The 42,931-nt window shown below is 72.1% G+C and carries 42 protein-coding genes and 1 pseudogene (1 of these 43 only partly in view); 27 read left to right on the top strand and 16 right to left on the bottom strand.

The window, feature by feature from the left end:
* The 7 genes from ABEB28_RS27560 to ABEB28_RS27590 form a co-directional block, all read left to right on the top strand.
* On the top strand, positions 1-1,462 hold the 3' portion of the coding sequence (locus ABEB28_RS27560; protein ID WP_345731134.1) for a dipeptide/oligopeptide/nickel ABC transporter permease/ATP-binding protein. Its footprint begins 482 nt before the window's first position; only the last 1,462 of its 1,944 coding nucleotides appear in the window; its start codon lies beyond the left edge, outside the window; its stop codon occupies positions 1,460-1,462.
* Positions 1,459-2,460 (top strand): ABC transporter ATP-binding protein, encoded by a 1,002-nt coding sequence (locus ABEB28_RS27565; protein WP_345731135.1) that lies wholly within the window; start codon positions 1,459-1,461, stop codon positions 2,458-2,460. The genes ABEB28_RS27560 and ABEB28_RS27565 overlap by 4 nt, the downstream gene beginning before the upstream one ends.
* Positions 2,453-3,421 (top strand): MBL fold metallo-hydrolase, encoded by a 969-nt coding sequence (locus ABEB28_RS27570; RefSeq protein WP_345731136.1) that lies wholly within the window; start codon positions 2,453-2,455, stop codon positions 3,419-3,421. The genes ABEB28_RS27565 and ABEB28_RS27570 overlap by 8 nt, the downstream gene beginning before the upstream one ends.
* Complete coding sequence (locus ABEB28_RS27575; protein WP_345731137.1) at positions 3,418-4,353, top strand: NADP-dependent oxidoreductase; 936 nt, start codon at positions 3,418-3,420, stop codon at positions 4,351-4,353. The genes ABEB28_RS27570 and ABEB28_RS27575 overlap by 4 nt, the downstream gene beginning before the upstream one ends.
* 68 nt (positions 4,354-4,421) lie before the next feature.
* Positions 4,422-4,847 (top strand): Fur family transcriptional regulator, encoded by a 426-nt coding sequence (locus ABEB28_RS27580; protein ID WP_345731138.1) that lies wholly within the window; start codon positions 4,422-4,424, stop codon positions 4,845-4,847.
* A 108-nt stretch (positions 4,848-4,955) separates the two neighbouring features.
* Positions 4,956-5,300, top strand: a complete 345-nt coding sequence (locus ABEB28_RS27585; RefSeq protein WP_345731139.1) for an STAS domain-containing protein — start codon at positions 4,956-4,958, stop codon at positions 5,298-5,300.
* Positions 5,301-5,377: 77 nt separating this feature from the next.
* Positions 5,378-5,674: a hypothetical protein gene (locus ABEB28_RS27590; RefSeq protein WP_345731140.1), complete on the top strand. Its 297-nt coding sequence runs from the start codon at positions 5,378-5,380 to the stop codon at positions 5,672-5,674.
* Here the strand turns inward: ABEB28_RS27590 and ABEB28_RS27595 are convergent.
* Positions 5,661-6,227, bottom strand: a complete 567-nt coding sequence (locus tag ABEB28_RS27595) for a GDSL-type esterase/lipase family protein (RefSeq protein WP_345731141.1) — start codon at positions 6,225-6,227, stop codon at positions 5,661-5,663. The genes ABEB28_RS27590 and ABEB28_RS27595 overlap by 14 nt on opposite strands.
* A gap of 21 nt (positions 6,228-6,248) precedes the next feature.
* On the bottom strand, positions 6,249-6,626 hold the full coding sequence (locus ABEB28_RS27600; protein ID WP_345731142.1) for an STAS domain-containing protein: 378 nt from the start codon (positions 6,624-6,626) through the stop codon (positions 6,249-6,251).
* Between the two features lie 196 nt (positions 6,627-6,822).
* Between ABEB28_RS27600 and ABEB28_RS27605 the strand changes: the two genes are divergently transcribed.
* From ABEB28_RS27605 to ABEB28_RS27615, 3 genes are read left to right on the top strand one after another with little or no spacing between them, the layout of a single operon-like run.
* Entirely contained in the window at positions 6,823-7,872 is a 1,050-nt protein-coding gene (locus tag ABEB28_RS27605; RefSeq protein WP_345731143.1) for an aminotransferase class I/II-fold pyridoxal phosphate-dependent enzyme, read from the top strand.
* Positions 7,869-8,285 carry an Orn/Lys/Arg family decarboxylase gene (locus tag ABEB28_RS27610; protein WP_345731144.1) on the top strand — a complete coding sequence of 139 codons (417 nt, stop codon included), beginning with the start codon at positions 7,869-7,871 and terminating at the stop codon, positions 8,283-8,285. The genes ABEB28_RS27605 and ABEB28_RS27610 overlap by 4 nt, the downstream gene beginning before the upstream one ends.
* An 11-nt stretch (positions 8,286-8,296) precedes the next feature.
* Positions 8,297-9,649, top strand: a complete 1,353-nt coding sequence (locus ABEB28_RS27615) for a dipeptidase (protein ID WP_345731145.1) — start codon at positions 8,297-8,299, stop codon at positions 9,647-9,649.
* A gap of 9 nt (positions 9,650-9,658) precedes the next feature.
* On the opposite strand, the gene ABEB28_RS27620 is transcribed toward ABEB28_RS27615, so the two are convergent.
* Complete coding sequence (locus ABEB28_RS27620; protein ID WP_345731146.1) at positions 9,659-10,099, bottom strand: hypothetical protein; 441 nt, start codon at positions 10,097-10,099, stop codon at positions 9,659-9,661.
* Positions 10,084-10,605, bottom strand: coding sequence for a hypothetical protein (locus tag ABEB28_RS27625; protein ID WP_345731147.1), 522 nt, complete (start codon positions 10,603-10,605; stop codon positions 10,084-10,086). Before ABEB28_RS27625 ends, ABEB28_RS27620 begins: the two co-directional genes overlap by 16 nt.
* Before the next feature lie 419 nt (positions 10,606-11,024).
* Between ABEB28_RS27625 and ABEB28_RS27630 the strand changes: the two genes are divergently transcribed.
* The gene (locus ABEB28_RS27630; protein ID WP_345731148.1) at positions 11,025-11,897 is read left to right on the top strand and encodes a DUF1996 domain-containing protein; all 873 of its coding nucleotides are present in this window, start codon (positions 11,025-11,027) and stop codon (positions 11,895-11,897) included.
* Positions 11,898-12,217: 320 nt separating this feature from the next.
* On the opposite strand, the gene ABEB28_RS27635 is transcribed toward ABEB28_RS27630, so the two are convergent.
* Positions 12,218-12,865 carry a TetR/AcrR family transcriptional regulator gene (locus ABEB28_RS27635; RefSeq protein ID WP_345731149.1) on the bottom strand — a complete coding sequence of 216 codons (648 nt, stop codon included), beginning with the start codon at positions 12,863-12,865 and terminating at the stop codon, positions 12,218-12,220.
* Positions 12,866-12,979: 114 nt separating this feature from the next.
* On the opposite strand from ABEB28_RS27635, the gene ABEB28_RS27640 reads away from it, so the two are divergent.
* The 3 genes from ABEB28_RS27640 to ABEB28_RS27650 are packed head-to-tail and all read left to right on the top strand — an operon-like array spanning position 12,980 to position 15,837.
* Positions 12,980-14,473 (top strand): MFS transporter, encoded by a 1,494-nt coding sequence (locus ABEB28_RS27640; RefSeq protein WP_345731150.1) that lies wholly within the window; start codon positions 12,980-12,982, stop codon positions 14,471-14,473.
* Between the two features lie 54 nt (positions 14,474-14,527).
* Positions 14,528-14,950, top strand: coding sequence for a Fur family transcriptional regulator (locus tag ABEB28_RS27645; protein ID WP_345731151.1), 423 nt, complete (start codon positions 14,528-14,530; stop codon positions 14,948-14,950).
* A 44-nt stretch (positions 14,951-14,994) separates the two neighbouring features.
* Complete coding sequence (locus ABEB28_RS27650) at positions 14,995-15,837, top strand: septum formation family protein (RefSeq protein ID WP_345731152.1); 843 nt, start codon at positions 14,995-14,997, stop codon at positions 15,835-15,837.
* Positions 15,838-16,121: 284 nt separating this feature from the next.
* On the opposite strand, the gene ABEB28_RS27655 is transcribed toward ABEB28_RS27650, so the two are convergent.
* The 5 genes from ABEB28_RS27655 to ABEB28_RS27675 are packed head-to-tail and all read right to left on the bottom strand — an operon-like array spanning position 16,122 to position 22,700.
* Positions 16,122-16,904 carry an enoyl-CoA hydratase-related protein gene (locus ABEB28_RS27655; RefSeq protein ID WP_345731153.1) on the bottom strand — a complete coding sequence of 261 codons (783 nt, stop codon included), beginning with the start codon at positions 16,902-16,904 and terminating at the stop codon, positions 16,122-16,124.
* Positions 16,901-17,896, bottom strand: coding sequence for an LLM class flavin-dependent oxidoreductase (locus tag ABEB28_RS27660; protein WP_345731154.1), 996 nt, complete (start codon positions 17,894-17,896; stop codon positions 16,901-16,903). The genes ABEB28_RS27655 and ABEB28_RS27660 overlap by 4 nt, the downstream gene beginning before the upstream one ends.
* Positions 17,893-19,410, bottom strand: coding sequence for an acyl-CoA carboxylase subunit beta (locus ABEB28_RS27665; protein ID WP_345731155.1), 1,518 nt, complete (start codon positions 19,408-19,410; stop codon positions 17,893-17,895). The genes ABEB28_RS27660 and ABEB28_RS27665 overlap by 4 nt, the downstream gene beginning before the upstream one ends.
* Positions 19,411-19,449: 39 nt before the next feature.
* Entirely contained in the window at positions 19,450-21,096 is a 1,647-nt protein-coding gene (locus ABEB28_RS27670) for a class I adenylate-forming enzyme family protein (RefSeq protein WP_345731157.1), read from the bottom strand.
* 56 nt (positions 21,097-21,152) lie between these two features.
* Positions 21,153-22,700, bottom strand: a complete 1,548-nt coding sequence (locus ABEB28_RS27675; RefSeq protein WP_345731158.1) for an acyl-CoA synthetase — start codon at positions 22,698-22,700, stop codon at positions 21,153-21,155.
* A gap of 148 nt (positions 22,701-22,848) precedes the next feature.
* On the opposite strand from ABEB28_RS27675, the gene ABEB28_RS27680 reads away from it, so the two are divergent.
* Together ABEB28_RS27680 and ABEB28_RS27685 are read left to right on the top strand one after the other, a co-directional pair.
* Positions 22,849-25,101 (top strand): acyl-CoA dehydrogenase family protein, encoded by a 2,253-nt coding sequence (locus ABEB28_RS27680; protein WP_345731159.1) that lies wholly within the window; start codon positions 22,849-22,851, stop codon positions 25,099-25,101.
* Positions 25,102-25,167: 66 nt separating this feature from the next.
* Positions 25,168-25,779 (top strand): TetR/AcrR family transcriptional regulator, encoded by a 612-nt coding sequence (locus ABEB28_RS27685; RefSeq protein WP_345731160.1) that lies wholly within the window; start codon positions 25,168-25,170, stop codon positions 25,777-25,779.
* Between the two features lie 107 nt (positions 25,780-25,886).
* On the opposite strand, the gene ABEB28_RS27690 is transcribed toward ABEB28_RS27685, so the two are convergent.
* Genes ABEB28_RS27690 through ABEB28_RS27710 form a run of 5 tightly spaced genes read right to left on the bottom strand, consistent with a single transcriptional unit; the run spans position 25,887 to position 31,870 of the window.
* Entirely contained in the window at positions 25,887-26,525 is a 639-nt protein-coding gene (locus ABEB28_RS27690; protein WP_345731161.1) for a TetR/AcrR family transcriptional regulator, read from the bottom strand.
* Complete coding sequence (locus ABEB28_RS27695; RefSeq protein ID WP_345731162.1) at positions 26,512-27,714, bottom strand: cytochrome P450; 1,203 nt, start codon at positions 27,712-27,714, stop codon at positions 26,512-26,514. The genes ABEB28_RS27690 and ABEB28_RS27695 overlap by 14 nt, the downstream gene beginning before the upstream one ends.
* A complete protein-coding gene (locus tag ABEB28_RS27700; protein ID WP_345731163.1) occupies positions 27,701-28,819 on the bottom strand; it encodes an NDMA-dependent alcohol dehydrogenase in 1,119 nt (372 codons plus the stop codon). Before ABEB28_RS27700 ends, ABEB28_RS27695 begins: the two co-directional genes overlap by 14 nt.
* 13 nt (positions 28,820-28,832) lie before the next feature.
* A complete protein-coding gene (locus ABEB28_RS27705; RefSeq protein WP_345731164.1) occupies positions 28,833-30,287 on the bottom strand; it encodes an aldehyde dehydrogenase in 1,455 nt (484 codons plus the stop codon).
* A gap of 59 nt (positions 30,288-30,346) precedes the next feature.
* Positions 30,347-31,870: an AMP-binding protein gene (locus ABEB28_RS27710; protein WP_345731165.1), complete on the bottom strand. Its 1,524-nt coding sequence runs from the start codon at positions 31,868-31,870 to the stop codon at positions 30,347-30,349.
* Positions 31,871-32,215: 345 nt separating this feature from the next.
* Between ABEB28_RS27710 and ABEB28_RS27715 the strand changes: the two genes are divergently transcribed.
* From ABEB28_RS27715 to ABEB28_RS27740, 6 genes are read left to right on the top strand one after another with little or no spacing between them, the layout of a single operon-like run.
* Positions 32,216-33,421, top strand: coding sequence for a CaiB/BaiF CoA transferase family protein (locus ABEB28_RS27715; protein ID WP_345731166.1), 1,206 nt, complete (start codon positions 32,216-32,218; stop codon positions 33,419-33,421).
* A gap of 1 nt (position 33,422) precedes the next feature.
* Entirely contained in the window at positions 33,423-35,063 is a 1,641-nt protein-coding gene (locus ABEB28_RS27720) for a thiolase C-terminal domain-containing protein (RefSeq protein ID WP_345731167.1), read from the top strand.
* Positions 35,064-35,357: a hypothetical protein gene (locus tag ABEB28_RS27725; RefSeq protein WP_345731168.1), complete on the top strand. Its 294-nt coding sequence runs from the start codon at positions 35,064-35,066 to the stop codon at positions 35,355-35,357.
* Between the two features lie 8 nt (positions 35,358-35,365).
* Positions 35,366-36,139 (top strand): SDR family NAD(P)-dependent oxidoreductase, encoded by a 774-nt coding sequence (locus ABEB28_RS27730; protein ID WP_345731169.1) that lies wholly within the window; start codon positions 35,366-35,368, stop codon positions 36,137-36,139.
* Positions 36,140-36,148: 9 nt separating this feature from the next.
* Entirely contained in the window at positions 36,149-37,276 is a 1,128-nt protein-coding gene (locus tag ABEB28_RS27735; protein ID WP_345731170.1) for an amidohydrolase family protein, read from the top strand.
* Positions 37,277-37,285: 9 nt separating this feature from the next.
* Entirely contained in the window at positions 37,286-37,825 is a 540-nt protein-coding gene (locus ABEB28_RS27740) for a DoxX family protein (protein ID WP_345731171.1), read from the top strand.
* On the opposite strand, the gene ABEB28_RS27745 is transcribed toward ABEB28_RS27740, so the two are convergent.
* The gene (locus ABEB28_RS27745; protein ID WP_345731172.1) at positions 37,822-38,703 is read right to left on the bottom strand and encodes an alpha/beta fold hydrolase; all 882 of its coding nucleotides are present in this window, start codon (positions 38,701-38,703) and stop codon (positions 37,822-37,824) included. The two genes, ABEB28_RS27740 and ABEB28_RS27745, sit on opposite strands and share 4 nt — an antisense overlap.
* Before the next feature lie 99 nt (positions 38,704-38,802).
* Between ABEB28_RS27745 and ABEB28_RS27750 the strand changes: the two genes are divergently transcribed.
* The 5 genes and pseudogenes from ABEB28_RS27750 (at position 38,803) to ABEB28_RS27770 (ending at position 42,716) form a co-directional block, all read left to right on the top strand.
* Positions 38,803-40,083, top strand: coding sequence for a cytochrome P450 (locus ABEB28_RS27750; RefSeq protein ID WP_345731173.1), 1,281 nt, complete (start codon positions 38,803-38,805; stop codon positions 40,081-40,083).
* A pseudogene (locus ABEB28_RS27755) lies at positions 40,080-40,603 on the top strand (aldehyde dehydrogenase family protein); the annotation flags it as partial. The gene ABEB28_RS27750 and the pseudogene ABEB28_RS27755, both read left to right, overlap by 4 nt.
* A gap of 126 nt (positions 40,604-40,729) precedes the next feature.
* Positions 40,730-41,653 carry an aldehyde dehydrogenase family protein gene (locus tag ABEB28_RS27760; RefSeq protein WP_345731175.1) on the top strand — a complete coding sequence of 308 codons (924 nt, stop codon included), beginning with the start codon at positions 40,730-40,732 and terminating at the stop codon, positions 41,651-41,653.
* A gap of 11 nt (positions 41,654-41,664) precedes the next feature.
* Positions 41,665-42,525 (top strand): mycofactocin-coupled SDR family oxidoreductase, encoded by an 861-nt coding sequence (locus ABEB28_RS27765; protein WP_345731176.1) that lies wholly within the window; start codon positions 41,665-41,667, stop codon positions 42,523-42,525.
* Positions 42,525-42,716: a ferredoxin gene (locus tag ABEB28_RS27770; protein ID WP_345731177.1), complete on the top strand. Its 192-nt coding sequence runs from the start codon at positions 42,525-42,527 to the stop codon at positions 42,714-42,716. Before ABEB28_RS27765 ends, ABEB28_RS27770 begins: the two co-directional genes overlap by 1 nt.
* Positions 42,717-42,931: the final 215 nt, after the last annotated feature.

Raw genomic sequence — 42,931 nt, forward strand, 5'->3', positions numbered from 1 at the left:
CCGCGGCCTGTTCAACCTGATGTTCGCGATCGGCCTGATCTTCTGCATGGGGTTCGCCCGCACGACGCGCGCGGTCGCGCTCGCCGAACGCAAAAAGCTCTACGTGGACGCGGTGCGCGTGGCCGGCCTGCGGACGCCCGCCATCCTGTTCCGGCAGGTGCTGCCGAACCTCGCCGGCGCGCTGATCGTGCAGGGGTCGGTGTTCCTGGCCTCGGCGATCATGATCGAGTCGGCGCTGAGTTTCCTCGGTATCGGCCTGGAGTCGGACACCCCGACCTGGGGCGCGATGCTGAGCAACGCCGCGGCCAACACCCAGCAGCCGTTCCTCGCCGTCCCGCCGGGGCTGGCGATCGTCTGCACGGTGCTGGCGTTCAACATCGTCGGCGTCGGGATCGGCGACGCGATGACCGGCACCGGCCGGTCCTCGCTCCCTCGCCGCCGCGTGCGGCGCGCGGCCGCCCCGGTGGGCGAGTCGGTCACGCCCGAGGCCCGTGCCGTACTGGAGTTCCGGGACGTCACGGTGGCGGTGGGCGGCGGGAAGGAGCCGGTGCCGCTGGTCCAGGACGTCTCGCTGGCGATCGGGCGTGCCGAGGTCGTCGCGCTGCTCGGCGAGTCCGGGTCGGGGAAGTCGATGCTCGCCCGGTCGGCGCTCGGCCTGCTGCCCGCTGGTGTCCACTTGGCGGGCGGCTCGGTGTGGTTCGAGGGCGAGCGGATCGACGACCTCGACGAACGCGGGCTGCGGAAGATCCGCGGCTGCGGCATGGCCGTCGTACTCCAGGACCCGATGTCCGCGCTGTCCCCGGTGCACACGATCGGACGGCAGCTCGGCGAGCCGCTCCGCGTCCACGCCGGGCTCACCGGGAAGGCCGCGCGGGAGCGGGCGGTCGAGCTGCTGGACCGCGTCGGTGTCGAGGACGCCCGGGGGCGGCTCGACGACTACCCCCACCAGTTCTCCGGCGGGATGGCGCAGCGCGTCGCGATCGCGATGGCGCTGGCCGCCGGTCCGCGGCTGCTGATCGCCGACGAGGCGACCTCGGCCCTCGACGTCACCACCCAGAGCCAGGTGCTCGACCTGCTGCTGGACCTGCGGGACGAGATGGACATGGCGATCCTGCTGATCACCCACGACCTGGGGGTCGTCGCGGAGAGCTGCGACCGGGCGGCGGTGATGTACGCCGGTCAGCTCGTCGAGGTCAACGACGTCACGTCGCTGTTCGACGAGCCTCGGCACCCGTACACCGCGGCGCTGCTGGCAGCGAACCCCACCAGCGAGGCCGACGTGCCCCGCCTGCCGACGATTCCCGGCCGGGTGCCGCCGGCGGGGGAGTGGCCGGCCGGCTGTCACTTCGCCGGCCGGTGCGCCCATGCCCGGCCGCAGTGCACCGAAGGGTCCGTTCCGCTCGTCCAGGACGTGCGCTGCGTCCGCGCCGACGAACTCACGCTGGAGGTGACGTCGCGGTGACCCCCTCACCCCTCCTGGACGTCCGGGACCTGACCGTCGCGTTCGACGCTGGCCGCGCCATGGGCTGGCGCCGCCGGACGGCGACCGCGGTGGACCACGTCAGCCTCGACGTCCGGCCGGGCGAGACACTCGGCCTGGTCGGCGAGTCCGGCTCCGGCAAGAGCACGACCGGCCGCGCGATCCTCCGGCTCGTCGACGTCACCAGCGGCACGATCGACTTCGACGGCGTCGACGTGACGAAGCTGGGCCACCGCACCCCGCTGTCCTATCGGCGCGCGGTGCAGGCGGTGTTCCAGGACCCGCTCGCCTCGCTCAACCCCCGGCACGTCGTCTCCAGCGCGGTGACGACGTCGCTCCACCGGCACGGCATCGGCGACAGGTCCGAGCGCACCGACCGCGCGGCCGACGCGTTCGAGCGGGTGGGGCTCTCCCGCGCGCACCTCAACCGGTACCCCGCCGAGCTCTCCGGCGGGCAGCGGCAGCGGGTCGCGATCGCCCGGGCACTCGCGCTGGAGCCGCGGCTCGTGGTCTGCGACGAGGCGGTGAGCGCGCTCGACCTCTCCACCCAGAGCCAAATCATCAACCTGCTCGCCGACCTGCAGCAGTCGACCGGGATGAGCTACCTGTTCATCGCCCACGACCTCGGCGTGACGCGGCACATCTCCGACCGGATCGCCGTGCTGCTCGGCGGGCGGCTGGTGGAGACCGCGCCGACCGCGCAGCTGTTCGCCTCGCCCCGGCACCCGTACACCCGCGCGCTGATCGCGGCGAGCCCGGCGTCCCACCCCGAAGGGCGGGACCGGCGCCGCGCGCGGCGCGCGGCGCACCGGCACGGCAGACGCGACGAGGCGATCCCACGCGGCCTGCCCGGCTGCCCGTTCCGGAACCGGTGCGACCGGGTGATGGACGTCTGCCACACGGTGACCCCGCCGCTCCAGTTGCTGGACGACGGGAGCAAGGTCGCGTGCCACCTGTACGAGGACGGTGCCCGTGCTTGAGGTCACGCTGCTGGGCACCAACGGCGGCCCGCCTCCGCTGGCCGGCCGGTTCGGCATCTCGTCGGCGCTGGTCGTGAACGGCGCGACGTACGTCGTCGACTGCGGGCGGGGTGCGGTCAGCCAGTACGTCCGGGCCGGTCTCTCGATGCCCTCGCTGACCGCGATCTTCCTGACGCACCTGCACGCCGACCACACCGTCGACTACTTCTCGTTTCCGCTGCTCGCCGGTGGTGCGTCCGGGACCCGCGGGTTCTCCGAGCCGATCGGTGTCTACGGGCCGGGGCCGTCCGGGCACGAGTCGGGGGTGGCCGGCGCCCCGGGGCCGGTGCCCGGCACGGTGGAGATGACGCGGCTGGCGAACCGGGCCTTCGCGGCGCACACGACGTTCTTCTCGAGCGAGCACTTCGGCGTCGACCCGGCGTCGATGGTGGACGTGCACGACGTGTTGCCCCCGGCGTCGGTCGGCGCGTCGCTGACCGAGACCGCACCGCCGATGGAGCCGTTCGTCGTGATGACCGACGACAACGTCCGGGTGAGCGCCGTGCTCGTGCCGCACGGCGCGGTGTTCCCGGCCTACGCCTACCGGTTCGACACCGCGCACGGCAGCGTCGTCTTCTCGGGCGACACCGCCCGGTCGGACAACCTGGGCCGGCTCGCTCACCGCGCCGACCTGCTGGTTCACGAGGCGGCGGCGGCGGAGGCGCTCCCCGCGCTGGGTCTGCGGCCCGCGCTGCTGGAGCACATCCGCGACGTCCACACCGACGTCGCGGACCTCGGCGCGATCGCGGTGGCGGCCGACGTCGGTGCGGTGGTGGTCAACCACCTGAGCCCCGGCGCACTCGCCGCCGAGGAGTGGCAGAGCCTGATCGACCGCAGCCGGGAGAACGCCGGCTTCCGCGGCGAGATGATCCTGGGAGAGGACCTGATGAGGATTCCCGTGTCGGCCAGGGCCGCCCGATGAGGGCCTACGTGCTGCCGGCCACCGGTGAGGAAGCCGCCGTGACCGATGCGCCGCCGCCCGGCGACCCCGGCCCCGGCGAGGTGCGGATCCGGGTGCGGTGCTCCTCGGTCAACCCGTCGGACCGGATGATGGCGGGCGGCTTCTTCCGGTGGATGGAGCACCACTACCCGGCGGTCCTGGGCCGCGACTTCGCCGGGACGATCGACGCGGTGGGGGACGGCGTCACCCGCTTCACCACCGGCGACGAGGTGTTCGGTTTCGTCAAGCGGCCGTACGTCGGGGACGGCACGTTCGCCGAGTACGTCACGATCCCGGCCGACCGGTACGCCGTCCACCGCCCGCCGGGCCTGTCGGTCGAGGACGTCGGCGACCTCGGCGTCGCGGGGGCGACCGCGCTGCAGTGCGTGGACGCGTTGGCCTGCGCTGCGGGCGAGACCGTGCTGATCAACGGCGCGACCGGAGGGGTCGGGTCGTTCGCGGTGCAGCTGGCCCGGCGGGCCGGTCTGCGGGTGATCGCGACCGCCCACGGATCCGACGCCGAGCAGCACGTCCGCTTCCTCGGCGCCACCGCGACCGTCGACTGGACCACCGGCGACCTCGCCGACCAGGTGCGGGCGCTCGCGCCGGACGGCGTCGACGGCATCGTCGATCTGGTCTCGTCGGACCAGGACGCGATCACCGCGCTGGCCAGGCCGGTGCTGGCGCCGGGGCGTGCGGTGGCCGCCACCCGCAGCGGGTCGTCGCACGCCGACTTCACCGTGCACGGCGTCCACTGCTCGCCCGCGCTCGACCTCCTGCACCGGCTCGCCGACGCCGCCGTCGACGGGCTCGTCGTCCCGCGGGTCGCCTCGCACCCGCTGGACAAGATCGAGGACGCGTTCGCCGCGCTGGCGCGGGCGCCGCTCGGCAAGGTCGGTCTCGAGGTGGCGTGAACCGATCGGCCGAGCTGGACTGATCCCTATACTTGATTGGTTCCAAAACCTGAGCGAGACTTCGACGTGTGCCCACCACGTCGGAGTTCGAACGGATGCTGCGGGGAGCCTCCCTGCGGGTGACGCGTCCGCGCCTGGCGGTGCTGCACGCGGTGTACGAACGTCCGCACGCCGACACCGACTCGATCCTCGGTGCGGTGCGGGCGGACCTCGGTGAGGTGTCCCACCAGACCGTCTACGACGTCCTGCGCGCGCTGACCGACGCCCGGCTGGTGCGGCGCATCGAACCGGCCGGCTCGGTAGCGCGCTACGAATCACGGGTCGGGGACAACCACCACCACGTCGTCTGCCGGACGTGCGGCGTCATCGCCGACGTCGACTGCGCCGTCGGGGCCGCACCCTGCTTGACCGCCTCTGCGGACCTCGGCTTCGCGATCGACGAGGCCGAGGTCACCTACTGGGGCGTGTGCCCCGGCTGCTCGGCCGCCTCGTAACGCCCGCGCGCTCTGTCCACCCGCCGCTCCACCGGTTAGGCTCGACGTGTCGCCGTGGCCTTCTGAGTCGAGGGAACGCGGTCGACGTCGAGCGACGGGGTCGCCGTCATGAAATCTCACCTTCCCGGCGGGCAGGCGGATGCTGCGCCGCTGCTGCGCGCCAGCGTCAAGCGGATCGGCGCCTCTCACGTGCGCGTCCGCCTGATCGGCGAAGCCGACCGCAGTTCGTCGGCCCACCTGACCAAGGCCGTGACGGCGGCACTCCACCACAACCGGCCGGACGTGATCGACTTGGATCTCGCCGAGGTGCGGTTCATCGACGCCGGTGGGGTGGGTGCCGTGGTCGAGGCCCGCCAGCACTGTGCGGCGGCGAACTGCCGGCTGCGGCTGACCGACCCCCAACCGTTCGTGCGCACGGTGCTGCGGCTCACCGAACAGTGGGACGTCGGGTAGGGCCGTCGGCCGTGTCGTCCGAGAAACGGACGATGTAGAAGGTATGGACGGTCGGCTCCAGGGGTAGATCCGTCGCCATGACGGAACCATCGACGCGACCGGACAACACCTCCGACGGCCCGACGCTGGCCGGCGGCCCCTACCTCGGTGGCCCGGGCAACGACGCCGGCTACACCGCCGGCCTGCCCCGCCCGGGGCATGCCGACGAGATCCCCGACTCCGACGACGCGGCCAAGGACACGATCGCGGCGGCCGGCGCGGCTCCGGCCAGCGCGGCCACCACCCCCGCGACGGACGCGGCACGGGAGACGGACACCGGCGAGGCGCCGGACGACGAGCCGGGCGCCGACGTCGGCGCGGTCAATCCCAGCTGAGCGAACGCTCCGACGCACGGTCCTGCCCGACGACCTGGACGCCGCCGAGGCCGGTCCGCGGGGCCGGCCGGTTACCGGTCGCGGCCGACCGGCTGCTGAGGTCGTACGCCGCCGCCAGCACCGCGGGCGCGAGCGCGTCGGCGATCAGCGCGTAACCGGCGCTGGACGGATGGAAGCGGTCGGCGCTGAACAGCGTCGGATCGTCGGCGAAGCCCGCCGCGGTCGTGACGGCGGCGTCGGCGATCCGGGCGCCCGCGGCGCGCGCCACGCGGACCTGCGCCTGCTGCAGGCGGAGGCTGCCCGCCCGCACCACCGGCCGCATCGCGGCCGGCACCCACGGGACCACGCTCAGATCCGGGGCGGGTGCGACGACGACCTCCGCGCCGGCCGCGCGGAGCGTCCGCACCGCATCGCCGAGTTGGGTCGCGGCGTGCTCCGGCGGCACCAGGCGGGTGAGGTCGTTGGCGCCGATGATGACGAGGGCGAGCGACGGCCGCCACGCTGCCGCGCGTCGCACCTGGGCGTCCAGGTCCTGGCTGCACGCGCCGGGCACGGCGAACGCCGGAGCGTCGCGTCACCTTCCTGCTGTGGCCAGCGTCGCCAGCAACCGGTCGTCGGCCACCGGCAGGACCTCGGCGAGCGAGGTGGCCGCCAGGATGCGGCACAGCAGCGTCGGCGGATTCGCCACCGTCAGCTCGGCGCCCACGGCCGCGACCGAGGCGCGGGTGCGGAGCAGAGCGGTGAGGCCGCAGGCGTCGACGAACGCCAGTTTTGTGCAGTCGAGGACGACCACCTCGACGGTCCCCTCGGCGAGGTCGCCGACGGCGTCGAGGAGGATCGGAGCGGTCTGGTGGTCGAGTTCGCCCTCCAGCGCGCAGCACACGATGCGGTCGAGATGGCGCACGCTCACCGCGAACGGAACGCTCGCCCCGAACTGTGGTGGATCGGCCATGGCGGCCTCCCGAGTGCGTCCGGAACCGTCGTGATGGATGCGGGCAGGTGAGAACGGCGGCTTCGTCGCCCGATCTCACGGTAACGAGTGACCCCGGCCTGATCCACACTCATTCACGTCCGGATCCGCGGGCGGCGGACCGCGCCACGCCTACGCACGGTATTGATCGCGCCTGGTCGGGGGTACGAGGCAGCGCATGGGACAAGAGAGTCTTCCAGTGCTGGAGGCGATCGAGCAGTTCCGCGACGCCGGAAACTACTCGTTCGGGCTGCCCGGCCATCGTCTCGGGCGGGGAATCGACGAGCGGACCGCGGCCGTGCTGTCGCCGGGCGCGTTCGAGGCGGACGTCGAGCTGGCCAAGCAGGGTGTGCCGGAGGCGGAGAAGCTGCTAGCGCAGGCGGTCGGTGCTCGGGACGCGGTGTTCACCACCTGTGGTTCGAGCATCTCGATCCACACCGCGCTGCTGACGGTGACCGGCCCCGGCCAGAAGGTCCTGGTCGACCGGAACGTCCACAAGTCCGTGGTCGCCTCGTTGATCCTGGCCGGTGCGATCCCGGTGTGGCTGCGGCCGCGCTGGGACTACGAGAACCAGATCGCGCACCCGGCGACGGCCGGGGACGTCGTCGAGGCGCTGGAGCGCGATCCGGAGATCAGCGCGGTGCTGGCGATCACGCCGACCGAGTACGGCACCGGCGCCGACGTGCACGGCATCGCGGACGCTTGCCACCAGCGCGGGGTGCCGCTGCTGGTCGACGAGGCGTGGGGTGCGCACTTCCCGTTCCACCCCGACCTGCCGACCGCGGCGGTGCGGGCCGGTGCCGACATCACGATCCAGAGCCTGCACAAGGCCGGCGGCGGTCTCTGCCAGTCGTCGATCATGTTGCTCGGTGGCGATCTGGTCGACCCCGTCGACCTGCGATTGCGGCTGGACCTGATCACGACGACCAGCCCGTCGGCACTGTTCTACGGATCGATCGACGGATGGCGGCGGCGGATGGCCGCCGAGGGCGAGAAGCTGTTCGGCCGGGCGCTGGACCGAGCCGCGCGGCTGCGCGAACGGCTCGGTGGGGTGACCGGCCTGGCGGTGCTGGGCTCGGACATCATCGGCCACGACAGCGTCGCCGAGTGGGATCCGCTGAAGCTGTCGGTCGACGTCTCCGCGCTCGCATCACCGGTTACCAGGCGAAGGAGTGGCTCCAATCGGAGCAGCGGCTCGCCGCGCAGCTCGGGGACTCCCGCCGGGTGATCTGCTCGCTCAGCTACGCCGACGACAACGATGCGGTCGAGCGGCTCGCGGCGGCGTTCGAGGCGCTCGCGGCGGACCCGCCGAGCCCGGACCGGCCGGCGCCGGCGGTCCCGCCGCTGGACGAACTGAACCTGGAGCAGGCGATGCCGCCCAGGGACGCGTTCTTCGCCAAGACCCAGCAGGTGAAGGATCCGGTGGGGCGGATCTCTGCCGAGATGATCAGCCCGTATCCGCCGGGGGTACCGGCCGTCCTGCCCGGGGAGCGGTTCAACGCCGCGGTGGTCGAGTACCTGCGCGGGCAAGGCGGCGGGCATGACGATCCCGGACGCCGCCGACCCCGAGCTGGAGACGTTCCGGGTCGTCCACGAGTAGCCCCGCCACGGGTGACTACGGTGGCGAGGACGATCTGGTGAGGAGCAGCCCCATGTCCGAACGGAACACGATCGCGGCGGCGGTCGAGGCGGTCATCCCCGGAGCGCGTGCCGATCTCGAGCGGCTGGTGCGGATCCCCAGTATCTGGGCCGACCCGGCACACGCCGCCGACACCGAGGCCAGTGCCGCGGCGGTGGCCGAGCTCGCCGGTGCGCTGAACCCGGCGAGCGTGCGGATCATCCGCGCCGACGGCGGGGCGCCGGCCGTGCTCGCGCACTGGCCGGCGCCCGAGGGCCAGCCCACCGTGCTGCTCTACGCGCATCACGACGTCCAGCCCACCGGCGGCGACGCGCTGTGGACCAGCCCGCCGTTCGAGCCGACCGAGCGGAACGGACGGCTCTACGGCCGCGGAGCCGCGGACGACAAGGCCGGCGTCATGACCCACCTCGCGGTGCTGCGCGCGTACGACGGCAGGCCACCGGTCGGCGTCACGCTGTTCGTGGAGGGCGAGGAGGAGTCCGGGTCGCCGACGCTCCCGGCGCTGCTGCGCGAGCACTCCGAGGAACTGGCCGCGGACGTGATCGTGATCGCGGACTCGGCGAACCCGTCCGTCGACGTCCCCGCGTTGACGACCAGTCTGCGGGGCCTGGTCGACCTGGTCGTCGAGGTGTCGATGCTGGAGAGTGCGGTCCACTCGGGCGTCTACGGTGGCCCGCTGGGCGACGCGCTGACCGCGCTCTGCCACACGCTCGCCAGTCTGCACGACGAGAAGGGCGAGGTCGCCGTCGCCGGGCTGCGCCGCAACACCGGCACGGACGCGGCGACCGTGGAGGCGTCGGAGGCGGAGTTCCGGGCCGAGGCCGGTGTGCTCGACGGCGTCGACCTGCTCGGCTCGGGCACGATCGCCGAGCGGATCTGGCACGCGCCCGCGATCGCGGTTCTCGGTATCGACGCCCCGGCCGTCGCGAACGCGTCGAACGTCCTGCTGCCCCGGGCGCGCGCGTTCGTCAGCCTGCGGCTCGCACCCGGCGAGGACGCCGTGGCGGCCCGCGACACGCTCGCCGAGCACCTGCGCGCGCACGTGCCCTGGGGCGCGCACGTCGAGACCGCACCCGCCACCGGCATCGCCGAACCGTTCAGCCTGGACGCCAGGGGCGGCGCCTACGACGCGGCCCGGCGGGCGTTCGCCGAGGCGTACGGCAATGCCACGGTCGAGACCGGGATCGGCGGCTCGATTCCGTTCATCGCGGAGTTCGCGCGGGCGTTCCCCGGTGCCGCGGTGCTGGTCACCGGCGTGGGCGATCCGGCGAGCCGCTGGCACGGCATCGACGAGAGCCTGTCGCTCCCGATGTTCACGACCGGCGTGCGCGCGGAGGCGTTCCTCCTCGACGAGCTGCGGCGCTGACGTCCGGGCTCAGCTCTCCACCAGCTCGGCCAGTTCGGTGAGGCTGGAGACCAGCGCCGCCACCTGACCGAGCGCGTGCCGGTGGCACTCCGCGACCGCCGCGGCGAGCGCCTGCTCGGGTGGGCCTCCGTCGTCCGCGAGCCGCGGGGCCTCGGCCATCAGCGCGGCGACCCGCTCCTGCAGGTGCCCGCGCACCGACCCGACGAGTGACTCGGCGGCCTCGGCGCAGAGCGCGATCGCGATCGCGGTGCCGATCAGTCCGGCGAGCGCGTCGAGGTTGTGCGTCATCAACCCGAGGTACTGGTCGACGTCGCGTCCGGGCCATGCGAGGACCGGGCGTAACGCCCGCTGCAGATCGGTGCGGACGCCGTGCAGGTCGGCGGCGGTCCCGTGCAGGGTCGCGACCTGAGCGGCGACCACGGCCGGTCGTCCGGTCAGCCCGTCGAGCACCCCGCGGAGCGGTTCCAACCGGGGGAGCGCCCACGCGGCCGGGTGCGCGGCAGTCGGGTCCGGGTCGACGGGTCCGGGTCGAACGGGTCCGGGCCCGCGCGGGAGTGCCCGACGACCAGCGCCGGGTCGATCCACGCTCCGTCGGTGATCCGCTCGTGCAGGTAGGTGTACTGGTCGGCGGGCCGGCCCAGCAGCCAGGGGCTCCGGATGACGACCGGCCCGACCGGGCAGTCCCCGTCTTCGTCGCCGGCCGCGACGGCCTCCCAGAGGTCGTCGGCGAAGATCGCGAAGTTCTCGGCCACGTACTCGACCAGCTCGGCCTGGCGCGCCGTGACCCGGTCCAGGGCCTCGGCGATCCATCCGGCCAGCGACCCGAACGACTCGTCGTCCCAGGTGAGACTCCGGCACACCGCCCCGATCCAGGCGAGCCGGAGACGCACGGTGGAGATCTCCGCCGCGTGCGCCCGCAAGGTCCGGATGTCTGGCGGCCGGCCGTCGAACCTCATCTGTCCTCCCGCTGCGGACGCCTCTGCCGTGCCCATCCTTCCCGGCGGTGCGCTGCCGCCACAGACGTGGGCGGTGGACGTTGCGCGGCCGGCCCGGGCGTCTGATCCTGGACGAGAGCTGGGCCCACCAGTCGCTGGGCTCCGACTCCAGGAGGCGACCGCTGACCGAAAGACGAATGATCGCCCTCGTCGTCGGGATCGTGGTGGTGGCGATGGCGGGCGGCGCACTGGTGGGGGTCGCGCTCACAGCCGATCGCGCGCGACCGACCAGAGCGGAGTCGACCGCGCCCACCCACGACCGGTCTGGTCGCGCGCGACCGACCAGAGCGGAGTCGACCGCGCCCACCCACGACCGGTCTGGTCGCGCGCGACCGACCAGAGCGGAGTCGACCGCGCCTGCCCACGGCCGGTCCGGCCCGGTGCCCGCCGACTACGTGGCGATCGAGAAGGTTCCGCGGGTGCGCCGAGGCCCCGCGGCCGGGAACGACCGGGGTTCGTCCGGCACCTACACCGCGCGGTGCGGCTCCAATCAGGAGGGCCACTACAACTCCGACAACGTGATCGTCAGTCCGGGCGTGCCGAACGGCGCGCACCACCTGCACGACTACGTCGGCAACACCAGCACCTCCGCCGCCTCCACCGACCGCAGCCTGGCCGCGGCGCCGACGACCTGCCGGGATCCCGGCGACCGGTCGGCCTACTACTGGCCGGTCCTGCGGGACCTGGTCGATCCCCGGACCCAGGCCCGGTTCCCCGGCGAGTCGGAGTCGGACCGCAACGTGGGCCTGGTGCTGCGGCCGGCGGTGTCGATGGTGTACTCCGGCAACCCGTTCGCGCCGGTGACCGCGATGCCACGCTTCCTGCGGGTCGTCACCGGGAACGCGAAGGCGCTCACCGCCGGCGGCCGGAACGCGCGCGCCCGGTGGACCTGCCGCGGGTTCGCCGACCGGGTCACCGCCGACCGGTATCCGCTCTGTCCGGCCGGGCGGGGCCTCACCCGGATCCTGGAGTTCCCGAGCTGCTGGGACGGCCGGAACACCGACAGCGCGAACCATCGCACGCACGTCGTCTTCCCGGACGCGCGAGGCGCGTGCCCACCCGGAACGGCCGCGGTGCCGAAGCTGACGATCACGCTGACCTACGACGTGCCAGCGGGGGCGTCGTTCGCGATCGACAGCTTCCCCGACCAGCGGCGGGCCGCGACGACCGACCACGCAGACTTCGTCAACGTGATGGTGCCGGGGTCGATGGCGCGGCTGGTCGGCTGCCTCAACGCGGGCCGCCGGTGTTGAGAGGGGTGGCCCGGCGGCGGCTGCTGCACCGCCGGGCCGGGGGCTACCAGCGGGCGCGCCGTTCGTAACCCCGCCGCTCGTATGCCCCGCCGAGTCCGCCGCTATACGTTCGAATCGGGGGTCTCGTCCGCTCCACCTCGGCGATTCGCTCCGCAGCGGCTAGGCTGGTAACGCCCCCGGAGGGGAAGCCGGGGGCATCTACCACGTTCCGACGGCTTGTCGGCGTATCGCAGTTCCGCGATGGGCCGACAAGCCGTTGTGACGTCCGGGGACGCGCCGGGCGTCCGTCGGCGCCGGAGCCCGGTGTCCGCCGGCTCGCGTCAGGACGGCAGCGGGGTGATCGAGGCCAGCCAGAGTCCGACGAGCGCGTCGACCAGGGCATGGGAAGCCTTCTCCCAGCTCGCCCACGGTGCGGGTCGCCCGGCGGCCAGCACCCGCTCGCAGTCGGCCAGCGTGTTCACGACCAGCTGGCGGGTCATGTAATTGCGCCCCAGCCGCACCTCCACGGGCATCGGCGGGATGCACCGGTTGAGCCCCTCGAGGATCTGGGTGAGCACCGGATCGGAGAGCGACTCGGTGAGCACCACGTCCCGGAATACCGGGTCGGCCATGACCTGGGCGGCGAACCGCGCGTACCAGGTCGGTGCACCGAGTGACTCCAGGTGCTCGGTGGTCGGCCGGACCCAACACGAGATCCAGTCCCGAGGGTCTTCGGAGCTGTCGATCCGTGCGACGAGTTCGCGGCGTCGCTGGGCGACCGGCCCGCTGTGCCGGTGCACGATCGCCCGGACGAGGTCGGTCTTGGTGCCGAAGTGGTAGCCGACCGCGGCATTGTTGCCCTGCCCGGCGGCCTCGCTCACCTGCCGGTTCGACACGGTGGCGAGACCCCGCTCGGCGAAGAGCCGCTCCGCCGCGTCCAGGATCGCCTCCCGGGTGGCGCTGGAACGGACGTTCGTCGTCGCCCGCATTGCACACCTCGCTGTGACTGAATGCACGCTACAAAGAGTTGCCTCCAGCAACCTTCTCGGCGATTGTAAGTCAAGCGACTGATTTAAATCGAATCTTCGAGACAGAGGTCTCCCGTGCAAACCCTTACCTCCGCGGACACCGACTCCGAGAAGTCCGGCGACCGGACCAACCTCGTGGTCGCCGTGCTGGCGCTGGGGGGCATCGCGGTGTCCCTCATGCAGACCTTGATCATCCCGCTGATCCCGGAGCTGCCCGCGCTGCTACACGCCTCCCCGGGTGACGCCGCCTGGGCGATCACCGCGACGCTGCTCGCGGCGGCGGTCGCCACCCCCGTCGTCGGCCGTCTGGGCGACATGTTCGGCAAGCGGCACCTGCTGTTGGTCAGCATCGCGCTGATGGTCGTCGGGTCGGTCGTCGGAGCCCTGAGCAACAGCCTGACGCCGATGATCATCGGCCGGATCCTGCAGGGCATGGCCGCCGGTGTCATCCCGCTCGGCATCAGCCTGATGCGCGACACCGTGCCGCCGGAGCGTCTCGGCTCGGCGACCGCGCTGATGAGCGCATCGCTCGGCATCGGTGGCGCGCTGGGCCTGCCGGCCGCAGCGCTGCTGGCCGACCACACCGACTGGCACGCGCTGTTCTGGGTGTCCGCCGCGCTCGGCACGATCGTCGGCGGGCTCGTCGTCGCGATCGTGCCGCACTCGACGGTGGGGACCGGCGGCCGCTTCGACCTCGTCGGCGCGCTCGGGTTGTCCGGCGCGCTGGTCTCCCTGCTGCTGGCGATCTCGAAGGGCAGCGACTGGGGCTGGACGAGCGGACTCACGCTCGGCCTGTTCGCCACCGCGATCGTGCTGCTGCTCGCGTGGGGATGGTGGGAGCTGCGCACCGCCGAGCCGCTGGTCGACCTCCGGATCACCGCCCGGCGCCAGGTCCTGTTCACCAACGCCGCCTCGATCGGCCTCGGGTTCTCGATGTTCGCGATGTCGCTGGTGATCCCGACGCTGCTGCAGCTGCCGGTCGCCACCGGGTACGGGCTCGGCAAGAGCATGCTCATGGTCGGCCTGGTGATGGCGCCGTCCGGCCTGGTCATGCTCGTCGCCGCGCCGCTCTCCGCGCGGATCGCGCGGGTGCGCGGCTTCAAGCTGACGCTGATCCTCGGCGCGCTCATCGTCGCGGCGGGGTACGGGTTCGCCGCCGTGCTGATGGACGAGATCTGGCAACTGGTCGTGGCCGGCTGCATCATCGGTGCGGGCATCGGTTTCGCGTACGGGTCCATGCCTGCGCTCGTCATGGCGGCCGTACCGCGCACCGAGACCGCCGCCGCGAACAGCCTCAACACGCTGATGCGGTCGCTGGGCACCTCGGTGGCGAGTGCGGTGGGCGGCGCGATCCTGGCCAACCTGACGATCGCGCTCGGCCCGGCCACCGTGCCGTCCCAGGACGCCTTCCGGGTGGTGCTGGGCCTCGCCGCCGCGGCCGGGCTGGTCTCCGCGCTGCTCGCGTCGTTCATCCCGCGGCGCAGCCCGGACGAGCCGGTCGTTCCGTCGCACGGCGCTCCGGCGACCGCGTCGGCGTCGGCGTCGGACGAACTGACCGTCGCGCGCTGACCCCCGCAGGGCCGGGTGGACGATGGCCACCCGGCCGTGCGACGTTAGAGAGCGATGCGTTCCCGGACCGAGACCGAGTTACGCGACGTAGGCCTGCGGGTGACCCGGCCGCGCGTCGCGGTGCTCGACGTCCTCGCGGACCATCCGCACGCGACCGTCGACCTGGTCGTGGAGCGGGTCCGGGCGCGCCTGGGCGGGGTGTCCACCCAGGCCGTCTACGACGTGCTGGGCGCCTGCGTCGCCGCCGGATTGGTCCGGCGGATCGAACCGGCCGGATCACCGGCGCGGTTCGAACGGGAGACCGGCGACGGCCACCACCACCTGGTCTGCCGCTCCTGCGGCCGGGTCGCGGACGTGGAGGGGCTGCGCGGAACCCCGGCGTGCGAGGACCCGGGCGAGGCCGCCGGTTACGTGGTCGAGGAGACCGAGATCGTGTTCTGGGGCACCTGCCCGGATTGCCTGGAGCCTCGGAGCTGACCCGCCGGCGCACTCGGTCGTGATAGGACGGTCCGAGGTGACGGATGGAGGTGTCTCTCGTGCGACGTCCGCAGCGATCCGTCGTGGTCGCCCTGGCGTTCGGGTTGGCGCTGGTGGGCGCGGGATGCTCCGGTGAGCCCGACGCCCGCCCGTCGAGATCGGCGTCGGCCTCCCCGTCGGCGTCGTCGGCCTCGTCTCCCGGCGTCGGCGTGGGTCCCTACCGCGCGGGGGATTGCCTGGCGGCCGACGGTCGGTACGAGGTGCGTACGGTGGAGTGCGGGCGCCCGCACCTCTACGAGGTGATGCGGTCGGCCGCACTCCCGTCCGGTGCCACCTACCCGCCGGATCTCACCACGGTCGAGGCGGCGTGCGAGCGGCAGTTACCGGGCTATCTCGGTAGCCCCGACGCGTACGCGTCCCGGCTGACCGCGCGGGAGTACGGGCCGACTCGCGCGCAGTGGGACCGGGGCGAGCGCTGGTACGCCTGCCTGTTGGGCGAGCGTGGCCCGGACGACAGCGCGGTGGACCAGACGGCGTCGCTGGCCGGGGTCCTCGAGGGCGGGCTCGGCGCGTACCGGAAGTGCCTGACCGCGGCCCCACTGGACGAGCCGAGTCGGACCGTCCCCTGTACCGAGCCGCACCGCAGCGAGGCGGTGAGCGCGATCGACTTCGGTGGTCGGCCCGGTGCGGTGCCGCCGCAGGACGCGTCGGTACGCGGCGCCGTCGACCGCTGCGACCAGGTGGTGCGCCGGTACCTGGGCGGCACCCGGCCGGGCGTGCGGACGAGCGCGACCGCGGCGTCGGCGGAGGCCTGGCAGCGAGGGCTCACCATGGTCGTCTGCTACGCGGTCTCCGACCGCACGGTGCGCGGACCGTTGGGGCGCTGAACCGCGCCCGGGCGCCCAGACGTCGAACGCCAGGCGCACCGAGCGTTCGTCGAGAGGAGTGAGGCCGCTCGGAATCCCGGCGATCCGGACGGCGACCGCCAGCATGAGGGCGCTCACTGGCGACGCGAACTCGGCGGACTTCGAGAGCGCGTTCACGGGTCGGCGCCCACGGCATGTGGTCGTAATCGCAACAACCGATAGGTCCGTATGGCGTTGAGCCGCGCGGCGGGCTCAACTGCCGATCGCGTAGTCGGGCGTTCATCGGGGGTGGCGTCGCGCGTTGGTTACTCGCCGCGAGCGGCGCGTTTCACGGCGTCGAGGGCGTTGGCGCGGAACGCGCGGGCCGACTCGGTGTGGGCGGCCAGGGCCTGTAATTCGGTGCCGGCACGGATGGCGGCCCGGGCGCCCCAGACGTCGAACGCCCGGTGCACCGAGCGTTTGTTGAGCTGGGTGAGGTCGCTCGGGATCCCGGCGATCCGGACGGCGACCGCCAGCACCTCCGCCTCGAGCCGCTCCGCCGGGTAGGCCCGGTTCGCGAACCCGATCCGGGCGGCCTCGACGCCGTCCACCGCGTCGCCGGTGAGCATCAGCTCCATCGCGCGCCGCAGCCCGAGCAGCACCGTGTGGTACTGCCAGTCCGGCGGGCTGGCCACCCGCACGACCGGGTAGCTGATCCGGGCGTCCTCGGCGACGTAGACCAGGTCGCAGGCGGACGCCAGCTCGGTCGCCCCGGCGATCGCGTAGCCGTGGATCTGCGCGATCACCGGTTTCGCGAGATCCCACAGGCGGAACCAGGTGTCGTTGGCCTGGCGCGCCCACTGCCCGTCGCCGGGCGCGGCGTCCGCACCCTCCAGCAGCGGCGTCGACAAGTCGTACCCGGACGAGAAACACGCGCCCGCGCCCCGGACGATCGTCACCCGGATGTCCGGGTCGGCGTCGTGCGCCCGCAGCGCGTCGAGCAGCGCGGTCAGCAGCGCGGGGGAGAGCGCGTTGCGCTTCTCCGGCCGGTTCAGCGTCAGCCGCCGGACGCCGTCCGCTGGCGCGTCCACGAGAAGTAGGTCGTTCATGTCAGCTCCGCCATCAACTCGAGTTCCGGAACGCCGGCGGCGTCGATGATCACGCCGGTGACGCCGGGCGGCACAAACCCCTCGTTCCACCGGCGGCGGATCCGTGCCACCGGCCCCAGCAGCGCGGACTGCTCCAGGTACTCGTCCGGCACCGCGGCCGCGGCCTCGGCGCGGCGCCCGGCCCGCCACAGCTCGACGACCCGGTCGGCGGCCTCGGCGAACCCCCGGCGGGCCATCGCGTCCCGGTGGTAGTTGTGCGTGGCGCTGCCCATGCCGCCGACGTACATCGCGGTGAGTGGCCGCATCGCGTCCAGCGTGCCGCGGACGTCGTCGGTGATCCGGACGGTCGCGCCGGTGAACACGTCGAACTCCGGACGTCCGCGCATCGACGACGGGACACCGGCCGGTCCCAGGCCCATCGGGAGCCAGCCGTCGGCGATCTCCGCGGCCAGCGCCGTGTTCTTCGGGCCACCGGCGGCGAGCCAGAGCGGGATCGGTGCCTCCGGGTGCAGGATCGACCGGAGCGGCTTTCCCTGACCCAGTGCGCCCGGCCCGGTGTACGGCAGCTGGATCTCGCGCCCGTCGTGGGTCACCGGCTCCGTGCGGTCGAGGATCTTGCGCACGATCGTGACGTAGTCCCGCAGCCGGGTGTGCGGACGCCCCCACGGCTGGCCGTACCAGCCCTCGACGATCTGCGGGCCGGACAGTCCGATGCCGAGGATCAGCCGGCCGCCACCGGCCAGCGCGTCGATCGTCATCGCCTGCATGGCCAGCGTGGCGGGTGGCCGGGCCGCCAGCTGCACGACGGCGGTGCCGAGCCGGATCCGGCGGGTCGTGGCGGCCAGGTACGCGAGCGGCGTCAGCGCGTCGGACCCGTAGGCCTCGGCGGTCCACACCGAGTGGTAACCGAGCCGCTCGGCGGCGCGCACCGTCTCGACCGGCACCTCGAGCCGCGCGGCCCGGTAGAGGTTCAACCTCAATCCGAGCTTCACGGCAGGATCCCCTCCGACGTCCATCCTCGGGCGGGCTGCCCGCCGCGGGAGTCGGCCAGCTCCAAGCCGGCCAGCAGCGCGTTCCGCAACTCGCGCGGATCGATCACGTCGTCGTACGCGAGGCTCGCGGCGCCGTTCAGGGACGCGGCGGCCTGCTCCCGGGCGATCCGGGCCCGCTCGTCCGGGTCGTCGATCGCGCTGGCGTCGGACGCCGCGGGCAACGCGCCCAGCGTGATCGACGGGAAGGCGAGCGTCACCGTCTGGCCGTCGAACGGGTTCATCGCCATCACCGACGAGCCGAACCCGAACGCCTTGCGCAGCGTGACGTGCAGCTTCGGGACGCGGAGACGATGCTGGACGGCGTAGAACCGGGCGGCGTGCCGCAGGATCCCGCTCCGCTCGGCCCCGCTGCCCGCCAGCACGCCAGGGTTGTCGGCGAGGAACAGACACGGCAGCCCGAACGCACCGGCGACCTGCAGGAAGTGCGCGGCCTTGTCGGCGGCGTCGCGGTCGATCGTGCCGGCCCGGACGCTCGGGTCGTTCGCGACGATCGCGACGCTGCGCCCGCCGAGGAAGGCCAGCGCGGTGACGATCGACGCGCCGAACCCGGCCTGCACGACGAACAACTCCCCGTCGTCGACGATCTCCTCCAGGACCGGGGTGATCCGGTACGGCCGCCGGGGGTCGGGCGGGATCACGCCGAGGACGTCGACGCGACGCCGGCCGACGTCGGTGCCGGACCGCACCGGCGGCGGCTGCCCGGCGTTGGCCGGGAAGTGCGCCAGGTAGCCGCGGGCCCGCGCGATCGCCGCCGCGTCGTCCGGGACGACGTCGTGCACGACACCGCCGGTCGCCACCGCGACGTCCGGGCCGCCGAGGTCCTCCTTGGAGATCACCTCGCCGGTGGCCGACCGCACCAGCGGGGGACCGGCGGCGAAGATCGACGCGGTGTCGGTCATCACGACGTAGTCCGAGAGCGGCGCGAATAGTGCCCCGTGCCCGGCCGAGGCGCCGAGCACCAGGCAGACCAGGGGCACCCGCCCCGACAGATCGACCATCGCGCCGAGATCGCCGGGGCGCCGCCCGGGACGCCCGGTCTCGGTGACCCGGTGCCCCGCGCCCTCCAGCAGCATCACCAGCGGGACGCGCTCCTGGCCGGCCAGCTGGCAGAGCCGGTAGCGCTTGTCCGACGAGCTCGCACCGATCGAACCGCCGAGCACCGTGACGTCCTCGGCGCCGGCCAGCACCGGCCGCCCGTCGATCCGGCCCCACCCGGCCACGAACCCGTCCGCGTTGACCGGTGGGTCCTCGGTCGCGCCCATCAGCACACCCAGCTCGGAGAACGAGCCCCGGTCGAAGAGCGCGGCCAAGCGCGCCCGCGCGTCCAGCCGTCCGCGCTCGGTCTGCCGGGCCAGCCGGGCCGGGCCGCCCATCCGGAGTGCCGCGGCCTTCCGGCGCGCGATCTCCTCGAGCGCCGGCCCCCAGCCGTGCAGGTCGTCCCCGTCAGCGTCCACTGCTCAGTCCGTGTCCATCACTCAGGCCGTGTCCATGACTCACGCCGCGACTTGCTTCTCGAGCTCGCGCTTGAGCAGCTTGCCGGTGGCGCTGTACGGAAGGGCGTCGACGAACCGGACGTGCGCGGGCACCTTGAACGGCGCCAGGACCCGGCCCGCCCACTCCTGGACGTCGGCCGCGCTCAGCCCGGCTCCGTCGCGCGCGACGACGACGGCCATGACCTCCTGACCGAGTTCGTCGTGCGGGACGCCGATGACCGCGGCATCGAGCAGGTCGGGGTGCTCGGAGAGGCGGTTCTCGATCTCGATCGGGTAGATGTTCTCGCCGCCGCGGATGATCATGTCCCGCAGCCGGCTCTCCAGCTGGAGCATGCCGTCGACGATGCGGCCGTAGTCGCCGGTGCGGTACCAGCCGTCGGCGTCGAGGACCGCGTCGGTGGCGGCCGGATCACCCCAGTAGCCGAGGAAGATGCTCGGCGTGCGGAGACAGATCTCGCCGATGCCCTGCCCGTCGACGTCCCGCAGCGCGAGTTCCGACGTCGGGGTGGGCAGACCCACGGACTGAGGATGCGCCACCATCCGGGCACCGGCGATCGTCGTGCCCTGGCCGCACGTCTCGCTCATCCCGAACCCCTGGGCCGGGCGCGCGTTCGGGATCACGCTGCCGAGAAGGACGGCCAGCTCGGTGGAGATCGGCGCACCGCCCATGCCGATCGTCCGTAACGTGCTGACGTCGTAGCGGCCCGGGTCGGCCTGGCACATCCGGAGCAGCCGCAGCAGCTGGGTCGGGACGCCGGACCACTGGGTGACGCCGTACCGCGCGGTCAGTTCCAGGTGGAGCTCCGGGTCCCAGCGGCCACGCGGCGGGAACACCATCGTCATCCCGTTGAACGGGCCACCCGCCATCAGCGGCGCGAGCCCGGAGATGTGGAAGAACGGGCTGACCACCAGCGCGACCGGCGGACCGGGCGGCGGATCGGTCTGGCCGGACACGATCGCCTCGGTGTAGCCGCGCAGCTGGCTGTCCTGGGCGAAGTTGACCAGCCCGCGGTGGGTGATCACGGCGCCCTTCGGGCGGCCGGTGGTGCCGCTGGTGAACAGGATCGACACCGCGTCGTCCTCGACGAGGTCCGGCTCGACCGGGACGCCCGCCGTACCGGGCGTCAGCGAGGCGAACAGCTCGGCGAACGTCAGCGTCGGTACGCCCGGACCGTCGTCGAGCCGGGACAGCTGACGCTCCTCGCCGATCAGCAGGCGGGGCTGGGCGAGGGCGAGCCCGTGGCGCATCTCGGTACCGGTCCACCAGCCGTTCAGGCTGACGCTGATCGCTCCGAGCCAGGCCACGGCCCACAGCGTCAGGGCGTACTCGGGGCTGTTCGGCCCCACCACCGCGACGCGGTCACCCCGCCGGACGCCGTGGACCTGGCGGAGAGCGGCGGCCACGGCGGGGATCTGGTCGACGGTCTCCTTGTAGGTGAGTTGCCGGTCGGGAAAGAGCAGGTAGGGACGGTCGGTGTGCTGTTCGGCGGCGGCGAGCAGCAGCGCGGGCAGGTGCGCGGGGCGCCGGGCGAACACGGTCATCGGTACACCGCGCACGTCTTCCCGGGTGAGCTCGAAGGGACTTCCCGGGCCGGTCATCGCCGTCCGCATGTCGGGTGGAAGGCGGTCGAGGTCGTTGGTCAGCATCGGAGCCCTCCGGGGAGCGGGGACGGCCGGATTCTATATTTTGTATAAAGTACGGGTCAGCTGCGTGCGGTGTCCAGATACTCCGCCCGCAGATCGCTCTTGCGCAGCTTGCCGGTGGGCAGCCGGGGCAGCTCCGCGCGGAAGTCGACGGTGCGCGGCACCTTGAAGCCCGCGAGGTGCGCACGGGCGTACGCGCGGAGCTCGTCGGCCAGTTCGGGCGTCCCGGCGACCCCGGGTGCGGGCTCGACGACCGCGTGGACGCGCTCGCCCATCTCCAGGTCGGGCAGCCCGATCACCGCGACGTCGCCGACCTTCGGGTGCATCGTCAGGCACGACTCGATCTCGGCCGGGTAGATGTTCACCCCGCCGGAGATGATCGTGAAGTTCTTCCGGTCGGTGAGGTAGAGGTAGCCGTCCTCGTCGAGGTAGCCGACGTCCCCGGTCGTGGCCCAGTTCGGGTGCTCGGGATGCCGGCTCTCCGCGGTCTTCTCGGCCGCGCGGTGGTACTCGAAAGCCGGCTGGGCCTGCCCGAAGTAGATCAGCCCCGGCTCGCCGGGCGGCAATTCCCGGCCGCGTTCGTCGCAGATGTGCGGCTCGCCGAGCAGTGCCTTCCCGACCGACCCCGGGTGCGCGAGCCAGTCCTGAGGCCCGATGTAGGTCAGCCCCGCGCCCTCGGTCGCCGCGTAGTACTCGTGGACGATCGGCCCGAGCCAGTCGAGCGTCTGCCGCTTGACCTCGGGTGGGCAGGGCGCCGCCGCGTGCACCACGGCGCGGAGGCTCGACAGGTCGTACCGCCGCCGGACCTCCGCCGGCAGCTTGAGCAGCCGGACGAGCATCGTCGGCACCACCTGGACATGGGTGACGCGATGGCGCTCGATCGTGCGGAGCAGGTCTTCGGCGTCGAACCGGGGCAGCACCACGAGCGTGCCGCCCAGTTCGTGGATGCCGGCCGACCACTGCAGTCCGGCCGCGTGGTAGAGCGGCGCCGGGCACAGGTAGACGGTGTCGGGCCCCATGCCCAGCAGCGCGCTGCCGAGCCGGGAGACGCCGGCCGCCTCCGGATCAGAGACCTGGACGTCGCGGAGCGCGCGCCGGATCCCCTTCGGCCGTCCGGTGGTGCCGGAGGAGTACAGCATGACCTGGCCGAGCGGCTGGTCGTCGAGGGCGGTGCCGTCGGCCGTCGCGAGCGCGTCGTCATAGGAGACGAAGCCCTCGGCGGCGCCGTCGAGGATGAGCCGTACTCGGCAGTCCGGCGCCGTCGCGACCGCCTCGGCGGCCGTCTCCGCCTGCTGCCCGGTGGTGACGAGCGCCCGTGCGCCGGAGTCGGCGATCAGGTACGCGGCCTCCGCCGGAGCGAGGTGCCAGTTCACGGCGGTGAAGTACAGACCGGACCGCATCGCGCCCCAGTACACCTCGAAGAAGCGGAGGTGGTTCTCCGCGATCAGTGCGACGCCGTCACCGCGCCGGAGGCCGCTGCTCCGCAGTGCCGCCGCGAGCCGGAGGGACCGGCTCTCCAGCTCCGCGTAGGTCAGCGTTCCACCGTCGGCCATCACCACGGCCGGGTGGTCGGGGCGGGATCGGGCGTGGCTGCCTGGGTAGACCATCGGACCTCCGGAGGCCGGTGGAGAGCGGCGAGGTGGCGTCGACAGTATTGAAATCCAAGTCTATTTTCAACGGATCGCGACGCTGTACAACCAGAATCCAATTCCTTTACGGTGGGCGGTACCGGCCGACGCGAACTCGAGGAGTTGTATGTCCATCGCGGTGACCGAAGAGCAGCAGGAACTCAGCTCCGCGGTGCGCGGCTTCGTCGCCCGGTACGCGCCGGTGTCCGGCACCCGGGAGGCCTTCGACGCGCTGGCCGTCGGCGAACGCCCGGCACACTGGCCGGCGCTGGTCGCCCAGGGTCTGCACGCGGTGCACCTCCCCGAGGAGCACGGCGGGCAGGGCGGCGGCCTGGCGGAGCTGGCCGTGGTGCTGGAGGAGGCGGGGCGGGGGCTGCTGCCGGGGCCGTTCGGCCCCACCGTGCTGACCTCCGCTGTGGTCTCCCGGGCGTCGGCCGGTGCCACCCGCACCGCTCTGCTCGACGCGCTGGCCGCCGGCGCGACCGCGGCCCTGGTGCCACCCGGCGACGGGCTGACCGCGGTGGCCTCCGACGGCGGCTGGACGTTGACCGGGCGGAGCGGCCCGGTGCTCGGCCTGCTCGCGGCCGACGTCCTGGTGGTCGGTGCGGTGGCCGGGGACCGGACGGTATGGCTGCGGGTGGACCCCTCGGACAGTGGAGGCGGGGCCGCCGACCGGCTGCGTCGCGTCGCCGAGGAGGGCGTGGACCTCACCCGGGACATCGGACGGCTGGACCTGGACGGGGTGGCGGTCCCCGCGGACGCCGAGCTCGACGGGGTGGACGCGGACGCCGTGCGCTACCTGATCACCGCACTCCGCGCCGCGGAGGTCGCCGGCGTGATGGCCTGGTGCGTGCGCTCCACCGTCGAGTACGCGATGGTGCGCGAGCAGTTCGGGCGTCCGATCGGGTCGTTCCAGGCGGTCAAGCACAAGGCGGCACGGCTGTTCGTCGCGGCCGAGCTGGCCGCGGCGGCGGCCTGGGACGCGGTCCGCAGCCTCGACGCCGACGTCGACCAGCAGCGGCTCGCGGTCGGCGGTGCGGCCGTGGTCGCGCTGGGCCGCGCGGTGGACGCCGCCTGCGAGGCCGTGACGCTCTTCGGCGGCATCGGCTACACCTGGGAGCACGACGTCCACCTCTACTGGCGGCGGGCGATGAGCCTGGCCGCGGTGAGCGGCCCGACCGGGTCGTGGCTGGTGCAGCTGGGCGAGGCCGCGCTGGACTCGCGGCGGTCGAGCAGCGTGGTGGTGGCCGGTGTCGAGACCGAGTTCCGGGCCCGGGTCGGCGCGATCATCGACGCGGCGCTCACCCATCCGGAGGACACCGTGCCGGAGGCGCGCAGGCACAGCGCCGACAGCCCCGTGTACCGCACCGGCCCGCGCCGCACGCACCTGGCCGACGCCGGGCTGATCGCGCCGCACTGGCCGGCGCCCTGGGGCCTGGACGCGACGCCGGTGCAGCAGCTCGTGATCGCCGAGGAGTTCGCCCGGCGCGGGATCACACCGCCCTCGATCGTGATCGGCGACTGGGCGATGCCGACGATCCTCGCGCACGGCACGCCGGAGCAGGCCGAGCGGTTCGCCCGTCCGACGCTGCGCGGTGAGATCGTCTGGTGCCAGCTGTTCAGCGAGCCCGGCGCCGGATCCGACCTCGCCGGGCTGTCCACGAAGGCGGTCAAGGTCGACGGCGGCTGGCGGCTGGACGGGCAGAAGGTGTGGAACTCCGGTGCCCACCAGGCGGACTGGGGCATCTGCCTCGCCCGGACCGATCCCGACGCGCCCAAGCACAAGGGGATCAGCTACTTCCTCGTCGACATGAGCTCGCCCGGCGTCGACGTGCGGCCGCTGCGTCAGGCCACCGGTGCCGCCGAGTTCAACGAGGTGTTCCTCAACGGTGTCTTCGTGCCCGACGACTGCCTGGTCGGGGCGCCCGGCGAAGGCTGGCGGCTCACGATCACCACGCTCGGCAACGAGCGCACCGCGATCAGCGCGACGATGGGCAGCGTCGACGAGGACCCGATCCGCGACGTGATCGCGAAGAACCTCTACGGTGGCGCCCGGTCGGACGCCGTCCGGGCGCTCGGCCAGGTGCACGCCTACGGCAGCGCGGTGGCGGCGCTCAACATCCGGGAGACGCTGCGGCGGCTCGCCGGGCAGCAGCCGGGGGCCGGCGCCAGCGTCGCCAAGGTCGCCTCGGCCCAGCTGCACCGGGACGCCGCCGAGCTCACGTTCGCGCTGATCGGACCGGAGGCCGCGGTGCGCGGCGGCGCGGTGGACGTCGCCCGGCGCGAGCTGGGCACGCCGGCGCAGCTGATCGGGGGCGGAACGGTCGAGATCCAGCTGAACGTCATCGCCGAACGTGTCCTGCGGCTGCCACGTGGTTGATCCCCGGGTGTCCAGTACGGTGCTTCCGTAGAGTCGGGGCTTCCCAGAATTCCGAGAAGGCGGTCGATGGCGGAGCAGACGCAGGGGACGACCGGCGGGCTCTCGGTGCAGGGGCTGCCCGCCTGGCAGCTCGCGCGCCGGGAGCGGATCGTCCTGGCCGCGCTGCAGCTGCTGCAGAACCAGGAGTACGACCGCATCCAGATCCGCGACGTCGCCCAGGAGGCCGGTGTCGCGCTCGGCACGCTCTACCGCTACTTCTCCTCGAAGGAGCACCTCTACGCGGCGGTGCTGCTGGAGTGGTCCGCGCTCGGCCGGAGCCGGGAGCGCCGGTCGAAACAGGGCTCGGCCGAGCGTCACCTGCGGTCCCGGATCCGGGGCGTGATCACTGCGTTCGAGCGGCAGCCGCAGTTCTACAAGGTCCAGGTGCTGTTGCAGAGCAGCACCGACCCGAATGCCAAGGCGCTGCTGACCGAGTTCGCGGAGGCCGCGCAGGCGAGCTTGGTCGAGGATTTTGCTCCCCTCGGCCTGGACCGCGCCGAGGACGCCGCGACGATGATGTGGGCGATCATCCACTCGATGCTGACCCAGGCGATCCATCACGGCGTCGGGATGAGCGAGGTCTACCGCATCGCCGACGGTTTCATCGATCTGCTCGCCGACGACCTGCGGCGCTCCTAGGCCTGGTGCTCCTAGGCCTGGTGCTCCGAGGCCTGGGGCTGCGTCCAGGCGTTGCACGGTCGCGGACGGTACAACGGCCGCGACCGTGCAACGCCTGACCGGTGGTTTCATGACCCGGCGGCGTCGATCATCGGCTCGACCATCCGGCGGAGGTACGCCCGGAGTCGCGCCTCGTTCGAGGTCCGTTTCGTGTCGTACATCAGCAGCGAGAGCAACCACCGGACCAGCGTCTCGGTGATCTCGTCGAGGTGCGGTGCCAGCCGCGGGTCGTAGTCGACGATCGGCTCGAGGATCGAGCGGGTGAGAGCCAGCGACTCCTCGGTGAGTCTCTGGTCGGTCGCCCACGGGTCGGTGCGGGCATGGCTGATCGGATAGAACGCCGGCTCCTTGCGGAACTCGCGCCGGGCCACCACCAGCGCCTCGACCGCGAACTCACCCGCGGTCCTGGCCCGGCGACGAGCGGACGCGACGACGCGGCTGGCCACCGCGGCGCCGGACCGCTCCATCGCCGCGGCCACCATCGCGTCCCGGGTCGGGAAGTACGCGTACACGGTCGGTCGGGACACACCCGCGCACGCCGCTACCGCACTGATCGACGTCCGCTCGATGCCGTACTGCCTGATGCAGCTCAGCGTTGCGTCGACGATCTTGTCGCGCGCGGAGATCGTCTCCGTGGTCGGGGCGCGCCCCGACCACGGAGCGCGCCGTGCTCCCGCAGCGGGGGCGGCCCCTTCAGAGCGATACACCGTGCGGCGCAGTCGGGTCGAACGCCACCTTCAGCCCCTCGTACCCGCTGACGAACGTCGCCGGCCGGAGCTCCGGTTCGTCCCGCTCGGCGAGCGTGATCGTCGGTAGCCGGTCGAGCAGCGCGGTGAAAATCGACTCCAGTTCCAGCTTCGCGAGCGAACTGCCGAGGCAGAAGTGCGACCCGACGCCGAACGCGAGGTGGTTGTTCGGGTGCCGTTCCAGGTCGAACGTGAACGGGTCGTCGAACACGTCCTCGTCCCGGTTGGCCGACGGGTAGAGCAGCAGGAGCTTCTGCCCGGCCTTCATCTCCTTGCCGCGGAACGTCAGGTCCTTGGTGACCGTGCGGGCCATGTTCCGGACCGGGCTGACCCAGCGGAGCATCTCCTCCATCGCACCCGGCAGCAGGCTGCGGTCGGCCCGCAGCCGTTCCCACCGGGTGCGGTCGGCCAGGAGCTGGTAGAGACCGCCGGTGATCACGTGCCTGGTGGTCTCGTCCCCGCCGATGAGCAGCAGCAACGAGTCGAAGTAGAGCGTCTCGTCGTCCAGCCGCTCGCCGTCGACCTCGGCGTGGACCAGCACCCCGATCAGGTCGTCGGTCGGCGTCGCGCGCCGGTTGGCCAGCACGCCGTTGAAGTACTCGCCGTACTCCACCGACGCGGCGATCATCTTCTCCTGCAGCACCGGGTCGTCCATCTGGCCCTGACCCCGCATCAGGTCATCCGACCAGCGCAGCAGGTCGTCGTACCGGTCGGGCACGACGCCCAGCTGGTCGCCGATGACGATCAGTGGCAGCCACGCCGCGACGTCCCAGACGAAGTCGCAGCTGCCCTTCTCGCACACCCGGTCGAGCAGCGCGTGCGTGATCTGGTCGATCCGCGCCTTCTGGTCCGCGACCCGCCGTGGCGTGAACCCCTTGCTGATCAACTTGCGACGCCGCAGGTGCGCGGGGTCGTCCAGGTCGATCATCATCGGCGTCGCCGGGGAGTCCGGCCGGATCCCACCGGCGTTGGAGAACAGCTCCGGGTGGAGCGAGACCTCCCGGACGTCGGCGTGCTTGGTGATGCCCCAGACCTCGCCGTGCGGATCCCAGTAGACCGGGTCGTTCGCCCGCAGCCAGGTGAACGCCGAGTGCGGATCGGCGCCCCAGAAGTTCCCGTCGGTCAGATGCGGGCTCTCAACCGTGGTCAAGATCGATCACCCCGCGGATGTTCACCCCGGCGTGCATGTCCTTGTACCCCTCGTTGATCGTCTCGAGGGTGTACCGGTTGGTGATCATCTCGTCGAGCAGCAGGTGGCCCGACTGGTAGAGCCGGAGCAGCGAAGGAATCTCCTTGCGACCGTTCGCGGCGCCGAAGAGCGTCCCGCGGAGCTCCTTCTGCCAGATCGTCAGCTCGAACAGCGACATCGTGACGGTGGTGTCCTCCATCGGGGACACCGCGGTGATCACGACCCGGCCACCCTTGGAGACCAGCGCCATCAGGCCGGCGACCTCGTCGCCCCGGGCCACCCCGACGGTGTAGATCGCGGCGTCGGCCATCATGCCGTCGGGCGTGATCTCCCGGAGCAGTTCGGTGGCGTCCGCGACGCTGGCAGCGGTATGCGTGGCGCCGAAGATCTTGGCCTGCTCCCGCTTGAACTCGATCGGGTCGACCGCGATGATCTGCTCCGCGCCGGCGATGCGCGCGCCCTGCACCGCGGCGGCGCCGACACCGCCGATGCCGACCACGACGACGGTCTCGCCGGGCCGCACCTTCGCGGTGTTCACGGCCGAGCCGTAGCCGGTCGTGACGCCGCAGCCGACCAGCGCCGCGACGTCCAGCGGAATGTCGTCGGGGATCTTCACCAGCGAGTGCTCGTTCATCACCGCGTACTGGCTGAACGTCGAGAGGAAGACCATCGTGTAGACGTCCTGGCCACGGGCGTGCAGCCGGGTGGTGCCGTCCAGGCCGACGCCCATCATCAGCGTCCCGCCGACGTCGCACAGGTTCGACCGGCCCTGCGCGCACCAGCGACACTGCCCGCACGCGGGGATGAACATCGGTACGACGTGGTCGCCCGGCTTCAGCGACGTGACGCCCTCACCGACCTCCTCGACGATGCCCGCGCCCTCGTGGCCGCCGACGACCGGCGTCATCGCGGGCATGTCCCCGGTGACCACGTGATCGTCGGAGTGGCACATACCCGTGTGGATCAGCTTGACGAGCACCTCGCCGGCCTTGGGCGGGTCGAGGTCGACCTCTTCCACGCTCCACGGCTGGTTGCGGTCCCACAACACGGCAGCTCTGGTCTTCATCGACGCACGCTCCTCAGGACGCGGGGGTGTAACCGAAGGGAAGGTTCACGGACTGGTATTCGACGTACGCGGAGAGCCCCTCGGGCCCCAGCTCGCGCCCCAGCCCGGACTCCTTGAAACCGCCGAACGGCGCGCAGTTCTCGAGCATGAACGTGTTGACGTTGAACGTGCCGGTGCGGATGCGCCGGGCGATGTCCAGGCCGGCGTCGGCGTCGGCGGTCCAAACCGAACCGGAGAGGCCGTAGCGGGAGTCGTTCGCGATCGCGACCGCGTCGTCGACGTCGCCGTAGGGGATCACCGACAGCACCGGGCCGAAGATCTCCTCCTGGGCGATCGTCATCTTGTTGTCGACGTCGGAGAAGACGGTCGGCTCGACGTACCAGCCGCGGTCGAACCCCTTCGGGCGCCCGCCGCCGAGCGCCACGGTCGCGCCCTCCTTCTTGCCGGCCGCGAGGAACCCCTCGACGCGTTCCCGCTGTCCGGCGCTGACCAGCGGACCGATCGTCGTGGCCTCGTCCAGCGGGTCGCCGACGATCTGCGCCGCCACCTGCTCGACGACCGCGTCCACCACCTCGCGGTAGCGGTCCCGGGGCGCGAGGATCCGGGTCTGCGCGACGCAGGCCTGCCCGTTGTTCATCAGCCCGACGTTGATCACCTGCGGCAGCGCGCTGGCCAGGTCGACGTCGGGCAGCAGCACGGCCGCAGACTTGCCGCCGAGCTCCAGCGTCACCCGGCGCAGGTTCTCCCCGCACAGGCTCGCGATCCGGCGACCGGCCGCGGTGCTGCCGGTGAAGCTGACCTTGTCGATGCCGGGGTGGGTGACCAGGTACTCGCCGACCGCGCGGTCGGCCGGGACGACGTTGACGACGCCGGCCGGGATGCCCGCCGCCTCGACCGCCTCGGCGAGCAGCTGGCCGGAGATCGGGCTGGCCGGTGCCGGCTTGAGCACGACCGTGCACCCGGCAGCCAGGGCCGGCGCGAGCTTGAGCATGCTGACGTAGATCGGGACGTTCCACGGCACGATCGCCGCGACGACGCCCACCGGGGCCCGCCGGACGACGGTCGGTCCGAGCAGCCCGGCGCGGGTCTCCTCCCAGGCGGTCTCCCGGGCCAGACCGGTGTAGTAGTCCAGCGCCATCGTCGCGGCGAGCACCTGGCCCATCCGGGAGAAGCCCAGCGGCGAGCCCATCTCGGTGCTGATCGTCCGGGCGAAGTCCTCCATGCGCTCGTTGATGATCGCCGAGAGCCGGGCCATCGCGTCGGCCCGCTCGGCGCCGCTGGTGCGCGGCCACGGGCCTTCGTCGAACGCCTTCCGGGCCGCGGCCACGGCGTTGTCGATGTCCGCGTTCGATGCTTCCGGCACGCGTCCGACGACCTCTTCGGACGCGGGGGAGACGACGTCGAACACTCGCGTCTCGGCCGGGGCGACCCACTCGCCCCCGATGTACAACGTGTCATACGTGAGCATGCGCGCTCCCTGCTAGAGGTGTCGTGCGGACTGACCGCCGCCGTCGCCGGGGCTGGTCTTCAGTGGACGCGCCGGTCGGAACCGGCCCAGTACTTCTCGCGGAGCGCCTTCTTGTCGGCCTTGCCGACCGGGGTGAGCGGCAGCGACTCCGCGACGTCGACGGACTTGGGGGCGTGGATCGGCCCCTTGTGCTCGCGCACGAGCGCGATGAGCGCCTCGGCGTCGATCACCGCGCCGGGCCGGGGAACCACGACGGCCTTGACCGCCTCGCCCCACTTGTCGTCCGGGACGCCGATCACCGCGGCGGCCGAGACGTCGGGGTGCGTGGTGAGCACGTCCTCGATCTCACGCGGGAAGACGTTGAAGCCGCCGGAGACGATCATGTCCTTGGTGCGGTCGACGATCGTCCAGAAGCCGTCCTCGTCCTCGCGAGCGACGTCGCCGGTGTGCAGCCAGCCGCCGCGGAACGCCTCGGCGGTCTCCTCCGGCAGCTTGTTGTACCCGTTCATCACCAGCGGACCCTGGACGCAGATCTCCCCGGCCTCACCGGGCGGGACCGGCTCGTTGTTCTCGTCCAGCAGCGCCGTACGCACCCACGGCACCGGGCGACCGCAGGTGGCCAGCTTGTCCGGGGTGTGCTCCTCCTTGCGGAGCACGGTGACCGTCATCGGCGCTTCGTTCTGCCCGTAGAACTGGAAGAACACCGGGCCGAACCGGTCGATCGCCTGCTGGAGGCGGGCCGGGGACGCGGCCGAGGCGCCGTAGAACACCGTCTCCAGGCTGGACGTGTCGGTCGTCGCCAGGTCGGGGTGGTCGAGGATCGCGTAGAGCATCGCCGGCACGATCATCGTCGAGGTGATCCGGTGTTCCTCGACGGCCTTCAGCCACCCGCCCGGGGTGAAGCCGGACAGCACCACGAACGAGCCGCCGCGTAACAGCACCGGCAGCGTGAAAGCGGCGGCCGCGTGCGAGAGCGGCGCGGCGACGAGGAAGCGGATGTCGTCCGGCCACTGCCACTCGGCCATCTGGATCTTGGTCAGCTCGGCGCCGCCGCGGTAGGTGCCGAGCACGCCCTTCGGCCGCCCGGTGGTGCCGCCGGTGAACGACATCGACGAGATCGACTCCGGGTCGACCGCGGGTGGGCGGAGCGGCTCCGGCGAAAACTTCTCCGCCAGCTCCGGCAGGCTCTCGGCGATCGTGGACGGCCCCAGTGCCAGCAGCCGCAGCCCGGGTACCTTCGCCTGCAGCGCGGTGACGTGCTCCTCCAGCGCCGGGTCGAACACCAGCGTCTTGATCTCGGCGTTCTCCAGCACGTATGCGTGGTCGTCGGCCGAACCGAGCGGGTGCAGCGGCGTGCCCCGGCAGCCGGCCATCATCCCGGCGCCGGTCGCGAAGAGGACCTCGGGCCGGTTGCGCGCGAGGATCGAGACGCCGTCGCCGGGCCCGAGGCCGATCGACCGGTACGCCTGCGACCAGCGGCTGACCGCCTCGCGGTAGCCGCGGTAGGTGACGGTCTCGCCGTCCACCAGGACCGCGGGCCTGTCGTCGTACCGGTTGAGCGCCTGGGCTAAGAGCTCCGGCATCAGGGGCGGGGAATGCAACATCGTTGTCGACATGTATCGCCTCGTACCGTCGAGGCCGGACGCACCGGTCCGGCCGAGTGGCCGATGAGCTGCTCGACGTGCAGAAGGGTGTGCGACGAGTCGCCGGGGTGGGGACCGCCGAAGGGTGGGCCCGGCTGGCGCGCCCGCCGGGGAGATTTCGTCCGGGGAATCGTCGGCCGCCGAAACGGTGCGGCCACAATTCGTGAACCGGAGTTTACACATCTTTCATGGTGTGACAAGACCATCAGACGGGTAGAACACGTTCTCATGAGCACTTCTTCAGAACTCTGAACAGAGATTCAGTGCTGCCGTATGGTGGCCCGCATGACGAGAGTTCTGGAGGGCGTGCGGGTACTGGAAGTCGCGGCGTGGACGTTCGTGCCCGCGGCCGGCGCGGTACTCGCCGACTGGGGTGCCGACGTCGTCAAGATCGAGCAGCCCGGCGCCGGTGATCCGCAGCGCGGCCTGGTGACCTCCGCCCTGATGGGCGGCGATGCGGCGAACGTCAACTACCTGATCGAGCAGCCGAACCGGAACAAGCGCAGCCTGACGGTCGACCTCAAGTCGCCCGGCGGGAAGGAACTGCTGCTCAAGCTCGCTGCCCGGTCGGACGTGTTCCTGACGAACTGGCTGGAGCCGGCGCGCCGCAAGGTCGGGATCGACGTCGACGACATCCGCGCGGTGAACCCCTCGATCGTCTACGTGCGGGGCAGTTCCCACGGGCCGGCCGGGCCGGAGAGCCACAAGGGTTCGTTCGACAGTGCGGCGGTGTGGTCGCGGTCCGGCGTGGCCAGCGTGATCACCCAACCAGGGGAGTATCCGGTGGTCCAGCCCGCGGCCTACAACGACCTCGCCGGTGGGCAGACCATCGCGGGTGGCATCGCCGCGGCCCTGCTGCACCGCGAACGCACCGGTCAGGGCCTCGTCGTGGACGTGTCGCTGCTCGGCCTCGGTATGTGGCTGATGTCGGCGGAGATCATCAGCGCCCGCGCCTACGGCATCACCGAGCCGGTGCCGCGCAACGCCCGCGGCAAGACGCCGAACCCGCTGGTCGCCAACTACAAGACGCGCGACGGGCGGTACCTGCAGCTGATGATGTTGCAGTCCGACCGGTACTGGCCGGAGTTCTGCCGCACGGTGCAGCGGCCGGAGTGGGTCGAGGAGTATCCGGACGCGACCGCGCGGTACCTGCGGCGCCGCGAGCTGATCGGCCTGCTCGACGAGGTGTTCGCCGGCCGTGACCTGGCCGAATGGCGGACGATCCTCGGCACGATGGAGGGCGCCTGGGCCGCGGTGCAGACCCCGTACGAGGTCGCCGAGGACCCGCAGGCGCTCGCGAACGCCTACGCGCAGACCGTGCACAAGGGCGATCTGGAGTTCCCGCTGATCACGAACCCGGTGCAGTTCGACGGCGCGGCCCCCGAGCTGACCCCGGCGCCGGAGGTCGGACAGCACACCGAGGAGATCCTGCTGGAGCTCGGTTACTCGTGGGAGGACATCACGGCGCTCCAGGACACCGGGGCGGTGTGACGTGCCGCTGCCGTTGGTCACCCCCGAGAACGAGTTCTACTGGACGGCCGGTTCGGACGGCGTCCTGCGGATGCTGCACTGCCGTTCCTGCGACTCGCTGATCCATCCGCCGCGCCCCGCGTGCCACCGCTGCCGGTCGACCGCGCTGGACACCGTCGACCTCTCCGGCCGCGGGCAGATCGTCGGCGTGACCGTGAACCATCAGCAGTGGGGCCCCGAGCCGCCGGAGCCGGTCGCGCTCGCCGCGGTCGCGCTGGAGGAGGACTACCGGGTCCGGATCACCGCGCGGATCACCGGCGCGGAGCCGGACGACGTCGCGATCGGCCAGCCGGTGACGGTCGAGTTCGAACAGGTCAAGACCGTCTGGATCCCGCAGTTCCGGGTGGCGGGGGAGCCGCGCGGCCTCCCGCCCCTGGAGGAGGATCCCGCGGTCGTGCGGGTGACGGCCCGGCCGCCGGTCTCCGACGACCGGTACGAGGAGAAGTCCGCGGTCACCGGCATCGGCACGAGCCGGATGGGGCGGCGGCTGATGGCGGATCCGCTGGCGCTCACGGTCGAGGCGTGCCGCGCCGCGGTCGAGGACGCCGGGCTGACGTTCGACGACATCGACGGCCTCGCGACCTACCCCGGCGGCACCGTGCCGGGCGGCTTCTCCGAGGGCGGTCTGACGCTGCTCGAGGAGACGCTGCGGCTGCGCCCGGTCTGGTACAACGGCGGCGCGGAGGTGCCCGGCCCCGGCGGATCGGTCGTCGCCGCGATGCTTGCGGTCGCTGCCGGGCTCTGCCGGCACGTGCTGGTCTACCGCACGGTCTGGCAGACCACCCACACCGAGCTCCTGCGCGCCGGCCGCCTTCCGCTGCCGCGGGGCCGGGTCGGACCGCCGATGGACTTCATGCTGCCGGTCGGGGCGATGTCGGCGGCGCACCCGCTGGCGATGACCGCGTCGCACTACATGCACCGGTACGGGATGGAGCGGGAGACGCTCGGCTGGATCGCGCTCAACCAGCGGGCGAACGCGGCCCGGAACCCCACCGCGATCTACCGGACGCCGCTGACGATGGACGACTACCTGTCCGCCCGGATGATCACCACGCCGTTCGGCCTCTACGACTGCGACGTGCCGTGCGACGCGTCGGTGGCGGTGGTGATCTCCCGTGCCGACGTCGCGCGGGACCTGCGGCAGCCGCCGGTGCGGTTCGCGGCGGTCGGTACCCAGATCACCGAGCGCGTCACGTGGGACCAGAGCACGCTCACCCACGAGCCGCAGGTGCTCGGCTCGGCGGCGCACCTGTGGAGCCGGACCGACCTGCGGCCGGCCGACGTCGACGTCGCGCAGCTCTACGACGGCTTCACGTTCAACTGCCTGTCGTGGCTGGAGGGGCTCGGTTTCTGCGGCATCGGTGAGGCGCCCGACTACCTCCAGGGAGGGAAGCGGATCGCGCTCGACGGCGAGCTGCCGCTCAACACCCACGGTGGGCAGCTCTCGCACGGCCGGACGCACGGCTTCGGGCTCCTGCACGAGGCCGTCACCCAGCTCCGCGGTGCCGCCGGTGAGCGGCAGGTGCCCGGTGCGGAGGTCGCCGTCGTCTCCAGCGGCGGGCTGACGCCGTCGTCCTGCATGTTGTTGACCCAGGAGCGATGAATGAACGCGGGAAGCCGATGGACCAGCACGACCGGACCGACCGAGGTGCTGGTCGTGCGCCCGCCGTCCGGGCCGGTCACGTTGCGGTGCGGCGGGGAGCCGATGGCCCCGGCGGGCTCGGTGGCGCGCGATGGGGTGGCCCAGAGTGGTGAGCCACTGCTGCTCGGTAAGCGCTACACCGACCCGGTCAGCGGGTTGCAGCTGCTCTGCACGAAGGCCGGGCCGGGCCCGGTCGAGGTGGACGGACGCCCGATCGAGCGCCTGGACGCCAAGCCCCTGCCGGCCTCGGACTGAGGAGTCCCATGCAGATCGACGGAGCACGAGTTCTCGTCACCGGCGCCGGATCGGGCCTCGGTGAGGCCACCGCACGCGGCTTCCACGCCGCCGGCGCGATCGTGGTCGTCGTCGACCGGGACGCGTCCGCGGCCGACCGGGTCGCGAAGGATCTCGGCGACCGGGCGCTCGCGGTCGCCGCGGACGCGGCGAGCGAGGAGGACATGACCGCGGCGGTCGCCGCCGGGCGCGACCGGGGACCGTTGCGGGCGGTGGTCGCGTGCGCGGGCGGCGGGTCGGGCCCGGCCCGGACGCTCGATCGGTCCGGAACACCGCACTCGCTGGAGGCCTTCGAGCGGACCGTGCGGAACAACCTGGTCACCGCGTTCAACACGGTGCGACTGGCGGCGGCCGAGATGGCGACGCAGGAGCCGGTGGACGCCGACGGTCAGCGCGGCGCGATCGTGGTGACGGCCTCGATCGCCGGTTACGAGGGCCAGATCGGCCAGGTCGCGTACGGCTCGGCGAAGGCCGGGATCATCGGGATGACGCTGATCACCGCCCGTGACCTGGCTGCGGTCGGCGTCCGGGTGAACTGCATCGCGCCGGGACTGCTCGACACCCCGGCGTGGGGTCCGGCGGAGAGCGACTTCAAGACCGCGTTCGCGAAGACCGTGCCGTTCCCGAAGCGATTCGGTGCTCCGCCGGAGTTCGCCGCGGCCGCGCGTCACCTGGTCGAGAATGACTACGTCAACGGACACGTGCTTCGCCTGGACGGAGCCGTCCGTTTCGCACCCCGCTAGGAGGGGATCATGGCTCTTCCCAAGGACGCGAAGATCATCTCGGTCGACGACCACGTCATCGAGCACTCCCGGGTGTTCCTCGACCGGCTGCCGAGCAAGTGGCAGGACGAGGCCCCGCGGATCGAGAAGCTGCCCGACGGCAACGACACCTGGATCTACGAGGGCCGGCAGTCGGGCAACTTCGCGCTGAACGCGGTCGCGGGCAAGCACCCGCGGGAGTTCGGAATGGACCCCCGCAGCTACGACGACATGCTGCCGGGGTGTTACGACATCGCCCAGCGCATCAAGGACATGGACACCGAAGGCGTCTGGGCGCAGATGTGCTTCCCCAACTTCGGTGGCTTCGCCGGCAGCACGTTCCAGGTGGCGAAGGACAAGGAGCTGGCCGCGGCCTGCATCACCGCGTACAACGACTTCATCCTGGACGAGTGGTGCGCCTACGCGCCGGACCGGCAGATCCCGCTGGTGATGGTGCCGTTCTGGGACATCGACGCGTCGGTGAAGGAGATCGAGCGCACCGCCGCCAAGGGCGCCCGCTCGGTGACGTTCCTGGAGGCACCGCACAAGGTCGGCCTGCCGAGCTACCACACCGATCACTGGGACCGGATCTTCGCGGTCTGCGAGGAAGCCAAGCTCCCGCTCTCGATGCACTTCGGCTCCGGCGGGATGCCCAAGGGCCTGGCGCCCGATGGTGACTTCTTCATCGGGATCGCGCTGTTCGGCATCAACTCGATGATGGCCACCGTCGACCTGCTGGTCTCCGACGTCTTCTACAAGTTCCCGGGTCTGAAGGTCGCGCTGTCCGAGGGTGGCATCGGCTGGATCCCGTACATCCTGGAGCGCACCGACTACTCCTGGGGCCGGCACAAGTACTGGACCGGCGTGAACCCGGACAAGCGGCCGTCGGAACTGTTCCGCGAGCACATCTACGGCTGTTTCATCGCCGACCGGGCCGGGATCGCGTTGCGGCACTCGATCGGCATCGACAACATCATGTTCGAGAGCGACTACCCGCACTCCGACTGCAACTGGCCGCACACCCGGAAGCTGCTGGAGGAGGCGCTCGCCGACGTGCCCGACGACGAGGCGCGCAAGATCGTCGAGACCAACGCCCGGACGCTGTACCGCTTCCCCTGAGAGGGACCGATGGACAACACCGATGTGGCCTTACTGATCTTCCGGGTCGTGGTCGGCGGCACGATGGTGCTGCACGGGCTGAACCACTGGCGCGGCGGCGGCAAGATCGCCGGTACCGCGGGCTGGTTCGAGAGCCTGGGACTGCGCCCCGGCCGGGTGCACGCCTGGATGAGCGTCCTGGTGGAGATCGGCGCCGGTATCGCGATCGCGATCGGACTGTTCACCCCGATGGCGTGCGGGGCGATCATCGGCGTGATGGTGGTCGCGGCGGTGATCGAGCACCGTTCGCACGGCTTCTTCGTGTTCAAGAACGGCTACGAGTACGTGCTGATGATCGCGGTGATCTGCGTCGGTTTGTCGGTCAGCGGCCCGGGGGAGATCTCCGCGGACGTCGAGCTCGGGCTGCCGCTGTGGGACGGCGTGTTCGGCTCGCTGCTCGCGGTCGTGATCGGCGTCGGCGGCGCGGTCGGGTTGCTCGCGTTCGCCTGGCGTCCCGACCGGCCGGAGCCGGCGCCGACCCCCTCGTCGACGTCGGCGGACGCGAGCTAAACGGGAGTCGGCACGGTCGCGTCGAGCAGGCACTGCTCCACGAACGCCAGCACGCCAAGGTGGTAGGCGCGGGCGGCGACCGACAGGCTCATGTTGTGCGGTGCGCCCGGCTGGACGTTCGTTCCGACGCGCGGCGCGGTGCCGAACGCCGCGGCGAGTTCGGCCAGCACCGGCGGTGTGTGGTCCCAGATCGGATCGCGCTCGCCGATCGTCAGCCGGACCGGGACCGCGACCCGGGCGGCGTAGGCGGGTAGCTCACGCCGCCAGGCCTCGGCGTCCGCCGGCTCCGGGCGGATCACGTCGCCGCGCCGCCCGCCGGTGTCCATGCCGCCGGGCGGATAGAGGGTCGCGGGCCCCCAGATCAGGTCCCGCACCGAGGCGCCACTCCCGGCGTCCCGCGGCCCGCCACCGTCGGCGGGAGAGAGGTCGATGTGGACGTGGCGCAGTCCGTTACTGCACATCTCCCAGCCCACGACGCCCGGCAGCCCGTCCACCACCAAGCGAGCGGCGTGGGCGGCACCGGCCGAGTGCGAGACGACGACCACCGGCGCCGTACCGCCGTGTTCCGCGGCGGCCTGCGTCACCGCGGCGCGGTAGAGCGCGGCCCGCTCGTCGCGGGACAGCTCGCGCGTGTGCGCCGCGGACGCGCCGTAGCCGGGCCGGTCAAGGGCCACCACCGTGTGCCCGAGTTGCTGGGCGAGCGTCAGCAGCGACTGGTCGGGATGGGCGGTGCCGTGGAAGTACGCCGCCCTGGCCACCGCGCCGTGCACGGCGACGATCGTCGCCCGGGGCTCCGGGACGGCCGCCACCAGGCCGGACAGCGGAACGTCCCCCACCCGGACGGTGACCGGTACCGGCGGAACCAGGGATTCGACCACGGATTTCCTCCAACGCGCCCCGACTGAACATGAAGTCACTAGAGTGAACCGTAATTCAGAACGTCCCTCGAAGGGCGCGAACCGGGAAGGATCCCGTCGATGACGACGACCGAACAGGGGTTTGCGGCCCCTGCGAGCGGACCGGGCCGTCGGCCACAGATCGCGCTCGACGTTCACGGGCAGGCGTTCCGCGACGCGAACTACGCCATCTACGACGACCTGCGCGAGCGCTGCCCGGTCGCCTGGTCGACCGAGAACGGGGGCTTCTGGGTCGTCACCGACTACGAGTCCACGTTCGACGCCACCCGCGACGACGACCTGTTCACCTCGACGCCCGGCACGAACATCCCGTTCACCGCCGAGGACACCGGCGCCGGGCTCGCCGCCATCCTGCCGCCGATCCACACCGACCCGCCGCTGACCGGCGCGATGCGTTCGCTGACCACGCGGTTCCTCTCGCCGGCCCGGGCGGAGGCGATGGAGCCGGAGATCCGGGCGATCGCCGACGAGCTGATCGACGAGTTCATCGAGGCCGGCGAGGCCGATCTCGTCGGGCAGCTCACCACGCCGTTACCGGCCCGGGTGATCCTCCGTCTGCTCGGCTGGGACGAGGGGCCGTGGCCCGAGTGGGTGACGGTGATCCACACCTTCATCCACGGCGACGAGTACGGCATGACCCGGGAGCAGGCCACCGAGCGGGTCACCAACCTGATCTTCGCCGAGCTGGGCCGCCGCGAGGAGACCGGTGCTCCCGCTGACGACATGGTCGGCTGCATCCTCAACGGCGAGGTCGAGGGCCGTCCGCTCAGCGTCGAGGAGCAGTTCGGGTACCTGCTCCTCCTGCTCTTCGGCGGCATGGACACCACCAGCGGGCTCACCGGGAACTCGCTGCTGCGGATGATCGAACAGCCCGAGCTCACTCGGCAGCTGATCGAGCGGCCGGAGCTGATGCGCTCGGCCACCGAGGAGTTCCTCCGGCACGGCACGCCGACCCAGGGGCTGGCCCGCACGGTGAGCCGCGACACCGACTGGCGTGGCGTCCGGCTGGCGAAGGGCGACCGGGCGTTGCTGCTGTGGGCCGCGGCGAACCGCGATCCGAAAGCGTTCGAGCGTCCCGACGAGATCGACCTCGAGCGCGCACCCAACCGCCACATGGCGTTCGGCGTAGGGCAGCACCGATGTCTCGGCTCCAACCACGCCCGGGTGATGTTCCGGGTGATGGTCGAGCAGGTCTTGCGGCGGCTGCCCGACTTCGCGCTCGCCGGTGAGCCGGTCCGGTACGGCGACGCGGCTGCGGTCTACGCGTTGAAGGAGCTCCCGGTGCGGTTCACCCCCGGTCCCCGCGTTTCCGGTGGGCCGGTCGGAGAGGAGATCCGATGACCGACCATCGTCTGCTGATCGACGGTGAGCTGGTCGCCGCGTCGGACGGCGGCACGTTCGAGAACGTGAACCCGGCGACCGAGGAGGTGCTCGGCGTCGCACCGGACGGGACCGCCGCCGACGCCACACGAGCCGTCGCCGCCGCCCGCCGGGCTTTCGATACCACCGGCTGGTCGACCGATGCCGCGTTCCGGCGCCGTTGCCTGGTCCAGCTGCAGGAGGCACTGCGCAAGGAGGCGGACACGCTTCGCGAGCTGGTGGTCGCGGAGTCCGGGACGCCGGTCTTCACCACCCGGATCACCCAGCTCGACGGGCCGATCGACTACCTGTCGCACTACATCGACCTGCTGGAGAGCTACCCGTTCGAGCGGGAGCTGCCGGTGAAGGACATCTTCGGCAGCCCGACCCGGCGCACGGTGCGGCGGGAGGCGGCCGGCGTCGTCTCGGCGATCACCCCGTGGAACTACCCGGTCTACCTCAACCTCGCGAAGGCGTCCGCCGCGCTGGCGGCCGGCTGCACGGTGGTGCTGAAGCCCGCGCCGGAGACGCCGTGGAGCGCCACCGAACTCGGCCGGCTCGTCGCCGAGCAGACCGACATCCCGCCCGGCGTGTTCAACGTGCTGACGACGTCGTCGGTNGCTGCACGGTGGTGCTGAAGCCCGCGCCGGAGACGCCGTGGAGCGCCACCGAACTCGGCCGGCTCGTCGCCGAGCAGACCGACATCCCGCCCGGCGTGTTCAACGTGCTGACGACGTCGTCGGTCGAGGTGGCCGGCCTGCTGACGTCGCATCCGTCGGTGGACCACGTGACGTTCACCGGCTCGACCGAGACCGGGCGCCGGGTGATGGCGAACGCCGCGCCGACGATCAAGCGCGTCACGCTCGAGCTCGGCGGGAAGTCCGCGGCGATCGTCCTGGACGACGCCGACCTCGCGGCGGCGGTCGGATCGGTCGTCTTCAGCGTCTGCATGCACGCCGGGCAGGGCTGTGTGCTGCTCACCCGGCTGCTCGTCCCGCGATCGCGCCTGGCCGAGGCCGAGGAGATCGCGGTCGCCACCCTCGCCGGTATCCCGTGGGGCGATCCGCGGGACCCGGGCAACATCATGGGGCCGCTGATCAGCGCGCGGCAGCGCGACCGGGTGCTGTCCTACTACGACCTCGGCCGCGCGGAGTCCCGGCTGCTGGCCGGCGGCGGGCGGGGTTCGCGGTTCGACCGGGGCTACTTCGTCGAGCCGACGATCTTCAGCGACGTCGACCCGGCGTCCCGCCTGGCGCAGGAGGAGATCTTCGGCCCGGTGCTCGCGATCATTCCGTACGCCGACGAGGAGGAGGCGGTGCGGATCGCCGACGGGACGCCGTACGGGCTCTCCGCCGGGGTGTTCAGCGCCGACGAGGAGCGCGCGATGCGGGTGGCCCGCCGGCTGCGTACCGGCACGGTCGGCGTCAACGGCGCGCAGTGGTTCGACCCGGAGTCGCCGTTCGGCGGTTACAAGCAGAGCGGCGTCGGCCGGGAGTGGGGCACCGAGGGCCTGGAGGACTTCCTCGAGGTCAAAACCATCGCTCGGCCTTGAGGGAGGACATCATGGGGCGCGTTGACGGAAAGGTCGCGTTCGTCACCGGAGCGGCGCGGGGCCAGGGGCGTAGCCACGCGGTGCGCCTGGCCGAGGAAGGCGCGGACATCATCGCGATCGACCTCTGCAAGAACATCGACACGGTCGGCTACGCGCTGGCCACGCCGGAGGACCTCAAAGAGACCGCGCGGCAGGTCGAGGCGCTGGACCGCCGGATCGTCGCCCGCGAGGCCGACACCCGGGACCCGGTCGCGCTGCGGGCGGTGCTCGAGGAGGGGGTCGCGGAACTGGGGCACCTCGACGTCGTCGTGGCCAACGCCGGGATCGCGCCGATGTCCGGCCGGCCGAAGGTGCAGGCCTGGTCGGACGTGATCGACGTCAACCTGATCGGGTCCATCAACACGATCCAGGCCGCCCTACCTCATCTGGGTGGGAGCGCGTCGATCATCGCGACCGGGTCGATCGCCGCGATGATCTCGAACGAGACCGCCGGGAACCCCGGTGGCGACCCGGGCGGAACCGGCTACATGTGGGCGAAGCGAACGCTCGCGAGTTACGTCCACGAGCTCGGTCGCACCGTGATCCCGCAGAACATCCGGGTGAACGCGGTCCACCCGACGAACTGCAACACGAACATGCTGCACAGCAAGCCGATGTACCGCGCGTTCCGGCCGGACAAGGAGAACCCGACCCGCGAGGAGGCCGAGGAGGTGTTCCCGACGATGCAGGGCTTCAACGTGCCCTACGTCGAGCCCGGAGACATCTCCGCGATGGTGGTCTTCCTGGCCTCCGACGAGTCGCGGTACGTCACCGGCATGCAAATGCGCGTCGACGCCGGGGCGTACCTCAAGCTTTACGACTGGCACGTCTGATGCGGGCCAGCGTCGACCGGCAGGCGTGCACCGGGCACGCGCTGTGCTACTCGGCCGCCCCCGACGTGTACGACCTCGACGACGAGGGGCACTGCGTGCTCGCCGGCGAGGAGATCCGGGCCGAGCGGGAACGGGCCGCCGAGGAGGGTGCGGCGGCGTGCCCCGAGCGGGCGATCACGCTGGTGCGATGAGTCCCCGGAGAGCTCGGCCGCGCAGGGCCGTCGGCGGACGCCGGTGTCGTCGGCTTCCGCGTCCGGCGATGGCAGACTGAACCGGTGCACGAATCGACCTCGGCCGCCGAATCGGTCGCACTGAACTCACAGGGCTCACCGGACCAGCCCGACGGGCTGGGCCCGCGTGAGCTGCGTCGGCAGCGGCGGGTCGCGATGAGCCGGGAGCAGATCCT

Source organism: Cryptosporangium minutisporangium, from assembly GCF_039536245.1.
In the GTDB taxonomy this organism is placed as follows: domain Bacteria; phylum Actinomycetota; class Actinomycetes; order Mycobacteriales; family Cryptosporangiaceae; genus Cryptosporangium; species Cryptosporangium minutisporangium.

Coding starts and splice junctions, on each gene's coding strand:
- ABEB28_RS27735 (WP_345731170.1), top strand. CDS start 36,149: ATGGCTCTTCCCAAGGACGCGAAGATCATCTCGGTCGACGACCACGTC.
- ABEB28_RS27730 (WP_345731169.1), top strand. CDS start 35,366: ATGCAGATCGACGGAGCACGAGTTCTCGTCACCGGCGCCGGATCGGGC.
- ABEB28_RS27680 (WP_345731159.1), top strand. CDS start 22,849: ATGTCCATCGCGGTGACCGAAGAGCAGCAGGAACTCAGCTCCGCGGTG.
- ABEB28_RS27625 (WP_345731147.1), bottom strand. CDS start 10,605: ATGAGGTTCGACGGCCGGCCGCCAGACATCCGGACCTTGCGGGCGCAC.
- ABEB28_RS27770 (WP_345731177.1), top strand. CDS start 42,525: ATGCGGGCCAGCGTCGACCGGCAGGCGTGCACCGGGCACGCGCTGTGC.
- ABEB28_RS27645 (WP_345731151.1), top strand. CDS start 14,528: ATGCGTTCCCGGACCGAGACCGAGTTACGCGACGTAGGCCTGCGGGTG.
- ABEB28_RS27650 (WP_345731152.1), top strand. CDS start 14,995: ATGGAGGTGTCTCTCGTGCGACGTCCGCAGCGATCCGTCGTGGTCGCC.
- ABEB28_RS27715 (WP_345731166.1), top strand. CDS start 32,216: ATGACGAGAGTTCTGGAGGGCGTGCGGGTACTGGAAGTCGCGGCGTGG.
- ABEB28_RS27585 (WP_345731139.1), top strand. CDS start 4,956: ATGAAATCTCACCTTCCCGGCGGGCAGGCGGATGCTGCGCCGCTGCTG.
- ABEB28_RS27655 (WP_345731153.1), bottom strand. CDS start 16,904: ATGAACGACCTACTTCTCGTGGACGCGCCAGCGGACGGCGTCCGGCGG.
- ABEB28_RS27590 (WP_345731140.1), top strand. CDS start 5,378: ATGACGGAACCATCGACGCGACCGGACAACACCTCCGACGGCCCGACG.
- ABEB28_RS27635 (WP_345731149.1), bottom strand. CDS start 12,865: ATGCGGGCGACGACGAACGTCCGTTCCAGCGCCACCCGGGAGGCGATC.
- ABEB28_RS27710 (WP_345731165.1), bottom strand. CDS start 31,870: ATGCCGGAGCTCTTAGCCCAGGCGCTCAACCGGTACGACGACAGGCCC.
- ABEB28_RS27670 (WP_345731157.1), bottom strand. CDS start 21,096: ATGCTGACCAACGACCTCGACCGCCTTCCACCCGACATGCGGACGGCG.
- ABEB28_RS27740 (WP_345731171.1), top strand. CDS start 37,286: ATGGACAACACCGATGTGGCCTTACTGATCTTCCGGGTCGTGGTCGGC.
- ABEB28_RS27600 (WP_345731142.1), bottom strand. CDS start 6,626: ATGGCCGATCCACCACAGTTCGGGGCGAGCGTTCCGTTCGCGGTGAGC.
- ABEB28_RS27750 (WP_345731173.1), top strand. CDS start 38,803: ATGACGACGACCGAACAGGGGTTTGCGGCCCCTGCGAGCGGACCGGGC.
- ABEB28_RS27700 (WP_345731163.1), bottom strand. CDS start 28,819: ATGAAGACCAGAGCTGCCGTGTTGTGGGACCGCAACCAGCCGTGGAGC.
- ABEB28_RS27675 (WP_345731158.1), bottom strand. CDS start 22,700: ATGGTCTACCCAGGCAGCCACGCCCGATCCCGCCCCGACCACCCGGCC.
- ABEB28_RS27575 (WP_345731137.1), top strand. CDS start 3,418: ATGAGGGCCTACGTGCTGCCGGCCACCGGTGAGGAAGCCGCCGTGACC.
- ABEB28_RS27725 (WP_345731168.1), top strand. CDS start 35,064: ATGAACGCGGGAAGCCGATGGACCAGCACGACCGGACCGACCGAGGTG.
- ABEB28_RS27765 (WP_345731176.1), top strand. CDS start 41,665: ATGGGGCGCGTTGACGGAAAGGTCGCGTTCGTCACCGGAGCGGCGCGG.
- ABEB28_RS27685 (WP_345731160.1), top strand. CDS start 25,168: ATGGCGGAGCAGACGCAGGGGACGACCGGCGGGCTCTCGGTGCAGGGG.
- ABEB28_RS27705 (WP_345731164.1), bottom strand. CDS start 30,287: ATGCTCACGTATGACACGTTGTACATCGGGGGCGAGTGGGTCGCCCCG.
- ABEB28_RS27605 (WP_345731143.1), top strand. CDS start 6,823: ATGGGACAAGAGAGTCTTCCAGTGCTGGAGGCGATCGAGCAGTTCCGC.
- ABEB28_RS27615 (WP_345731145.1), top strand. CDS start 8,297: ATGTCCGAACGGAACACGATCGCGGCGGCGGTCGAGGCGGTCATCCCC.